The organism is Archangium sp., from assembly GCF_045802675.1.
GTDB lineage: Bacteria > Myxococcota > Myxococcia > Myxococcales > Myxococcaceae > Archangium.
Map to the genome: position 1 here is coordinate 1 of NZ_JBJMQO010000126.1, position 57195 is coordinate 57195.

The 57195-nt window shown below is 69.4% G+C and carries 44 protein-coding genes and 2 pseudogenes (1 of these 46 only partly in view); 22 read left to right on the forward strand and 24 right to left on the reverse strand.

Annotation, left to right across the window (positions count from 1 at the left end; all coding sequences use genetic code 11):
- Positions 1-184 (forward strand): hypothetical protein (locus ACJ8AN_RS34735; RefSeq protein WP_407759860.1); only part of this gene is annotated, 184 nt, incomplete at its 5' end.
- Here the strand turns inward: ACJ8AN_RS34735 and ACJ8AN_RS34740 are convergent.
- From ACJ8AN_RS34740 to ACJ8AN_RS34760, 5 genes are all read right to left on the reverse strand, one after another.
- Positions 181-873 carry a hypothetical protein gene (locus tag ACJ8AN_RS34740; protein ID WP_407759861.1) on the reverse strand — a complete coding sequence of 231 codons (693 nt, stop codon included), beginning with the start codon at positions 871-873 and terminating at the stop codon, positions 181-183. The two genes, ACJ8AN_RS34735 and ACJ8AN_RS34740, sit on opposite strands and share 4 nt — an antisense overlap.
- Before the next feature lie 508 nt (positions 874-1381).
- Positions 1382-3028: a mechanosensitive ion channel family protein gene (locus tag ACJ8AN_RS34745; protein ID WP_407759862.1), complete on the reverse strand. Its 1647-nt coding sequence runs from the start codon at positions 3026-3028 to the stop codon at positions 1382-1384.
- 149 nt (positions 3029-3177) lie between these two features.
- Positions 3178-4584, reverse strand: a complete 1407-nt coding sequence (locus tag ACJ8AN_RS34750; protein WP_407759863.1) for a family 2B encapsulin nanocompartment shell protein — start codon at positions 4582-4584, stop codon at positions 3178-3180.
- A 46-nt stretch (positions 4585-4630) separates the two neighbouring features.
- On the reverse strand, positions 4631-6037 hold the full coding sequence (locus ACJ8AN_RS34755) for a family 2B encapsulin nanocompartment shell protein (RefSeq protein WP_407759864.1): 1407 nt from the start codon (positions 6035-6037) through the stop codon (positions 4631-4633).
- Positions 6038-6040: 3 nt separating this feature from the next.
- Entirely contained in the window at positions 6041-8365 is a 2325-nt protein-coding gene (locus ACJ8AN_RS34760) for a family 2 encapsulin nanocompartment cargo protein terpene cyclase (protein ID WP_407759865.1), read from the reverse strand.
- Between the two features lie 272 nt (positions 8366-8637).
- On the opposite strand from ACJ8AN_RS34760, the pseudogene ACJ8AN_RS34765 reads away from it, so the two are divergent.
- Positions 8638-9009: pseudogene (locus ACJ8AN_RS34765) on the forward strand (DUF6310 domain-containing protein); the annotation flags it as partial.
- Between the two features lie 83 nt (positions 9010-9092).
- Positions 9093-9371 (forward strand): annotated as a pseudogene (locus ACJ8AN_RS34770) (DUF5953 family protein); the annotation flags it as partial.
- Positions 9372-9550: 179 nt separating this feature from the next.
- Here ACJ8AN_RS34770 and ACJ8AN_RS34775 read toward each other — a convergent pair.
- From ACJ8AN_RS34775 to ACJ8AN_RS34785, 3 genes are read right to left on the reverse strand one after another with little or no spacing between them, the layout of a single operon-like run.
- Complete coding sequence (locus ACJ8AN_RS34775) at positions 9551-10024, reverse strand: cyclophilin-like fold protein (RefSeq protein WP_407759866.1); 474 nt, start codon at positions 10022-10024, stop codon at positions 9551-9553.
- Positions 10021-10569, reverse strand: a complete 549-nt coding sequence (locus ACJ8AN_RS34780) for a cupin domain-containing protein (protein WP_407759867.1) — start codon at positions 10567-10569, stop codon at positions 10021-10023. Before ACJ8AN_RS34780 ends, ACJ8AN_RS34775 begins: the two co-directional genes overlap by 4 nt.
- Positions 10566-11813 carry an MFS transporter gene (locus ACJ8AN_RS34785; protein ID WP_407759868.1) on the reverse strand — a complete coding sequence of 416 codons (1248 nt, stop codon included), beginning with the start codon at positions 11811-11813 and terminating at the stop codon, positions 10566-10568. The genes ACJ8AN_RS34780 and ACJ8AN_RS34785 overlap by 4 nt, the downstream gene beginning before the upstream one ends.
- A gap of 189 nt (positions 11814-12002) precedes the next feature.
- On the opposite strand from ACJ8AN_RS34785, the gene ACJ8AN_RS34790 reads away from it, so the two are divergent.
- Positions 12003-12908: a LysR family transcriptional regulator gene (locus tag ACJ8AN_RS34790; RefSeq protein ID WP_407759869.1), complete on the forward strand. Its 906-nt coding sequence runs from the start codon at positions 12003-12005 to the stop codon at positions 12906-12908.
- Between the two features lie 170 nt (positions 12909-13078).
- Positions 13079-14194 (forward strand): alpha/beta hydrolase, encoded by a 1116-nt coding sequence (locus tag ACJ8AN_RS34795; RefSeq protein WP_407759870.1) that lies wholly within the window; start codon positions 13079-13081, stop codon positions 14192-14194.
- Positions 14195-14202: 8 nt separating this feature from the next.
- Here the strand turns inward: ACJ8AN_RS34795 and ACJ8AN_RS34800 are convergent, their stop codons facing one another.
- The 4 genes from ACJ8AN_RS34800 to ACJ8AN_RS34815 all read right to left on the reverse strand — a co-directional run bounded on the left by ACJ8AN_RS34800 (position 14203) and on the right by ACJ8AN_RS34815 (position 17472).
- Entirely contained in the window at positions 14203-14349 is a 147-nt protein-coding gene (locus ACJ8AN_RS34800) for a sensor histidine kinase (protein WP_407759871.1), read from the reverse strand.
- 249 nt (positions 14350-14598) lie between these two features.
- The gene (locus tag ACJ8AN_RS34805; RefSeq protein WP_407759872.1) at positions 14599-15405 is read right to left on the reverse strand and encodes a peptidoglycan-binding protein; all 807 of its coding nucleotides are present in this window, start codon (positions 15403-15405) and stop codon (positions 14599-14601) included.
- Between the two features lie 155 nt (positions 15406-15560).
- On the reverse strand, positions 15561-16133 hold the full coding sequence (locus tag ACJ8AN_RS34810) for a peroxiredoxin family protein (protein ID WP_407759873.1): 573 nt from the start codon (positions 16131-16133) through the stop codon (positions 15561-15563).
- A gap of 58 nt (positions 16134-16191) precedes the next feature.
- Entirely contained in the window at positions 16192-17472 is a 1281-nt protein-coding gene (locus ACJ8AN_RS34815; protein ID WP_407759874.1) for an amidohydrolase family protein, read from the reverse strand.
- A gap of 645 nt (positions 17473-18117) precedes the next feature.
- On the opposite strand from ACJ8AN_RS34815, the gene ACJ8AN_RS34820 reads away from it, so the two are divergent.
- The 3 genes from ACJ8AN_RS34820 to ACJ8AN_RS34830 all read left to right on the forward strand — a co-directional run bounded on the left by ACJ8AN_RS34820 (position 18118) and on the right by ACJ8AN_RS34830 (position 20503).
- Positions 18118-19317, forward strand: coding sequence for an HNH endonuclease (locus ACJ8AN_RS34820; RefSeq protein WP_407759875.1), 1200 nt, complete (start codon positions 18118-18120; stop codon positions 19315-19317).
- Entirely contained in the window at positions 19314-19757 is a 444-nt protein-coding gene (locus tag ACJ8AN_RS34825; RefSeq protein ID WP_407759876.1) for an SMI1/KNR4 family protein, read from the forward strand. The genes ACJ8AN_RS34820 and ACJ8AN_RS34825 overlap by 4 nt, the downstream gene beginning before the upstream one ends.
- Positions 19758-20050: 293 nt before the next feature.
- Complete coding sequence (locus ACJ8AN_RS34830; protein ID WP_407759877.1) at positions 20051-20503, forward strand: SMI1/KNR4 family protein; 453 nt, start codon at positions 20051-20053, stop codon at positions 20501-20503.
- A gap of 13 nt (positions 20504-20516) precedes the next feature.
- Here ACJ8AN_RS34830 and ACJ8AN_RS34835 read toward each other — a convergent pair whose 3' ends face one another.
- Positions 20517-21467, reverse strand: coding sequence for an alpha/beta hydrolase (locus tag ACJ8AN_RS34835; protein WP_407759878.1), 951 nt, complete (start codon positions 21465-21467; stop codon positions 20517-20519).
- Between the two features lie 147 nt (positions 21468-21614).
- On the opposite strand from ACJ8AN_RS34835, the gene ACJ8AN_RS34840 reads away from it, so the two are divergent.
- The 4 genes from ACJ8AN_RS34840 (at position 21615) to ACJ8AN_RS34855 (ending at position 26861) form a co-directional block, all read left to right on the forward strand.
- Positions 21615-23627 (forward strand): protein kinase domain-containing protein, encoded by a 2013-nt coding sequence (locus tag ACJ8AN_RS34840; RefSeq protein WP_407759923.1) that lies wholly within the window; start codon positions 21615-21617, stop codon positions 23625-23627.
- Positions 23628-23640: 13 nt separating this feature from the next.
- Positions 23641-24684, forward strand: a complete 1044-nt coding sequence (locus ACJ8AN_RS34845; RefSeq protein ID WP_407759879.1) for an alpha/beta hydrolase family esterase — start codon at positions 23641-23643, stop codon at positions 24682-24684.
- A 139-nt stretch (positions 24685-24823) separates the two neighbouring features.
- Positions 24824-25990 (forward strand): hypothetical protein, encoded by a 1167-nt coding sequence (locus ACJ8AN_RS34850; RefSeq protein ID WP_407759880.1) that lies wholly within the window; start codon positions 24824-24826, stop codon positions 25988-25990.
- Between the two features lie 124 nt (positions 25991-26114).
- Positions 26115-26861: a carbohydrate deacetylase gene (locus ACJ8AN_RS34855; protein ID WP_407759881.1), complete on the forward strand. Its 747-nt coding sequence runs from the start codon at positions 26115-26117 to the stop codon at positions 26859-26861.
- On the opposite strand, the gene ACJ8AN_RS34860 is transcribed toward ACJ8AN_RS34855, so the two are convergent.
- Both ACJ8AN_RS34860 and ACJ8AN_RS34865 read right to left on the reverse strand, forming a co-directional pair.
- The gene (locus tag ACJ8AN_RS34860; protein ID WP_407759882.1) at positions 26845-30795 is read right to left on the reverse strand and encodes an SNF2-related protein; all 3951 of its coding nucleotides are present in this window, start codon (positions 30793-30795) and stop codon (positions 26845-26847) included. The genes ACJ8AN_RS34855 and ACJ8AN_RS34860 overlap by 17 nt on opposite strands.
- Before the next feature lie 221 nt (positions 30796-31016).
- Positions 31017-31637 carry a glutathione S-transferase family protein gene (locus ACJ8AN_RS34865; RefSeq protein WP_407759883.1) on the reverse strand — a complete coding sequence of 207 codons (621 nt, stop codon included), beginning with the start codon at positions 31635-31637 and terminating at the stop codon, positions 31017-31019.
- Between the two features lie 75 nt (positions 31638-31712).
- Between ACJ8AN_RS34865 and ACJ8AN_RS34870 the strand changes: the two genes are divergently transcribed.
- Genes ACJ8AN_RS34870 through ACJ8AN_RS34880 form a run of 3 tightly spaced genes read left to right on the forward strand, consistent with a single transcriptional unit; the run spans position 31713 to position 34575 of the window.
- A complete protein-coding gene (locus ACJ8AN_RS34870; protein ID WP_407759884.1) occupies positions 31713-33653 on the forward strand; it encodes a carboxypeptidase regulatory-like domain-containing protein in 1941 nt (646 codons plus the stop codon).
- 52 nt (positions 33654-33705) lie between these two features.
- Entirely contained in the window at positions 33706-34188 is a 483-nt protein-coding gene (locus tag ACJ8AN_RS34875) for a hypothetical protein (RefSeq protein ID WP_407759885.1), read from the forward strand.
- A gap of 12 nt (positions 34189-34200) precedes the next feature.
- A complete protein-coding gene (locus ACJ8AN_RS34880; protein WP_407759886.1) occupies positions 34201-34575 on the forward strand; it encodes a hypothetical protein in 375 nt (124 codons plus the stop codon).
- A gap of 37 nt (positions 34576-34612) precedes the next feature.
- On the opposite strand, the gene ACJ8AN_RS34885 is transcribed toward ACJ8AN_RS34880, so the two are convergent.
- From ACJ8AN_RS34885 to ACJ8AN_RS34895, 3 genes are all read right to left on the reverse strand, one after another.
- Positions 34613-36076 carry a glutamate synthase subunit beta gene (locus ACJ8AN_RS34885; protein ID WP_407759887.1) on the reverse strand — a complete coding sequence of 488 codons (1464 nt, stop codon included), beginning with the start codon at positions 36074-36076 and terminating at the stop codon, positions 34613-34615.
- 2 nt (positions 36077-36078) lie between these two features.
- Positions 36079-40635 (reverse strand): glutamate synthase large subunit, encoded by a 4557-nt coding sequence (gene gltB / locus ACJ8AN_RS34890; protein ID WP_407759888.1) that lies wholly within the window; start codon positions 40633-40635, stop codon positions 36079-36081.
- 176 nt (positions 40636-40811) lie between these two features.
- Positions 40812-41426 (reverse strand): glutathione S-transferase family protein, encoded by a 615-nt coding sequence (locus tag ACJ8AN_RS34895; RefSeq protein WP_407759889.1) that lies wholly within the window; start codon positions 41424-41426, stop codon positions 40812-40814.
- 122 nt (positions 41427-41548) lie between these two features.
- Here ACJ8AN_RS34895 and ACJ8AN_RS34900 point away from each other — a divergent pair, with 122 nt between their 5' ends.
- Positions 41549-42427, forward strand: coding sequence for a LysR family transcriptional regulator (locus ACJ8AN_RS34900; RefSeq protein ID WP_407759890.1), 879 nt, complete (start codon positions 41549-41551; stop codon positions 42425-42427).
- 112 nt (positions 42428-42539) lie between these two features.
- Positions 42540-43778: a saccharopine dehydrogenase family protein gene (locus tag ACJ8AN_RS34905; RefSeq protein ID WP_407759891.1), complete on the forward strand. Its 1239-nt coding sequence runs from the start codon at positions 42540-42542 to the stop codon at positions 43776-43778.
- A 188-nt stretch (positions 43779-43966) separates the two neighbouring features.
- Here ACJ8AN_RS34905 and ACJ8AN_RS34910 read toward each other — a convergent pair whose 3' ends face one another.
- Positions 43967-45343, reverse strand: a complete 1377-nt coding sequence (locus ACJ8AN_RS34910) for an alpha/beta fold hydrolase (RefSeq protein ID WP_407759892.1) — start codon at positions 45341-45343, stop codon at positions 43967-43969.
- A gap of 136 nt (positions 45344-45479) precedes the next feature.
- On the opposite strand from ACJ8AN_RS34910, the gene ACJ8AN_RS34915 reads away from it, so the two are divergent.
- Positions 45480-46565 (forward strand): hypothetical protein, encoded by a 1086-nt coding sequence (locus ACJ8AN_RS34915; RefSeq protein ID WP_407759893.1) that lies wholly within the window; start codon positions 45480-45482, stop codon positions 46563-46565.
- A 430-nt stretch (positions 46566-46995) separates the two neighbouring features.
- Here the strand turns inward: ACJ8AN_RS34915 and ACJ8AN_RS34920 are convergent, their stop codons facing one another.
- Positions 46996-47766, reverse strand: a complete 771-nt coding sequence (locus tag ACJ8AN_RS34920) for a VOC family protein (protein ID WP_407759894.1) — start codon at positions 47764-47766, stop codon at positions 46996-46998.
- Positions 47767-48052: 286 nt separating this feature from the next.
- On the opposite strand from ACJ8AN_RS34920, the gene ACJ8AN_RS34925 reads away from it, so the two are divergent.
- Positions 48053-49087 (forward strand): cyclic nucleotide-binding domain-containing protein, encoded by a 1035-nt coding sequence (locus ACJ8AN_RS34925; protein ID WP_407759895.1) that lies wholly within the window; start codon positions 48053-48055, stop codon positions 49085-49087.
- Between the two features lie 8 nt (positions 49088-49095).
- Here the strand turns inward: ACJ8AN_RS34925 and ACJ8AN_RS34930 are convergent, their stop codons facing one another.
- From ACJ8AN_RS34930 to ACJ8AN_RS34940, 3 genes are read right to left on the reverse strand one after another with little or no spacing between them, the layout of a single operon-like run.
- Positions 49096-50196, reverse strand: a complete 1101-nt coding sequence (locus ACJ8AN_RS34930) for a S1 family peptidase (RefSeq protein ID WP_407759896.1) — start codon at positions 50194-50196, stop codon at positions 49096-49098.
- Positions 50197-50242: 46 nt separating this feature from the next.
- Positions 50243-50812: a toxin-antitoxin system YwqK family antitoxin gene (locus ACJ8AN_RS34935; RefSeq protein WP_407759897.1), complete on the reverse strand. Its 570-nt coding sequence runs from the start codon at positions 50810-50812 to the stop codon at positions 50243-50245.
- A 23-nt stretch (positions 50813-50835) separates the two neighbouring features.
- Entirely contained in the window at positions 50836-51576 is a 741-nt protein-coding gene (locus ACJ8AN_RS34940) for a hypothetical protein (RefSeq protein WP_407759898.1), read from the reverse strand.
- 461 nt (positions 51577-52037) lie between these two features.
- Here ACJ8AN_RS34940 and ACJ8AN_RS34945 point away from each other — a divergent pair, with 461 nt between their 5' ends.
- Both ACJ8AN_RS34945 and ACJ8AN_RS34950 read left to right on the forward strand, forming a co-directional pair.
- Positions 52038-52454: a trehalase-like domain-containing protein gene (locus ACJ8AN_RS34945; protein WP_407759899.1), complete on the forward strand. Its 417-nt coding sequence runs from the start codon at positions 52038-52040 to the stop codon at positions 52452-52454.
- An 18-nt stretch (positions 52455-52472) separates the two neighbouring features.
- Positions 52473-53042, forward strand: coding sequence for an N-acetylmuramoyl-L-alanine amidase (locus tag ACJ8AN_RS34950; protein WP_407759900.1), 570 nt, complete (start codon positions 52473-52475; stop codon positions 53040-53042).
- Positions 53043-53057: 15 nt separating this feature from the next.
- On the opposite strand, the gene ACJ8AN_RS34955 is transcribed toward ACJ8AN_RS34950, so the two are convergent.
- Entirely contained in the window at positions 53058-56255 is a 3198-nt protein-coding gene (locus ACJ8AN_RS34955) for a hypothetical protein (RefSeq protein WP_407759901.1), read from the reverse strand.
- A 653-nt stretch (positions 56256-56908) separates the two neighbouring features.
- Between ACJ8AN_RS34955 and ACJ8AN_RS34960 the strand changes: the two genes are divergently transcribed.
- Positions 56909-57195 carry the beginning of an aldo/keto reductase gene (locus ACJ8AN_RS34960; protein WP_407759902.1) on the forward strand. 703 nt of this gene lie beyond the right edge of the window, so the window shows 287 of its 990 coding nt (coding positions 1-287); its start codon is at positions 56909-56911; its stop codon lies off the right edge, out of view.

Below are 57195 nucleotides of genomic sequence, written 5' to 3' on the forward strand. Positions count from 1 at the left end.
CTGGGACACCGTGCGGTACTGGATAAAGAAGGGCATCCTCACGCCCGAGCGTGCTCTACCGAAGAGCAATTTCTGCTTCCAGCTGACCCACGAGGTGGAGCAGCTCATCCAGGCCGCCCTTGCTCGAAAACGGACGTCACGCCGTCCCACGCAGCACCACCATCATCACCTCCATTCCCGCTAACACAGGTGTCCTGATGCAGGTTCCGGTAACAGCCAGAGCGCGAGGTACAGGCCCGCCGCCCATACCAGCGAGGAGAGAACTGCCTTCGGGCTGAGCTCCCGCCCCAGGGCCGCCTGCGTCTCGTCGAGCACCGTGCCGAAGGCCAGGGCCAGGGCCAGGGTGCGCCTGTCGTCCGTGCGCAGGTAGGGCCCATCCGTGAAGAGGCCCAGGCAGTCGCCGCCACCGCGGTGCTCGCACCAACGCAGGTACTTCTCCTTCAGCGCCGCCTCGGCCTCGGGCTGGAGCGGGCCCTTGTCGTTGAGCGGCACCAGGGTGAGCACCCTGTCGCGGTACACCTCGGCGAGCAGCTCCTCCTCGGGCATGGCCTGGAGCAGTACCTGGGCCGTCTCCTGGGCGGTGCCCTTCACCTGGAAGCGCGTGCCAAGCACCTGGACGGCGCGCCGGTACTCGGCCGCCGTGAGGGTCACCACGTGGCTGTTACCGTGCGCTGTAGGGCTGTCCGCGAACACCACCACCACAGGCTCGAGCTTTCGCGGCGCTGAGCGGGCCTCGGGCGGTGTCGTCGGGCGCCACCGCGTCCCCCCGGCGAACTGCCCGCCCATGGGCGCCTGAGTGGCACACGCCGCGAAGAGGAAGAGGACGATGAGCCCGAAGGCCCCTGCAGGTGCCCAGCGTGGCGGGCCCCCCATCTCTCCTCTCCGAGCTCCGAGCTGCGTACCGCCGCCCTCCCCCGCCCCATGACTTCGGTACTCATTCGCCATGACGATGGCCTTTCCCCCAGGAGTAGCAGCCCTAGAGGATAGGATGCGGGAAGCCCAACCATACAGGGAGGGCGGGCCCGCACGGGCCCGGAGTCTCAGCCGGCCCTACTGGCCGCCCCTGGACGCGCTTCCCGCCTTGGTGGCTGTCCCGCCGCCACCTCGATGTTTCGAGAAGGAACACGGCCGAGGACCGGGAGCCGTACCCGGAGATATGGGACTACGATTGGACCTACGGCCACTTCACCGCCCTATTCCAATGCACGCACGCCGACTGCTTGTCGTCCGTCACGGCATGCGGACGGAGGTGGACGTGCGGCCCCCTCCCAAAAAGCAGCCCCGGTGCGCCTTGCTGGAGGGCTTCTCCCTCCTGGCTGCCCCCCTCCGCTCCATCCCCTACCCTCAACAGCGCCCCCATCCCGCCTATACGCCCCCGCGCTCATGCCGCCGCTTTCTCCCCCTGGGACGCGGGCTCCGGCGGAGAGAGCTCGACGGACTTGGGGTACGGAATCTCCAGGTTGTTGGCGTTGAAGCTCTCCACCAGCAACAGGTGCAGCATCCGTTTCACCTCGTAGTGGCACCCGGGCGCCACCTTCGTCTCGATGCGAACCCGGAGGCAGCTGTCGTCAATGGCCTCGATTCCCATGACCTTGGGCGTCTCGATGGCCTTGCCCGGGAGCAGCTCGGGCAGCCGGGAGCTGGCCTCGTTGATGACCCGAAGCGCCTGCCTCAGGTCCGACTCATACGCGACGCTCATCTCCACGACGGCCAGCGTCCACCCCCGGCTGTAGTTGATGACGTTCTTGATCTCCCCATTGCGCATGATGTGCAGCCGCCCGTAGCGATCCCGGATGCGCGTGACCCGAGGCGTGATCTCCTCCACCAACCCCTCGGTCTCACCGATACGGATGTAATCTCCATTCAGGATCTGATCCTCGAACAACAGGAAGATGCCGTTGAGCAGATCCTGCACGATGGCCTGGGAGCCCAGGCCCACCGTGAGGCCCACGATGCCAGCGCCCGCCAGGATGGGCGTGGGATCCACGCCGAGATCGCTGAGAACCATCATGCAGACGCAGAAGTAGATGACGTACTTGATGATGCTCTGCAGCAGGCTGACGAACGTCTGGCGTCGACGCTGCACGTCCTCGGCGGAGGAGGTGAAGGACGCCAGCAGCCGAGCGACCATGACGCGGCTGAGCTCGACCAACACACTGGCGGCGAAGAACATCGAGACGATGCGGATGAGGAGCGGCCCATACGGCGCGAAGGGCTCCAGCGCCTGGAACTCGTGGACGATCAGGGTCGCCACCGAGATATAGGTGATGGCCTCGAGGCTCTTCTGACCCACCGGCAGCAGCCGGCGCAGGGCCACGTAGTACTCCTCGAGACGCGTGCCCCTGCTCTTCTCCTCCCAGGAGGTCACCATCCGCTCGGAGAGGAAGTCGAGCAGGAACACGAGCGCCCGCGCGCCAGTGACGAGCAGCAGGATGTACAAGGTAGTGGAGATCAGCCACTCGAGGGCCTCCGGGAGCTCCATGGCCGAGAGCGCCAGGCGCACCAGGGTGTAGGCCAACGCGAGGTTGACGACCGAGGGCAGGAGCGGCAGGAGCTTCTCCACGTGGACGCGCTGCGCCTCGGGGAGCGGGCGCTCGACCAGTGTTCGCTCGACCCGGGCCACCAGGCGCCGGCCGCTGCGCTGCAGCGCGTAGAAGCCGATGACCATGAGCACGGCCAGACCCACGCCGCGGCCCAGGGCCATGAGGAGAGCGGAGGTGATCTCCAGCAGGGCCCGGTCGAACCAGGGCTGGAGATCGGCTCCACGCCAGACCGCGTAGCCGAGCAGTCCCATGCCGGCGATGACGAGCGGAGCGGAGAGCAGAGCGGCCAGCAACCGTCCCCGCTTGTAGAGGCCCTCGGACATCGAGGCCAGGGTCTGGATACCACTCGCCCGGAGACCCTGGTGGATCAAGAAGCTGGAGGTGACGAGCACGAACCAGATGGCGAGCAGCGACAACAGTACAGCGGAGCCGACGAGCAACGCGTTGTTCAGCTCGGGGGTTTCCGCGAGGCGGGGAATCACCATGTCCTGAGACCTGTCCCGGAGTGGCCTCCGGAGTGGATTGCAACACAGATACTGTCGCCTCTCGCCGCCGCGCACTCACCCGCCGGAGGCGGGCCGCCGAGGCCCCGCGCGCGCTGGAGCCGCACGAGGCCACGGGCAAGGTCGAGACGTCAGCGCCCGAGCTCGATGTTCTCGAGCACTCCGAGCGCGTCGGGGATGAGGACGGCCGCGGAGTAGTAGGTGCTCACGAGGTAGGAGGAGATGGCCTTCTCGTTGATCCCCATGTGCCGGACGGAGAGTCCTGGCTCCACCTCATCCGGGATGCCGGTCTGACGCAGGCCCACGACGCCTTGATCATCCTTCCCGGTCCGCATCACGATGATGGAAGTCGTCTGAGTCTCCGAGATGGGAATCTTGTCGCAGGGCAGTAGGGGGACGCCGCGCCAGCTCATGACCTTCCTGCCCTCCACTTCGACAACGGGCGGGTAGAGCCCACGGCGGGAGCACTCCTGACCGAACGCGGAGATGGTGCGCGGGTGGGCCAGGAAGAACCGTGACTTCCTGCGCCGGCTGAGCAGATCGTCCAGGTCGTCGGGCGTGGGCGGCCCCTTGCGCGCATGGATTCGCTGCTTGAGATCGGCGTTGTACAGGAGCCCGAAGTCGCGGTTGTTGATCATCTCGTACTCCTGCCGCTCGCGCAGGGCCTCGATGGTCAACCGGACCTGTTCCTCGACTTGGTTCATCGGGCCGTTGAACACGTCGGCGACGCGGGTATGCACCTTGAGCAGGGTCTGAGCCAGGCTCAGCTCATACTCGCGGGGCCTGAGGTCGTAGTTGACGAAGGTCCCTGGCAGCACCGGCTCACCCTGGTGGCCAGCGGCGAGCTGGATGGCGGCCTGCCCCTGCTTGTCCTGGGGCTTGCGCAAGCGCTCCTTGAACCGCTCGACGTGCGCGGACAGCGCCGGGGACTGGAGGATCTGATTCTCGAACACCCGCTGCGGCAGCATCATCACCGTACACGGGGTGAGCGCCTTGACCGTGAACTGCCACTGGTCATTCGACTCCACCACCGACTGGTCTCCGAAGTGGTCGCCGTCGGCGAGCACGTCGAGGATGACGTCGTCGCCATACTTGCCCTTGCCCAGCTTGTTGGCCTTGCCATGGGCGAGCAGCACCACGTGCTCGGCGGGCTGACCCGCCTCGACGATCAGCTCGCCGGGCTTGAACTCCCTCTGGACGAACTGGTTCGCCAGCGCGGACAACACGGGAGCGTCGACGAAGCCGCGCAGCAGCGGCAGCTCGACCAGCTCCTGCGGAATGACCTCCACCCGGGCTCCGATGTTGCTGAAACTGAGGCGCCCGTCACCGGGGGTATAGGTCAGGCGACGGTTGACGCGAAACGTGCCACCCGGCACCTCGACCCAGGGCAGCATGCGCAGCAGCCACCGGGGAGTGATTCCCTGCATCTGCGGCCGCGACTTGGTCGTGGTCGCCAACTGACGGGCAGCGAGCGTGCTCAAGCTCAGCTGCTGCTTGTCGTTTTCACCACCGTTGCCCGTCTTCATCGTATTCGTCATGAGGTGTGCCTCCGCTGTGTCCGAACCGGCTCGGAGCGCCGATTTCCTAGGTGCGACCGATCTCGACGCTCTCGAGGATGCCGAGCGCGTCGGGGATCAGGACGGCCGCGGAGAAGTAGGTGCTGACGAGGTAGGAGATGACGGCCTTCTCGTTGATGCCCATGTACCGCACGTTCAGGCTGGGCTCGACCTCGTCGGGGATGCCCGCCTGGTGCAGGCCGATGACGCCCTGGTTCTCCGCGCCCGCGCGCATCAGGAGGATGGAGCTGGTGCGGGTGTCGCTGATAGGAATCTTGTTGCAGGGGAAGATGGGGATGCCGCGCCAGGCGGCGACCTGGTGGCCGTTCACGTCGACGCTGGTCGGGTAGACCCCGCGACGGCTGCACTCCTGACCGAACGCGGCGATGGCGCGCGGGTGGGCCAGGAAGAAGGACGGATCCTTCCACACGGTGGCCAGCAGCTCGTCCATGTCATCGGGGGTCGGAGGCCCGCTCCGGGTGTGGATGCGCTGCTTGAGATCGGCGTTGTGCAGCAGTCCGAACTCGCGGTTGTTGACGATCTCGTGCTCCTTGAGTTCCTTGAGCGCCTCGACGGTCAGCCGGAGCTGCTCCTCGGTCTGATTCATCGGATCGTTGAACAGGTCCGCGACGCGCGTGTGGATCTGGAGCACCGTCTGGGCCACGCTCAGCTCGTACTCGCGGGGCGAGGTCTCGTAGTCGACGAAGGTGCCCGGCAGTACGGGCTCACCCTGGTGGCCCGCGGCCAGCTCGATGTCCGCCTGGCCCGACTTGTCCTGCTTCTTCTTGGCGAGGGACTTGAAATCCGCGAGGTGCTTCTGCAGCGACGGGGACTGCTCGACCACCGTCTCGAAGTCGGACTGCTTGAGGATCAGCACCGTGCACGGAGTGACGGCCTTGACCGTGTACTGCCAGTAGTCCTGCGACTCCAGCAGCGCCTGATAGCTGTAGTGGTCGCCATCGGCGAGCACCTCGAGCACGGTCTCATCACCGTACTTGCCCGCGCCAATCTTGTTCACCTTGCCGTGGGCGATCAGGCAGATGGAGTCGGCCTCCTGGCCAGCCCGGGTGATGACCTCGCCGGGCTTGAACTCCTTCTGCACGAAGCGCTCCGCCACGGCGGACAGCACGGTGACGTCGTCGAAGCCGCGCAGCATCGGCAGCTCGGTCAGCTCCTGCGGAACGACCTGCACCTTCGCGCCGGTGTTGTAGAAGGTGACCCGGCCGTCTCCAATGGCATAGGTCAGGCGCCGGTTGAGGCGGAACACACCGCCGTTGACCTGCACCCACGGCAGCAGCTTGAGCAGCCACCGGGATGAGATTCCCTGCATCTGGGGAGCCGACTTGGTCGTCGTCGCCAGCTGGCGCGCCGCTTCCGTCCCAAGGCTCATCTGCTGCTTGTTGGCATCCGCGACCAGCTTCTCGAAACTCGCCATGACCTACCTCTTTCCTTCCGTCAAAAGAACACGATCCGTTTCACGACCGGCCGGAGCGGACCGGTTGCCCGCGAGGAGAGACGCGAGGCGTGCAGCCGAGGTCCCCCTACCCGTGGGGCCCCGAAGGTGCTGCATGTACCGCCCGGGCGTCCGGCTCTGGCGCAGCTCGGCTTCCTTGTAGCGCTCCACCGTCTGGTGCCAGATGAGCACGCCGGCCATCCACTGCTGGAGCTTCTCCACGTAGCCGTGCAGCTTCTCCCGGGCCTTCGCATCCAGGCCCATGCTGTCGCAGAGGGCCGGCAACTCGTTGGCGACGATGTGCTCGAACTGCTTCATCCGGGCCGTCATCAGGTCGTTGACGACCTCGACGCCCCGCGGCTTGTCGAGCTCGAGGAAGCGCTGGACGACCAGCACCGCGTTGTGGATCTCACCCTCGAACTCGACCTCCTTCTGGTAGGAGAAGATGTCGTTGGTGAAGCAGGCGTAGTCGGCGGCCGAGTTCTCGAGCCCCCGCATCGGCGTGGTGCGGAAGACCTCGGGCGGGAGCCCGTGGCCCTGGGCCAGCCGTGACAGGCTCATGGTGAGGTCCGAGCCAAACGTCTTGCGGCGCATCTCCACGTAGTCGACCGGGTCCGGGACCCGGTTCTGGAGCTGGTTGGCGAGCTCCCACAACCAGCTCTCGGTCATGTCCTGGATGGCCTTGCGGAACTGACTGCGCGCATCGGGCGACATGGGGCCCGCCGTGCGGGCCCACAGGTCAGCCAGGCCGTGCTCCACCGGGTTGGTGGGAACCGTGGTCGGGGTCGCGGGGTCATCCGGCATGAACAACGTCAGCCGGGCATTGAAGACCTTCGCCCCCGCCATGTCGCGGGTGTAGCCGTAGAGCGCCGGGAAGTAGTCGTCGGCGTAGGTGCCCCACACGAGCCAGCAGGCCGTCAGGTCGAGCTCGGCCCCGGTCGCCGCCGGATGGATCAACGCGCCGCACAGGGCCACGTCGGCGACATCGAACGTGTGATCATCCCAGATGTAGATGCCCGGGAGGCCCGGCAGGGAGTCCAACATCCCCATCCGGCGCGCCCAGGCCTTGGAGCTGCGTCGCGCGGCCTCCAGGTGGGAGTTCTGCCGTGTCGAATACGGCATGTAGAACCGTGGCAGCTTGACCGGGCCCACGTGCTGGTAGGGAAGATGGGTGTAGCTCTTGAACCGTCCCAACCCCAAGGCGCCGGGCGACAAGCGGAACCCCGAGGTTCCCAGGCCCGTGGGGCCCAGTGGCAGGCCTCCCAGGACGTTGCCCGAGGTCTCGGCGCCCTTGTTCATGTAGCGGCTCGAGCGCATGTGCCACTCGTGGCCGCCCGACTGCCAGTCCTGAAGTCCTCGGATGTAGGTGAGGACGTTCGCCCGCTCGACCGGATTGAGGCCGTGCTCCTCGAAGAGGGAGGGCAGCTCGGTCAAGGCGGTGTTCTCGAACTGATGCAGCCGGGACGTCAGGATGTCATTGGTGAGGTCGGCGGCGCGCTGCGTCTCGATGTTCAGGAAGCGCTCGAGCACCAGGACGCAGTTGGAGAGCTCACCCTCATCGAGGATCTCCCGCTCGTAGGAGAACAGGTCATTGCGCAGGTGGACGCCATCGGAGAACGTGTCCTTGAGGACCTGCATCGGGCGCGAGTGGGCGATGCGGGCCGGGACCTCGGCGAAGACGGCGTGCTCCACGAGGTCCGCGGACCAGGGAGCCCCACCCACCTTGCGGCGCATCTCGATGTACTCGATGGGATTGGCAACCCGGCGCTCGCTGATATTGACCAGCTCCCACATCGACTCGTCGAGCAGGGCCTTGGTGTTCGCGAAGAAGCGGCGCCGCCAATCCACGGACTTGGAGGGCACCGTGCGCCCCCACAGGTTGGCCAGACCCCGCTCCACGGGATTGGTCGGTGTGGGCGGAGTGGCGGAGAGCTCGACCGGCATGAACGCCGGAAGCCTGTCGAGATACTGCTTCGCGCCCACCAGATCCTTGGAGCGCTTGTAGAGCTCGAGGAAGTGATCGTCGAAGTAGAAGACCCAGACATACCAGTCGGTCACCAGGTCGAGCTCCGGACCGGGAGCCTCGGGATGGGTGTACGCGCAGAGCAGCGCGTAGTCCATGGCATCGAATTTGGCCTCATCCCAGATGTCGGGGGTCTTGTCTTCCTTCGGCGGGTCCAGGATTCCCATCTCCCGCGCCCACGCCTTGGAATGCACCCGGGCCCCTTCGAGGTGGGGATTCAGGCGCGCCGGCCAGGGGACGTAGAAATCTGGCAATTGAAAGGGTTGTTTTCCTTGCACCGCAGCCATTCACACACCTCGTCGGGTTCTCGACACTTGTAGGGGTGATGGGAGGAAGCGACAAGTTTTTACCCTTACCTGGCTCTTGGATTTGATTTCCAATTTTTTGAGAATGGATTGCGTCACGGAAGAGTGCCGAGCCGAAGGTTGAGGCAGAAACCTCGTTGCAATCATTTAGAAGAGCGGAATCAGATGAGCCTGTTCCGAGCGCTCGCGGTTTCTCCTCTCGGGGCGACCAGGAGTTGGCTAGCCTCCGCTGCGATGCCAACCGCTCCGCTCGCCGCTTCGCTCGGTGCGAACCCATCCCGGAACCGCACGCGGGAGAGGATGACGCGCATAACAAGTGCGCCGATCAGTTTCCGCCCAACCGTTATCCCGGAATGGATGTGCTCGTGGGCGGCGTGAGCTTCGATGCGCTGCAAGTCGGCGTGCGTGTGCTGTGGGAAATCAAGACCCATCAATTTGATACGTACCCTGACTTCGTCCGGAGGCGGGAGATTGAGAAGGAGTTGGAGCAGATAGAAAAGGAATAAGACGCAGCGGCGGCATGCGGATATGATTTCGTCGTTGGGGTGAGCACCCAAGCGCACAAAGACGCGCTGCTGCGAGCGGATCGATTCCTCAACGTCGTCGTCACAGGATGCAAACGATGACCACTCAGAAACGCCTCGACCTGACCGTCTACGCGTCAGCGCTCGTGGCCAATGACGGCCGCGCACTCGCTGTCGTCCGTGGTATGGAACGGGCGTTGCCCGGCTTGCGCCTGAAGTGGGAAGTGGGCAAAGGAGGGCGGCCCATCGAGTTACCGCACCGCGACGCCTGGCTCGTTGAGGCGACAACACGCGGAAAGCTCCCGCTCCTGTGCAATGGCGACGAGAGCTATCCCGTGACGGTTTCGGGAAGGGGGCGAGCGGGACGCCTCGGCCCGGGCGGTCAGCCGCTGCTCGACGTCCATGCGGAGTTGCCGCTAGACGCTGCCGTTGTCGCATCAGCGGCGGAGATGCTGGAAGGCGTAGCGGAGGGCGCTTGCACGTTCTGGGGGCATGCGACGCCGGATGAATTCAAGTCAGCCGTCTGGCATGCCGACGGGGTGACGTCCCCATCGCCCAGATGTAGGCCCCATCCATCCCTCACTCGTAGTCGACGACGAACGAGGAGGTGCTTATCGCCCGCGGGGACCCAATCGCGCCGCTCCTATTCGGCACGCTCGAGTCTCACCTGCAGGGGACCGGGCTTCCTCAAGGCCTCGACACCGCCGTCGAGCGTCCCGAGCGTGATGAGCCCGCTCGCAGGGCCGAAGTCCTTGTGGAACAGGGCGAGGTTCCCCCAGGGGGCGTAGTAGGTGATGGCCCCGGCCTTGCCACCGGAGCCCGCGGGCGCGCCCTTCGTGGACAGCTTGCGCGGCAGGTCGCTGATCTTCTCGGTCGCCGCGTAGTCCGTGAGCGTGAGGGTCAGTGGCAGCAGGGCAGCGAAGTCGCGGGCGGTAGCGTTGTCGTGCAGCGTTGCCGTCAGGACCGTTTCACCGAGGGTCAGTCGAAGCTTCATGGGCTTGGCCCTCTCGGGGGTGTTCTGCTGCGCATGGGCGGGGAGCGCCACCAGCGCGAGTGCGAGGAGGAGGGAGGCCCCGCAGTGCGCCCGGGCCTTTGGCGGGGGGGTCGTCTTCATCATGGCGTCGTCCCCTTCCCCGGCCCTGCGCCGTACTGCGCGTCGCTCACCTTCTCCATCCACTGGACGACCTTGCCGTCCTGCGCCTCATGGAGGGCCAGGTGCGTCATGGCGGTGGTGGGCGAGGCGCCGTGCCAGTGCTTCTGGCCGGGTGGAATCTGTACGACGTCGCCTGGGCGAATCTCCTCCACCGCCCCGCCCCACAGCTGCACGCGGCCCACGCCCGCCGTCACCACGAGCGTCTGGCCCAGCGGGTGGGTGTGCCATGCGGTGCGTGCGCCCGGCTCGAAGGTGACGCTGACGCCCGAGGTGCGCGCAGGGGGCGTAGCCGAGAAGAGCGGGTCGACGCGCACCGTGCCGGTGAACCATTCAGCGGGCCCCTTCGTGGAGGCCTGCGTCCCGGCGCGAGTGATGCGCAGCGCGGGGGCGCTGCCGCGCGCGGTGGTGGCAGCCGGGCCAGCGTCGGGCCCCACGGCCTCCGGGCCCGGCTGTGCGAGCGCCACGCCGAGGACCGGGAGCCCGACGAGCGTCAAGATGAGCCCCTTCATGTCCGTCCTCCAGAACCGCGCAAGCCGTCACTGCCGGAAGCCCCGACCGCCCGCGACGCCCTGAACGCCAGCAGCGCCCCTCCCCCGAGCAGCGCGGCGCTCGCCACGAACGTGCTCTGGTAGCCGCCGCGGTCGAACAGCAGTCCTCCGATCGAGGCGCCAGCCGTGATGGCGAGCTGGATCGCCGCGACCATGAGTCCGCCGCCAGCTTCCGCGTCGTGCGGCAGTGTGCGGCTGAGCCATGTCCACCACGCGACCGGCGCCGCCGTGCCGATCAGCCCCCAACCCGCGAGCAGGAGGGCCGTGGCCGGAAGGGACCGGCCGAGGACGACCAGGACGAGCGCGATCACCGCCATCGCGAGTGGCGCGGCGATGAGCACCGCCGTCAGCCGTTTGGCCACGAAGAATCCGATGAGATACGTGCCCAGGAGCCCCGCGACGCCCATTCCCAACAGGAGCAGCGAGAGCGTGGACACCCCGACCCGCGTCACCGTCTCCAGAAAGGGACGCAGGTACGTGAACAGGGCGAACTGGCCCATGAAGAGCAAGGTGACCGCCAGGATGCCCGCCGGAGCCTTGGGACGTCGAAGGACGGCGAACGTGCTCGGGGGCGGAGCGGCTCGCTCCGTGGGCATCCCAGGCAAGGTGAAGAACTGCCACACGAGGGTGAGCGCCGCGAGCGGAACGACCACGAAGAACGCACCACGCCACCCGATGTACTGCCCCAGAAAGCTGCCGAGCGGCGCCGCGACGGTGGTGGCCAGCGCGTTGCCGCCGTTCAGCAAGGCGAGCGCACGCGGCACGTCCTCTTCGGGCACCAGGCGCATGACGGTGGCCGCCGACAACGACCAGAAGCCTCCGATGACGATGCCGAGCAGGGCACGTCCGATCATGAGCACGGTGAAGTTCGGCGCCAGGGCGACGACGAGGCCCGAGGCCAGCATCAAGCCGGTGAGACCCAGGAGCAGCTTCCGGCGGTCGATGGCCTTGGCCGCGGACGCGATGAAGAGGCTCGTCACCACGGCGAACAGTCCGGACACCGCGATCGCCTGACCGGCGCCGCCTTCGCTCAGATGAAGGTCCGACGCGATCGGCGTCAGAAGGCTCACCGGCATGAACTCGGAGGCGATGAGGGTCGAGACACACAGGGTGAGCGCGAACACGGCTCCCCACGACGCGGAGCGCTGGGTCGATGCCCTGGACGCGCCGGCGAGTTGAAGGGTCATGTCGTTTCCCGTTGCCATCGTCTGCTCCAGCTCGAAGTCGTTCTCAGAGGTAACCCCCCGGCTCCACCAGGAACTACGCGCTGAATGCGAACGGGCCGTTCAGCCGTGGTTGACAGTGGGCCCTCGGGGGCGAGCGGGCTGTGGAGGGGTTGCTAGTATGGTGGCTCCACTTCGCGACCGCGTTGGCGCTCCCAAGGAACCACGTCCATGAAGACGGTCCTCTTCCCGCAGCTCCACGTCTTCCTGGTGGTGGCGCGCCTCCAGAGCTTCCGTGGGGCGGCACGCGAGCTCGGCGTCTCCTCGGCCGCGGTGAGCCAGTCGGTGCGCCAGCTCGAGGCACAACTGGGCGTGGTGCTGCTCAACCGCACCACGCGCAGCGTGGCCGTGACGGACGCGGGGCGGCGGCTGGTGGAGGAGGCCGGTCCAGGCCTGGCCCAGGCGTTCGCCGCGCTCCAGGGCGTCTCGGCGCAACCCGGCGAGGTCGTCGGAAGGCTGAGGCTGTCCGTCCCGCGAGCCGCGGTGCCCTTCCTCATCACGCCCGTCGTGCCCGCCTTCCGTGCGCGCCACCCGCGCGTGGAGGTGGAGGTCGTCGTCGAGGAGCGATTCGTCGACATCGTGGCCGAGGGCTACGACGCGGGCGTGCGCCTGAGCGAGTCCATCGAGCGCGACATGGTGCAGGTGCGCCTGACGGACGCCTTCCGCTTCGTCGTCGTGGGGGCGCCGAGCTACCTCGCGCGCCACGGCACCCCCGAGCGGCCCGAGGACCTGCTGCACCACGAGTGCATCACGCTGCGCTCCCAGACGACCGGGACCGCCTACGTCTGGGAACTCGAGCGAGGGCGCAAGAACTGGCGCGTGCCCGTGCGCGGCGGCATCGCCACGAACGACCACATGACCAGCGTGGCGCTCGCAGCCGAAGGGCAGGGCCTGGCGTATGCCCTGGAGCCGGCGGTGCAAGAGGAGCTGCGCAGCGGCCGGCTCGTCCGGGTGCTCGAGGCGTACGCCCCCACCGTGCCGGGCTTCTTCCTGTACTACCCCAGTCGCGCACAGCGCTCGGGGCCGCTGCGCCTCTTCGTGGAGGCCGCCAGGGAACTCTCCACCAAGGCGGTATGACGTGTTCGCGATGGCCACGCGCGCCGCGCGCACTGTCAAGCTGCGCTTAGCAGCCCATTCACCGGCCGACTCCTAGTTCATCGGCATGCCGGAGTGCATGTTCTCTTCGCAGTGGTCAGCAAGAAGCAGCCACGACAGCGGAGATGAAAGTCATGACCAGGAGCCCGACGATGGAAACGAGAGCTGATGCCGCGGAAAAGGCGGTGCCAAGGAAATCCGCGGGCCCGGGTGCAGGCCGACGTCACCTTCTCCTGTTGGCGGGAGTCGTTGCCGCCCTGGGGGCGAGCGCTTGCCAGGCCGCGGAGCATCCCGCGCGAGGCGCTGCGTTCGCGCAGGAGACCGGGGTCTGGGATAAGACCTTCCCGCCAAGCCCTCTGGTGAACCATGAGAAGGTGTCCTTCAACAACCGACTCGGCATCAGGCTGGTCGCTGACTTGTACGTGCCCAAGAACCTGGACCGGAAGAAGCGGGCACCCGCGATCGTCGTTGGTCACCCCTATGGTGGCGTGAAAGAGCAAACCTCCGGCCTGTATGCGCAGACCATGGCCGAACGCGGCTTCATCACCATCGCGTTCGATGCTTCCTACAACGGCGAGAGCGGAGGCCAGCCACACTTCATCGCCTCCCCGGAGGCGTTCGTCGAGGATTTCAGCGCCGCCGTCGACTACCTCGGCACGAATCCGTTGGTCGACCGCAACCGCATCGGCGTCATCGGCGTTTGTGGCAGTGGCGGCTTTGGTCTGGCGGCCGCGGAAATCGACCCTCGTATCAAGGCCATTGCCACGGTCAGCATGTACGACATCGGCCAGGCGAGCCGGCAGGGGCTGGCGGAGAGCCTGGACGAAGCCGGACTCAGGAAGAACCTGGAGAAGATCGCAGCGCAACGCTGGGCGGAAGTGGATGGTGGACAGCGAGCGATGGTGATTGGAACGCCTGAAGTCATCACCGAGCATTCGTCGGCGATTGATAGAGAGTTCTTCGACTATTACCGCACGCCGCGCGGCCACCATCCGCGCTCGACCACGGCGATGTCGCTCACCAGTGGCGCTGCCATGTCGCTCTTCTGGTCCTTCGAGCATCTTGATTGGATTTCCCCGCGCCCGGTGTTGTTCATCACGGGCGACCAGGCGCACTCACGCATCTTCAGCGAGCACGCCTTCAAGAAGGCCTCCGAACCGAAGGAGCTCTACATCGTGCCTAGCGCTGGCCACGTGGACCTCTACGACCGGGTGAAGCTCATCCCATGGGACAAGCTCACGTCGTTCTTCAACAACCACCTTGCCTGAATAGCAGCTCAGGAGGAAGGCGGCTTCTGGGGCAGCCACACCGAGAAGGTGCTGCCCTGCCCCTCCACGCTCCGGACCTCGATGGGGCCCCCGTGCTGCTCCGCGAGCTGCCTTGCTCCGAACAGCCCGAGGCCCATGCCTGGAATGCGACCCACGACGTTCTCTCCCGACCACCGAGCCCAGCATCAACACGGTGACGAGGGAGATGTACTCCACCATGGCCTGGCCGCGACGTGGCGCTCAGCGCCGGGTACGGCACGGCCCCGCGAGCGCCCGGCACGTCCGGGTACGGCCACCCCTGCGCCTCGAAGGAGAAGGACAGGTAGCTCTGGTGCGCGTGCACCGGGAGGATGCTGATGCGGGCTGACTGCTCGCCGGCCCATCAGGCTCGGATGCCCGGACCGTCAGTGCGAGAGGAGCTCCAGCGCGCGCCGGTGGTAGGCCTCGCGCTGGGCCAGCCCGTTGAAGCCACCATTGATGCGGCGAGTCATCTCCCGGAAGTCGCCCACGTCCGCGAGCGGGTTGAGGCCCCGGCTCTTCCAGAACCAGGCCGCCACGCGGAAGCCCACGTCGACGTCCCCGGCCCGCGTGGGGCTGCCCTCCAGGTCGATGCCCAGCGCCATGCCCGCGGCCCGGTAGTTGGCGCGGCCGGTGAGCTGGATGGGGCCTCGGCCCTTGTAGCGGCGGCCATCCCCGGGCTGGGTGTTGCCCAGGTCCTTGCGGCCCTCGTACGCCTCACCGGAGGCGAGCTCCTCGAAGAAGCGCAGCTCCCCGCTCTCGTGCGCGAGCTGCGCGAGAAAGGCCGCCTGACGCTGCGGGGTGGTGATGTCCGCCTCCACCATGGCCACGTCCAGGTAGGGCAGGCACTCGTCGGCCCGCGCCGCCGTCAGCTTGGGCATGATTTCGCGCAGCACCTTCGCGGTGAGCCCCGCGCCGATGGGGATTTCGGGAGGCGTGCCCTCGACATGCACGCCGAGCGCGCTCCACGTCCGCGGCCCGACGACGCCATCCGCGGTGAGGCCCCGGGACTTCTGGAAGGCCTTCACGACGGTTTCCGTCCGCACGCCGAAGACGCCATCGGCCGCGCCGGGGTCGAATCCGGCCACCAGCAGGCGGCGTTGCAGCTCAGCGACCTCCGGGCCGCGAGACTCCAGGCGCAGCTCCCGGGGCTGGGTGGACGATTGCAGCGAGGAGATGTCGAGGGAGGGCATCACTACCTCCGGTCAGGGCCTTCCACACAGGATGGAGGCGCGCCGGAGGATTCGTGAGCTGCCCCCCGGGGTAGGCAACCCGTGTACCCAGGCGGGAGGGCGAGCGCGAGGCAGACCGGAACCCGAAGGCCCCGGTCCGCCCGCCCCGGACGGCGCTACTTCTTGGGCTCCGGGCCCTTGCCAGCTTCCTTGCCCTTACCGGCATCCTTCACCGCCGCGTCCGCGCCCGCGTCCGCCTTGGGCTTGCGGAGGGGACACGACACGATGGCCCCGTTCGGGTCGATGGCGTCCTTGCCGGACTCCACCTTGAGCACCTTGCGGTCCTCGCCAATCACGAACGTGTAGCGGTTGGCCAGCGACATCACCGGCACCTTCACGTCATAGAGCTTCGTCAGCTTCGCGTCCGGATCCGGAATGAACGGGAACTGCGCCTTCAGGGACTCCTTGAACTTCGCCAACGTTTCCTTGTCATCCGTACTGACGGCCAGGACCTGGCCGTGGAGCTTCTCGACATCCGCGTACCGGTCCCGGTACGCCGAGAGCTCGCGCGTTCAACCACCTGTGAATGCCTTGGGGAAGAAGGCCAGGATGACCGGGCCGTCCTTCACCATCTCGGACAGGGTGTACGACTTGCCGGCGGTGTCCTCCACCGTGAAGTCCGGCGCGACTTCCCCCACCTGGGGGGTGGCTCCCGCGAGGAAGCCCGCTACGAGCGTGGGAATGAGCATGGGCCCGAGTTAACGGCTTCGCCGTTTCCGGTGCAACAGGGGCCGCCCCGATTCCCGTCTACTTCTCACCCATGCGCGCCCAGACGGCCGCGGCGGCCTCGCGCGACTGCTCCGCCACCACGGACGGGTTGACGGACAGGGGCCGGCGCGCCCAGACGCGCCACACGCCGTCCACCATCACCGACTCCACGTGGCGCGAGCCCAGGCCGAACACCACGTGCCAGGCGAGGTTCTCCGCCGTGAGCGGGGTGGCCGGCTGGTAGTCCATGAGGAGCAGGTCCGCCAGCGAGCCCTCGCGCATGAGCCCCACCTGCACCCCGAAGGCCTGCGAGGCCAGGCGCTGCCCGTTGGCCAGGTAGCGCAGCACGTCGATGGGCTGTCCCGCGTCGCGCGAGCGCAGCCAGGCCGCCTGGGCCTCGGCGAACATGTCCGCGCTCACGCTGTCGGCGCCGAGCGTGGCCCGGTGGCCGAACTTGAGCGCGGGCGCGTAGCCCACCTCGGCCTCCATGTTGGAGCGCGGCGTGTGCGCCAGCCACGCGCCCGAGGGCAACAGCTGCGCCAGCTCCGGCCACGCCAGGTGTCCCACGTGCGCGAGCAGCGCCTGCGGCGTCAGCAGCCCGCTGTCCACCAGCCGTGTCACCGGCGAGGCGCCAAAGCGCTCCGTGGACAGCTTCTCGTCGAGCGGATCCTCGGCCAGCGACACGTGCAGGCCCGAGTTGGTGCTCTTCACCGCCTCGGCGAGTCCCTCGAGGGCCTCCTTGCCCACGGTGAAGAGCGGCGCCGAGCCCACCAGGCCGCGCAGCCGCCCGCGCGCCTTGCGCAGGAAGGACACCGTCTCCTCCAGGCCCTCCTCGCGGCCAATGGCGCCCTTGCGGTCCGTCACGGCGTAGGAGAGCACCCCGCGCACGCCCACCTCGTGCAGGCCGCGGCCCACGCGCAGCAGCGAGCCCTGAATCGCCTTGGGCGAGGAGTGCAGGTCGAAGAGCGAGGTGGTGCCGCACTGGAGCGCCTCGAGGCCTCCGGCGGTGGCGGCCACCTGCACGGCGTCCAGGTCGAGCGCGTCCTCGTAGCGCCAGCGCACCTTCTCGAGCAGCTCCTGGTAGCCCTCCAGCTTGGGGCGGGGCATGCCACGGCCGAGGCTCGCGTAGAGCCGCTGGTGCGAGCTGACGAGGCCCGGGAAGACGAGCTTGCCCGACAGGGCGATGACCTCGTCGTCGGGAGCCGCCTGGAGATCGGGGCCCCGCGCGACGATGCGCTCGCCCTCGACGCGCAGGTCGACGCGCTCGACACACGCGGGTTCGAGCTCGACGACGATTCCACCTTTCAGGAGCGTGCCCACCCCGTCCCTCCGGTCTGTGTCCGCGACTGCTGCGCCATTGCAACCTCAGCGCTCCCGCCCCCGCTCGCGCCGACGGGGCCGCACGTTAGCACTCCGCCCGGCGCATGGCGCACCCCGGCGGGAAAAGGACGAGGCCCCCCGCCCGGCCCACAACGCGGTGCGCAACAGGAGGGTAACGACGAGCCGCTTCCAGACGCCCGGTGGAAAGCCCGCCCGCCGAGCCCCACCCACGGCACCATGGGATTCACCCCCGGTGGAGGGCTCCTCTGGCTCAGCCGCTACAGCCCGCTGGAACTCGACGGCTACACTGGGGCCCACCTGCTCACTCACCAGACCCACATGATGCGCATGCACGTAGCGATGGTTGGGCTGCTGCTGGCGGCCTGCGCGACGGACGGAGGACGGGTCACCCCAACATCCGCTTCCGAGCCCGAACGCCACAGCCACGTTCAGGTCCAACTGGAAACAGAAGGCGCCTCACGCACCTTCACGCCTCCGCGTCGAATACCCGTGGAGGTCACCCAGGCCCAGTTCGAAGCCACCATGGCGCGGCTGGTGGGTAGGCTGGACCTCCCTTCTCCACCCCGGCACCGACTGGCACTCATCTCCTGGGGTCGAGAGGGACAAGAGGACGAGCGAGCGGCGATGACGCGGGGTTACCACGGCTGGTGCGAGCGCCGAGACTCGCCGGGCGACTGTCTGTCATTGCTGAGCGGGGGCCTCTACCTCGGGCCCGAGGAGAGACGCACGCTGGCACTGTCCATCTCGCTGGGCTCGGTGTGGGAGGGCGCGGTGGGCGTGTGGAAGGGCATGGTGGATCCGGTGGCCCTGCAATCCATGGTGATGTCCGCCATGGCGGGCTACCTGGCGATGCTGGTGCTTCCCAATCCAGTGACCCAGGCGGCGGCCATCTCCTTCACCTGCTTCATGGTGGCGTATCTGGGGGTGGATACGGTGTGGAGCCTGCTGGAGGGCTGGGTACGACTGGAGCGGGAGACGAGCCAGGCACGCACCTTCGCGGAGGTGCGTGAGGCGGGCGAGAGATTCGGCCGCATCATCGGGGCCCAGACAGGACGCCTGCTGGTGATGTTGGCGACGATGGCCCTGGGCTCGACGACGAACCAGATGATGGGTCCCCCAAGCCTGCCGGGCTATACGCAAGCGGCCGTCAACGCCGAGATGCAGATGGGCATGAGACTGGCGGCGGTGGGTCAGGCGCGACAGGTGGCGGTGGGCCCGGCCAGCTTTACCCTGACACTGGCTCCGGGCGCTCTGGCCATGGCCTCCCAGGGCACGAACGGTGGTGGCGAAAGCAAGAGTGCTCCCAGCGCGACGGCCCAGGCCAGCGCTCCGAGCAAGCACCGATTGAGGTTCATCGAATCGTGGCGGAAGCCCAGACTCACCGAGGACGGGAAGATCCTGCCCTACGAGGGCACGAGAAGCCCGCCCAACCCCATCCCCAACCTGGGCCGAAACCGCACTGGACAGACAATCACGAATGGCGAGAACACCATCCGCTTCGACCAGGATGGATTCCCCGAGTTCGACTCGAAGTTCGAGACGATACTAGATGACATCCACATCGGCAGTGGGAATCGCTTCGCGCACTACAGAGCGGCAAACCAGAAACTCTTCCAGGCCATCAAGCAAGATCCCAATCTGGCCAGGGACCTCGGGCTCAATCGCGAAATGATTGAGGAGCTATCCACGTCAATGGTTCCGCCAAGCGGATACTCCTGGCATCACCACCAGGATGTCGGGCGGATGCAACTCGTCGTTCTTGGAGAGCACAAGCTCGCCGCGCCGCACACGGGAGGAATGGCGATCTGGGGTGGAGGCCAATGACACAGGAAATTCGCTGGAAGCCTTATGTCTGGGATACACCTCGCCCTGCAACCCCGTATGAGGCCTCCCTCCTCGAGCAGCAGTGGGGTGTGAAGCTCCCTGAGGAGTATAAGAGGCTCATCTCGACGAACCAAGGGATGACGCCTCATCCTTGCATCTTCGATGCTGGCAAGCTCAAGGACGTCATGAGCGTTCTCTTGACCATCATCACGGATCCGGACAAGAAGGCATACGCCATCCGTGACTCATACAGCATCTTGAAGCCGCACATTCCGTCCGGCATCTATCCATTCGCGATGACTCCAGGTAGCGAACATCTGTGCTTCGACTACAGAGCGTCACCAGAAGAGCCCAAGATCGTCCTGGTGACAGTGGACATGAATGTTCACCCCGTCGCGGATAGCTTCAACGAGTTCATGGCCAGCCTGCATGACGCATAGAGGGTGTTGGCTGCCGGCTGAGTGGGAGCACACTCCACTGGGAGCGAAGTCCACGGCGAGCACCCTCAACTCGATGCGCGAAGGGTCCATGGGCCCGAGAGGTTACCGGTGCCATCCCGGCCCCGCCCGGAAAGCGCGCGGGAAGGGTTCGGGAGGTGCCACCGGGCGCCGCGTCCCGTAGACTGGGAGCATCGTGATTCCCGACAGCAGCAACGCGTCCTGGTTCGGCCGCTACCATTTGAGCTCGCGCATCGCGACCGGTGGCATGGCCATCCTGGGGAGGGGATACTGACATGCCCATTCGATGGGTGAACTACCTCTGGGACGAGCCACACCCGGCCGGCTCGCAGGACTTCGAGCAGCTTGAATCCCGTTGGGGAGTTCGACTCCCCGAGGATTACAAGAGCATCGCAGCAACCTACCAGGGCATGAGCCCGGAGCCGGGCGTGTTCAACGTTGGCAGAGGAACCAGTGTATTCAATGTGCTCCTGACAGTTGTCGAGGATTCGGAGAAGCCTCTCTATTCCGTAATGAGCGCCTACGAAGTAGTGAAGCCTCACGTTCCCGAGGGGATCTACCCGTTCGCCGAAACTCCGGGTGGCGAGTACCTGTGCTTCGATTACAGGGGCTCGCCGGACCAACCCAAGGTCGTCCTCGCCACTGTGGAGATGTTCATCTACCCGGTGGCCAATAGCTTCACAGAGTTCCTGGCCACTCTGCACGACGGCCGAATCCTGCTCGCGTAGAGACGCAGGAAGACTAACGGCTGGGGGTAAGCACGCCATACCGGCGCAGCGTGGTCGGATCCTGCTGGGCCGCCTTCGCCCGGGCTGGCTCAACGAGAGCGCGCAGCCCACGAATCGCCGCATCCTCCCCGGCATTGCCCTCCTCCGCGCGGCGAAGCACCGCTCCGAGCCACGTGAACGCTTCCCGGAGGCGCGGCACCACGCTCGGCCCCACGTGATCCGCGCCGCGCACCAGGTGGTACTCGTGCGAGAGGTCCAGGTCCCACAACACCCGATGGATGAACTCCGCGACGTCGTGCGCGTTGAGCGCGTCCGCGTCTCCCGACTCCAGGTAGATGGCCAGCCCGTGCTCGCGGATGGCCCACGCGTTGTCCCGAGCGCGCACCGCCGGATTGTTCGCCTCGAAGAGCGCTGGATTCCTCTTCGGCCCAATGAGCTCTTCCGGGCCTCCGCCGATGAAGTACAGGTGGTTGCGCTCGCCCGCGTCCGTCGCGCGGAAGCCCGGCTCCGTGATGGGCGAGAGCGCCGCGACCGCACCGAAGCGCTCGGGGTGCTTGAAGGCAATCTTCAGGCTCCCGTACCCGCCCATCGAGATTCCCAGCAGCGCCGTGGACTCCCGGCCGGGCCGGACCTTGTACGTGGCGCGCAGGTGCCTCGGGAAGTCCTCGGCGATGAAGCGCTCCCAGCGATAGCGGCCGTCCGGATGGTCGAGGTAGTAGCTGAGCTCCCCCACCGTCGCGCACGCGAGCACCACCGGAGGCGCACTGCCCGTGTCCCAGCAGTGCTCGAATACCGTCCGGGCCTCGACGAGCGTCTCCCGCGAGCCGCCCCCTCCGTACAGGAAGAGCACCAGCGGATACGGCCCTCCCGAGTCGTAACCGGGCGGCAGCAACACGGAGTACGGCACTCCACTGGGAGCGAAGTCCACGACGAGCTCACCCAACTCGATGCGCGAGGAGTCCATGGCCCGGGGAGGTTACCGCTCCCTTTCCGAGCCCGTCCGGAAAGCGCATGGAACGGTCCGGAAGGTGTCACCGGGCGCCGTGTCCCGTAGACTGGGCGCATCGTGGTTTCCGACAGCAGCAACGCGTCCTGGTTCGGCCGCTACCGTCTGAGTTCGCGCATCGCGACCGGTGGCATGGCAGAGGTGTATCTCGGGCGTCGCATCGAAGAGGACGGTACGCGCGGTCCGGCGGTGGCGGTGAAGCGGCTGCTGCCCCACATGCTCTCGGACCGGCGCATCGTGCAGATGTTCCTCAACGAGGCGCGCATCACCGCCCAGATTCAGCACCCCAACGTCGTCTCCATCCTGGAGCTCGGCGTCGAGGGCTCCGAGCCCTTCATCGTCATGGAGCTGCTCGAGGGCCGCTCCTTCGCCGAGCTGCGCCAGGAGGCCGCCGAGCGCGGCCAGCACGTGCCGCTGGGCATCACCCTGCGCATCCTCGTGGAGGCGTGCCGGGGACTCGACGCCGCCCACCGCGCCGTGGACGCGGAGGGCCGGCCGCTGCGCATCGTCCACCGCGACTTCACCCCGGACAACATCCACGTGGGCGTCAGCGGCACGGTGAAGGTCATCGACTTCGGCATCGCGCGCGCCGAGTCCATCGGCTCCGGCACCGAGCCCGGCACCCTCAAGGGCAAGTTCTTCTACATGTCGCCGGAAATGATTGTCGGCGCCCCGGTCGACCACCGCGCCGACATCTTCGCCGCCGGCGTCATGCTCTACGAGCAGCTCTGTGGCCGCCGGCCCTTCACCGGCCCCACCACCGAGGCCGTGCTCCACCGCATCGCCGAGGGCCAGCTCCGCCCGCCCACCGAGCTCGACCCGTCCGTGCCGCCCGCGTTGGATCGCATCTGCCTCCTGGCGCTCGCCCGAGACCCGAACGCGCGCTTCGAGAGCCTTCACACCTTCACCGAGGCCATCGCGCACGTGGGCGGCGCCGCCGAGCTGGCCTCCCCCGAGCAGGTGGCCGCCTACGTGGAGTCGCTCTTCCCGCTCGATAGCGACCCGAAGCGCCAGGCCCTCCGCCGCGCCCGGCTCGCGGACCCCTCGCAGCCCGCCACCGGCGCGCATCCGGCGGCGCCCGCGAGGCCCTCGGGGCACCTGGCCCCTCCGTCCCCGGCCGCTCCCGCACGGGCCGCGCCGCGAGCAGCGCCCTCCGCCACCGAGGCCCCCCGGACGTCCGCGCCCGCGAAGAAGCGGGGGCTCGTGGTGGCCGCGCTCGGAGGACTGCTCGTGCTGGGTGGTGGAGCCGCCCTGTTCCTGCGCCAGGGCCCGCCGCCCGCCGAGCGCCTCGCCGCCGCCGAGGCCACCACGGACCCCAACGCCCGCCGCTCCGCCCTGAAGGGGCTCGGCGAGGATGAGCGCGCCAACGCGGCCCAGCTCGCCCGGGCCGGTGCGCTGCTGCTCGCCGCGGGCTCGCCCCAGGAGGCGATGGACATGGCCGAGTCCTTCGTCGCGCGCTTCCCCCAGGACCTCGAGGCGCACCTGCTCGCCGCGCGCGCCAGCACCGAGCTGCGCATGGGCCGCCGTGCCGAGCGCGCCATCGAGCAGGCCACCACGCTCTCGCCCGAGGACGTCCGCCCGCCCCTGGCGCTCGCCGAGCTGCGCGAGCGGCAGGGAGACCTGCCCGGTGCCATCACCGCGCTCGCCCAGGCGTACGAGAAGCACCGCCAGGATGCCCAGGTCGCGCCGCGCTACGGCCAGCTGCTGTCCCACAACGGGCAGCTCGAGCAGGCCGCGGAGGTGCTGGGGGCCTGGACGCGCCGCAACGAGGACGCGCGGGCGCTCGCGGAGCTGGGCTTCGTGCGCTACCGCCAGGAGAAGCTGGACGACGCCACCGCGCTGCTGCGCCGGGCGCTGCGCAAGGAGCCACAGCTCGCGCTCGCCCACTACTACCTGGGGGCAGTCCTCTTCCGGCAGGACAACATCTCCGGCGCCGAGCGCGCCTACCGCGAGGCGGACCGGCTCGAGCCCCAGGAGCCGCGGGCCCTCGTCGCGCTCTGTCAGGTGCTCGCCCATGCCGGACGGGTGAACGATGCGGACGCGGTGAAGCGTTCACTGGCGACGCGATTCCCGGAGAAGGCGAAGTCGCTCGCTGCCGAGTGCGCCCCGGCTCACTAGAGCTTCTGGCGCCATGCGCACTCACCCCTTCCCCGTCCTCTGGGCCGCCGCGCTGCTGTTCACCGCCGCGGCCTGCTCCGACAACGACAACGCGCCGGAGACCACGCCGCCGCCCAGTGCTCCGGACTACGGTCCCCCCTCGGGTCCCGCTCCGGCGCCGCTGCCCGAGCGCGCCTCGTGTACCGGGCTCACCGTGGGCCCTGGCACCTATGACTGGACGATTTCCCACCAGGGACGCACCCGGGCCTACCGGATCTTCGTGCCCACGCTCTACGACGCGACGAAGCCCACGCCCGTGGTGCTCTCCTTCCATGGCTACAGCTCCAATGAGCTGGAGCAGGAGGGCCTCAGCCGCATGTCCGAGCAGGCCAACGCCCAGGGCTTCATCGCGGTGTATCCCCGAGGGCTGAACCAGAACGACCTCGCCGGCACCACGGACCCGCGCTACGACGACACGCGCGGCTGGAACGCGGGCGGGTGCTGTGGGCCGTCGCAGATTTCCCGCGTGGACGACGTGGGGTTCGTGGACGCGCTGCTCGCGGAGCTGGACACGCGCGTGTGCCTGGACACCAAGCGCATCTACGCCACCGGCCTGTCCAATGGGGCCTTCTTCTCGTACCGGCTCGCGTGCGAGCGCTCGGGGCAGTTCGCGGCCATCGCGCCCGTGGCGGGCATGGAGTCCTTCGCGCCGTGTGAGCCCGTGCGGCCGGTGTCGGTGATGCACTTCCACGGCACGGGAGACCCGACCATCCGCTACGAGGGCGGCGACAACATCCCCTTCGGCACGCCCTACCCGTCCGCGGCCGATTCAGTGGCGCGCTGGGCGCAGCGAGACGTCTGCACTGGCGGGACGAGCACCACCTATGACCAGGGAGACAGCTCCTGCATCACGTACACCGGGTGCCCGCAGAACGCGGCCGTCACCCTGTGCACCGTGCAGAGTGGCGGCCATACCTGGCCCGGAGGGCTCGTTCCGCCCGACTACGGCTACACCACGCAGGACCTCGACGCGACGGCGGAGATGTGGCGCTTCTTCTCCGACCACCCGCGACCCTGAGACGGCCCCGGGCCCGCACTCCCGGGCTCCGGGCGATGACGCCTGCGGTGGAGGGCATGGCCGCCCGTCTACCCCTTGCCCGTGGAACGGGCGCCCTCCAGCGTTGGGTGTTGGCAACCCCACGCGGGAGGGACGCGTCATGTCCACGAAGGTCGAGCGGCATGGAGGACATCCGGCCTCCTGGCTCCCCACCCTGCTGATGCTCGGGGCCCTGGTACCCGGCTCGGTCCTGGCCGCCGTGGTCCGCACCGGCGACGTGGTGCAGGTGGGCCCCCAGGAGATCATCGACGAGGATCTCTATGCCTTCGGCCGCGTCGTGAACATCCAGGGCACCGTGCGCGGCGACCTCATCACCGCTGGCGAGCAGGTGAGCATCTCCGGCACCGTCGAGGGCGATGTCATGTCCGCCTCCTCGAAGGGCCTGATTTCCAGCCCCGTGCGCGGCAGCCTCCGCGCCGCGGGGAGCGAGCTCATCGTGAGCGCTCCCGTGGGTGGGGATGCGATGCTCGCCGCTGGCAACCTGCGGCTCACCGACAAGGCCCAGGTGAGCAAGGATCTCTACCTCGCCTCCGGGGATGCCACCGTCCAGGCCCCCGTGCAGGGCGAGCTGCGCGCCGCCACGGGCTCCCTCACGCTCTCCTCGCCCGTGGGCCGGGACGCGCACGCCGAGGTGGGCACACTGCGGCTCACCGAGGGCGCGCGCATCAACGGAGACCTGAGCTACCGCAGTGACAAGGACGCACAGCTCGCCTCGGGCGCCGTGGTGACGGGCAATGTGGAGCGGCTCTCGCCCCAGCGCGCTCACGGCCGGGGGGGCGCCCTCGTCGCCTTCTTCTGGGTGCGGTGGCTCGTCGGACTGTTCGCGCTGGGACTGCTGCTCGTGCTCCTCTTCCCCGGCTTCGCGCGCCGTTCGAGCACCCTGCTCCGCCAGCAGCCCCTGCCCAGCCTCGGCTGGGGCGCCGCGCTCTTCGTGGGCATCCCCATCGCCGCCGCCCTCGTCTTCATGGTGGGCCTGCTCGTCGGCGGCTGGTGGATCGGCCTCTTCATCCTCGCCCTCTACGGCCTCGCCGTGGCCCTGAGCTTCCCCGTGGTGGGCATGCTCCTCGGCCAGTGGCTGCTCGAGCGCGTCCACAAGACGGGCCCCCACCTCGTGCTCGCGCTGCTCGTGGGGCTGGTGCTGCTGTCGCTGGTGCGGCTCGTGCCCATTCTGGGCGAGCTCGTCCTGCTGGCTACCGTCCTCTTCGGCCTGGGGGCACTGCTGCTCACCGTGGTGAGGAGCCACCGGCCCACCGGAGCCCCGGTGTGAACCTTCCGGGGCGCGAGTGTCGGGCGCTCGTCGCTCCGGACCCGGGGAACCCACGCGACGCGCTACTCCCACCGGGGGGAATGCGGTACGCAGGGCGTCGCATCCCTGAACAAGGAGCCCCGCCGTGCCCCCGCGCGCCCTCATCATCAACGCCGACGACCTGGGATACGACCCGGCCGTGACTCGCGGCATCCTCCGCTCCATGCAGGAGGGCATCGTCTCCTCGGCCACCTTCATGGTGAACACGCCCTACTCGGAAACAGCCGCCGACGAGGCCCGCGGACTGGCGCTCGGCCTGCACTTCAACCTCGCCCGGGGCCTGCCCATGTGGGCCGCCTTCCCCGACGAGCTCCTCCAGGGCGGGGCCCTCTCCGAGCCGCTCGCCGCGCGCCTCCCGCCGGACGTGGTGGAGGCCGAGGCGCTCGCCCAACTGGAGCGGCTGGACACGCTGCTCGGCCAGCCGGCCACGCACGTGGACGTGCACAAGCATCTGCACCGGCACCCGGGCATCTTCGAGGGCCTGGTACGCGCCGCCCGCACGGCCCGGCTGCCGGTGCGCTCCATCGACGAGGGCATGCGCCGCGCGCTGCGGGCCCAGGGCGTGCCCACCAACGACCACTTCATCGGCGACGCGGGGGCCGAGGCCTACTGGACGGTGGAGCGCCTGGAGCAGCACCTCTCCACGCTGCCCGAGGACGGCGTCATCGAGTTGATGTGCCACCCGGGCTACACGCCCGAGGCCGTGAAGAGCGGCTATTCCCAGCAGCGCGAGGTGGAGCTGGCCACCTTCCTCCACCCGCGGGCCCACATGGCCCTCACGAAGCTGGGACTCGAGCCCACCGACTTCCGCGTCCTCACGCGGGGCGCATAGCCTCCACCGGCGCCCGGGCGGGCAGCGGGGACGCCGCGGGAGCCTCCACCTCGGCCCCATGGCGCAGCAGCGCGAGGAGCTGCTCGGTGGAGAGCGCCGCCGCCCCGTCCGCCTCGGACAGGAGGCTGCTGGCCAGGTCCCGCTTCTCCTCGTGCAGCGCGAGGATGGCCTCCTCGAGGGTGCCCTCGGAGATGAAGCGCATCACCGTGACGGGCTTCGTCTGGCCGATGCGGTGCGCCCGGTCCGTGGCCTGGTCCTCGGCGGCCGGGTTCCACCACGGGTCCAGGTGCAGCACGTGGTCCGCCGCGGTGAGGTTGAGCCCCGTGCCCCCCGCCTTGAGCGAGATGAGGAAGACGTCCCCCTCGCCCCGCTGGAAGGCCGCCACCCGCGTCTCGCGCTCGGCCGCGGGCGTCTGCCCGTCCAGGTACTGCAGCGGCACGTCCCGCGCCTCGAGCGCCTCGCGCGCCAGGGCCAGGTGCTTGACGAACTGGCTGAAGACGAGCGCCCGGCCCCCTCCGGCGCGCACCGCCTCCACCACCTCCAGGAAGCGCTCCAGCTTCGCGGACGGCAGGGGCGAGTCCGCGTCCACCAGCCGCGGGTGGCAGGCCGCGAGCCGCAGCCGGGTGAGCGCCGCCAGCACCGCGAAGCGCTTCTCTGGCCCCTCCGCGTTCTTCAGCCGCACCAGCGCCGCCAGCCGGGTGTCCTCGTACAGCCGGCGCTCGCCCTCGGAGAGGGTGACGGGCACCACCGTCTCCACACGGGGCGGCAGCTCGCGCGCCACCTCCGCCTTGGTGCGCCGCAGCAGGAAGGGCCGCACCACCCGCGCCAGCGCCGCGCGCGCATTCGCGTCCCTCGTGCGCTCGATGGGGGCGGCGAAGCGCTCGCGGAAGGACTCGCGGCTGCCGAGCAACCCGGGGAAGACGAGCCGGTAGAGGCTCCACAGCTCCGACAGGCGGTTCTCCACCGGCGTGCCCGAGAGGGCCACGCGCGCCTCGGCCTTCAGGGCCCGCACCGCCTTGGCCCGGGCGGTGTCCGGATTCTTCACCGCCTGGGCCTCGTCCAGCACCAGCGTGGCGAAGGACACGGCGGCGAAGCGCTCGGCCTCGCGCATGAGCAGCGTGTAGCTCACCACCACCACGTCCCCAGCGCCCAGGCCGGAGAGCAGCGACTCGCGCTCGGCCTCGCGGTAGGCGTGCACCTTCAGCGAGGGAGCGAAGCGCTCCGCCTCGCGCGCCCAGTTGAAGCACACCGAGGTGGGCGCCACCACCAGCGCCGGCCCCGCCTTCGCGCGGTGCAGCAGCAGCGCGAGCGCCTGCAGCGTCTTGCCCAACCCCATGTCGTCCGCGAGGCACCCACCCCCGCCCCAGGCCGCCAGACGCGCCATCCAGACGAAGCCCTCGCGCTGGTAGTCGCGCAGCTCGGCCTTCAGGCTTTTGGGCACGGGCACCTCCATCCGCTGTGCCTCGCGGATGCGCCCGGCCAGCCGGCGCCAGTCCGGGGGCGCGCGCACCTCGGCCCCCGCCTCGGCCAGGGAGTCCAGCACGGGCGCCGCCGCCGCGCTCACCTCCCACCGGCCGCGCGAGGCATGCGCCAGGTCCGCCAGGGGCGAGAGCTGCTCGCGCAGGGCCTCGGTGAGCCGCAGCCAGCGGCCCGGCCCCAGCGGCACGTAGCGCCGCCCGCGCCGCAGCGAGTCCAGCAGCACGGCCAGCTCCACGCGCTCGCCCTCCAGCTCCACGCCGCCCTTCACGCCGAACCAGTCCCGCTCCCGCTCCACCACCACCTTCAGGCCCTGTGCGTCCGGCGAGCGCACCACCCGCCACGGGTGCTCCTCCCACTCCACGCGCAGGGAAGGCCCCGTCAGCGGCTCCAGCCGCTCGAGGAAGCCCAGCGCCTCCTCCGGCCCCTCCAGCTCGAAGCGGGCGTGCTCCTCCAGCGGCACCTCCAGCCGCTCCACCAGCGCGGCCACCTCGGCGCGCTCGGCCTCCAGGTTCCTCCGGACCCGCACGCGCTCGCCACCGCGCAGGCCGCGCACGACGTCGGCGCCTTCTCCCGGCACCAACGGGGGGACCTCGGACAGGGGCCGCACGCGCAACACGCCCTCCAGGCTCTCCGCCCCCGTGGGCCGCAGCCGCAGCAGCAGCCCGGGCACGGCCGGCACCTCGCGCGCCTCCATCGAGGGCGGCAGCACGAGGGGAAAGGCGGACTCCACCCCGCCCAGGTGGCGCAGCAGCTCCCCGCGTGACGCCTCGGGCAGCCGCCCCCCGTGCACCACCACGGACTCCAACACCGCCAGCGCCTCGGGGGTGGCGGACACCAGAGAGAGCCGCGACGCCTCCGGCTCCAGGAGCAACCAGGGCCGGGGCGCATGCCGGGCCACCATGCCCTCCACCGCGCGCGGAGACACGGGCGTGCCCCCGACGGCGGGCCGGACGCGCAGCCCCTCCTCCGCCTCCTCCAGCACGAAGCCGAGCGGCACTTCGCGCACCCGCAGCGGCGCGTCCAGCCGCGACGCGTGCACCAGGCGGGGGCTGTGCGCCAGCAACCGCAGCGCCTGCACGAGGAAGTGGCGCCGCTCCTCCCCCCGGTACAGCGGGACGGCGCGGCACAGCGTGAAGGCCTCCACCTCCTCGGGCGACGAGAGGCTGGCCCGCGCCTCGCTCTCGTCTCGAGGCACCACCGGAGTCCCCTTGGACCAGCCGCCGCGCTTGAGGGACCGGTGGAGGTAGGGCCGCAGGTGGGGCGCTCCCGCCTCCAGGCCCTCCAGCCGGAAGGAGACGGAGAGGGCGGGCGCGGGGGCCTTCTGGCCGATGCGCGCCATCCGCTGCGCCTTCTCCATCGCCTGGAGCAGACGCTGGCCCGGCACCACGAAGAGACGCTCGGCGAGCCGCGCGTTCTCCCGGGCCCGCCCCCGCTCCCCGAGGGCGCCCAGCAGCGCATCCACCGCGGACAGCGCATGCACGCAGCGCGCGAGGCCCGTCCCGCCACAGGCCTGACAGCTCACGGCCTCCTCGCCCTCGAGCAGCCGCGGCAGGTCCATCCGTACGCAGGGGCTCGCATGGGCGTCATGCGTCAACGCACCGGTGGCGCGCGGAAGCTCGTGGGCATGCACCACGAACGGCGTGGCCTCCTCCTGCGGGAAGAGGAGCTGGAGCTCGCTGGGGGAGAACAGCCGGGGCACGGCGTGCTCGCGGATGCGGGCGCGCACCTGCCCCAGCACCTGGACGAGCGGCACGAGCCGGGCGTCCGTGGGCACCGGCGGCCCGGAGTCCTGGCGCTCCCGCTCGAGCCCCCGGCGCACCCGCCGTGCCTCCGCTTCCAACAAGGTCCACGCGGCCTGTTCGAGCGTGGCGCGGGTGCTGGCGGACAAGAAGGGCAGCTCCAGTTGCGCGCTCCCGTCCACCAGCGACACGACGGGAACGGAGTCGAACATGTACATCCGGTGGAGCACGCCGAAGTTGGGCGGGAGGTAGGGCTCCAACGCGGAGACGCGGACGCGGCTCAGGTGGGTGACCTGGTGCGTCTCCAACCACCGCTGCACGTCCTCCGGGGTGCGCGGCCACTCCACCACCGGGGCGGGAGCGGCCGGAGGGGCCTTGTCCTCGGGCGAGAGGACCGCGAGGAGGGCCAGGCCGAGCGCCACCGCGTGCTCGCACGTGCCGCTCTCGAGGAAGTGGGGGCACTGGCAGTCGAGCCCCAGGCCGTCCTCATCGGCGCTCACCCGCACGGCGAGCCGCACACCGCCTCGTCCTCGCACCACCCCCTGGAGGCTCTCCCCCTCCACGGCCCAGCTCAGCACCCGCCCCCGGCTCATGAGCGAGGTCCCTTTGGACAACACCTCGTCTCCGGCCAGCTCGCGCAACTCCTCCCGCGACAGCCAGCGCCCCAGCAGGGGCCCAGGGCGGGGAGGTGACTTCTTCAGTGGTTCTCCCGACATGACCTCCAAGATAACGTCCGGGCACGTGTCTGTCTTCTGTTCCGTGAAGGGACTCACGGATGCCGGGTGCTCGGCCGTGGGAGCATCCGCTCCACGCGGGGCCGCTCGACCCGGGAGGTGGGGAGGGCCTCGCGTGAAGCGTGAGGTAGGAAGGAGTGACGGCACGCCCCGTGCGGGCCGGAGGGAGCGCGAGGTCCTCCGGCCCACGGAGCGCGGGGAGGCTAGCCGTTCACCTTCTTCCACGAGGGACGGGTGCTGATGCGCTGCCACCAGGACTTCACGAAGGGGCGCTCGGTGATGAGGGTGCCCTGGGGGGTGACCGAGAGGTACTGCAGGTAGGGCAGCCAGGAGATGTCCGCGAGCGAGAACGTGTCGCCGGCGAGGTAGGCCTGCGAGCGCAGGGCCCGGTCCACGACGTCGAGCGCCTTGGCGGCCTGGTCCCGGCCCTTGTTCACCTTGTCCATGTCGGGCTTGCCGCCGCCGCGCATCTGCTTCATGAGCATCTCCATGACGATCGCCATGCAGTGCGGCGTGAAATAGGACTGCTCGACGCTGAGCCACTGCTCCATGCGGCCGAGCGAGGGCAGATCGCTCGGGATGAGCTTGTTGCCCGGCAGCTTCGCGTCGAGGTAGCGGATGATGGCGCGCGACTCGTACATGGAGAAGCCGTCATCCTCGAGGTAGGGGACGACGCCGAAGGGGTGCTTCGCCACGTAGTCGGGCGACTTCTGCTGGCCCGTGCCGAGGTCGATGAGGACGAACTGGGCCTCGTGACCCTTCTCGGCGAGCGTGGTGAGGACCTTGCGGGTACAGGTGCTCATCGGATGACCGTAAAGCTTCATGCGTGTTCCTCCAGTGGGGTGGAAGCGGCGCGAAGCTATAAGAGTCCCCCGGGGGTTGCGCTAGCCTTCCGAGCCATGGACCGGAAGCGCACAGTCGGGCTGCTCTTCGTCGTGCTGGTGCTCGTGGGTGGGTTGTTCCTGCTGCTGCGAGGGAGCGGCGGGGAACCGAAGCCCGAGGCCTCCCGGACCGGAGGAGCCACGGCCCCGGCGGCACCCGCGCCCGCGCGCGCCGAGACTCCCCCCGCCCCGGAGCCGGCCCATGCCGCGCCCTCGCGCCTGGTGCCCGCCACGAGCACCGAGGACAAGACCGAGCCTCGGGGCTCCTTCGAGGGACGCGTCATCTCGGCGACGACGGGAGAGGGAGTGGAGGGCGCCGAGCTGACCTTCGCCGGAGAGGGAGGCGCGACGTCGGCGCGCACGGATGCGGAGGGACGGTTCCGGCTCGTGCTGAACACGCCGGGCACGTGGCAGCTCGCGGTGGTGACGGCGCGAGGCTACCTGCCCTTCGGCCCCGAGTGGGGACAGAGCCCCGTCCGCTTCACGGCCGTGCCGGGCCAGCGCATCTCGGACCTGGTGCTCGCGCTGACGCCCGAGGTGGAGCTGCTGGGCCGGGTGGAGGACGCGCAGGGGCAGCCGGTGCAGGGAGCGCAGGTGCGCGTGCTGACGGGGCGGGGCGGCGAGTCGGTGCTCTTCCCGACGCCGGATCTCTACACCTCGGATGCGAAAGGGGAGTTCCGCTTCCACGCCCCCGAGGGAGCCGCCGTGGAGGCCCGCCACCCGGCCCATGCCTCCGCGAGGGCCGAGGTGACGCGCACGGCCATGCTGACGCGCAAGGTGGTGCTGAAGCTGGTCAAGCACGTGGGGCTCGCGGCGGCGGTGCCGGGCAAGCCGCTGGAGGGGCTCGTGGTGGACGAGAGCGGAGCGGCGGTGACGGGAGCGCTGGTGTCGGTGAGCTCGGCCGCGAGCGCCTGGCCGCGCAGGTACGGCGACGAGCTCGGCTACGAGCGGGTGACGGACGCGGAGGGGCGATTCAGCGTCGAGGACCTGGCGCCGGGGAAATACGACGTCACCGCGAGACTCATGGGGCTGGCGCCCGGACAGCTGCGGGATGTGGAGGCGGGCCGGACGGATCTGCTGCTGAGGCTCTCGCAGGGGACGAGGCTGGTGGGCACGGTGCGCGACGGGGCCACGGGCAAGCCAGTGCCCTCGTTCAGCCTGGGCGTGGACACGAGGCGGGGTCCGCTGCAGCGCGAGTCCTTCGTGCAGCTCTCGTTCATCGACGCCCAGGGCCGCTACTCGGTCTCGGGAGTCCCACCCGGAAGCTACCTGGTGCAGGTGGCCGCGCACGGCTACGCGCCCGCGGAGGCCACAGTGGAGGTGCCGGAAGGCTCGGGACCGGTGACGGCGGACTTCTCGCTCGAGCGCGGGGCGAGGATGACGGGGCGCGTGGTGGAAGACGGCACGGAGCTTCCGCTGGAGCGCGCACGCATCACCGTCGAGGGCTTGGGGGCGGAGGGAGCGCTGTCCGTGCGCTACGACGCGCTGACGGATGCCCAGGGCAACTTCACGCTGGACGGGTTGCCCTCGGGCGAGGTGTCGCTATTCGTCTCCGCCGACAAGCATCACAGCCGGATCATCTCGGGCGTCACGGTGCGCGGAGACACCACGCCGCCGAGGACGATCGAGCTGCGGCCGACGGAGGAGGGCGAGGAGCCGCAGGTGGAGCTGGTGGGAATCGGAGCGGTGCTGGCGGCGCGAGAGGACGCGCTGGTACTGGGCCAGGTCTTTCCAGGAGGAGGCGCGGACGAGGCGGGGCTGACCACGGGGGACAGCATCGTGCGCATCAACGGGCGTCCGGTGGTGGAGTTGGGCTTCACGAACGCCGTGCAGAGCATCCGAGGCCCCGAGGGCAGCAAGTTGGTGCTCGGGGTGCGCAGAGCGGGCGCGGTGGGCACGGAAGGGAACCCGGCGCCCGTGGTGGACATCACCGTGACACGTCGACGCCTCCGCCTGTAGGGAGCAGGGCACGAATCAAGGGTGTTGAATGGATGGCCTACCGAGCCCGCATGTGAACGTGTACACGACGAGATTCATTGCTCTGCTGTCCGCCATGGCGATGGCTGGCATCGGGTGCGTCCACTCACGACAGCCTGAAACCCGAGCCCATGTCATCTCCGAGGATGCGCATGGAGTCGGCATCGCACTTGGAACGGGTGGCGCTGGTGATCGTGACTGTCAGGCGGAGCACGAAGAGTGCTTCAGGGAATGCTGGAAGAAAAGCCGCCCGCCGTATCCCCACAAACACGACGAATGGTATTACAAGCGTTGTACCAGCGATTGCAGCAAGGCCTACAACGAGTGCGTCGATGCTCAGGAAGAAGCAGAAGGCGTGAGGAAATTAGAGTTCTCGCGCATCGACCAGGCGATTGAATGGATCAGGAACAACAAGGCCAAAGTCGCACTTGGAACCGTCGTCATTGTCGCTGGTGCCGCCTTTGTCATCACAACAGGCGGCTCCGGTGCGCTGATCCTGGCTCCTCTTGCTTTCTGATCAGGTGCACCCATGAGCTACAACTCGAACTTTGACGTGGACTCGGTCCTGGAACTCCTTGGGACCGTAAACGAGAAGTATCAGGATGGTTCACCCGAAGACGAGGCGCTCCGGATCGCCGCGGTAGCGCTGCTCTACGTCCGCGATATCCAGAAGTTGGATGAGTACCGCGAATATTTTCGCAAGTTCTACACCCCCGCCATCGAGTCGGTCATCGTCTCGCAGACGTTCGCAACGCGAGAAGAGGCGGATGCGTGGCTCGCCAGTGGAAAGGCCAGCGAGGACGAACTCGTCAGAATCGCTGGCCAGGGCTTCCGCGTCATCACCGCGCGGAAGGGGAAGGGGTTGATCTTCCTCCGCACGCCCCTGCCGGAAGAGATGGAGTAACCCCTCACGGACTACTCCATCCTGGCGCGAACCGGGCTCAGCCGAACACGCAATCCTTGCCCTTCGTCGGCAGCGCGGAGGTGTCCCGCGACAGGTACGTGTCGACGGCCTTCGCCGCCTCGCGTCCGTCCGACAGCGCCCAGACGATGAGGCTCGCGCCCCGGCTCGCGTCGCCCGCGCAGAACACGCCGTCCGCCGATGTGGCGAAGCCCGCGTCCACCTGCACGTTGCCTCGCGGCGAGAGCTTCACGCCCAACTCCTCCGCCAGCCGCCCCGTGTCCGGCCCCGTGAAGCCCATGGCCAGCACCAGCAGGTCCACCTCGTAGACCGTCTCCGAGCCGGGCACCTCCACCAGCCGCGGTGCTCCACCCGCGTCGCGCTGCAACTCCACCCGCACCGCGTGCAGCGCCTGGAGCTTCCCGTCCTTGCCCACCAACTGCTTCGTCATCAGCCCGAACTCGCGCGCCCCACCCTCCTCCTGGCTCGACGAGGTCCGGAAGATGAGCGGCCAGCGCGGCCACGGGTTGCCCTCGGCGCGCACCTTCGGCGGCGCGGGCATCAGCTCCACCTGCGTCACGTTCGCCGCGCCCTGCCGCAACGCCGTGCCCAGACAGTCCGAGCCCGTGTCTCCTCCGCCCAGGATGAGCACCCGCCTCCCCGCCGCGTCCAGCCGGGGCTCGCGCGTGGCCCCTCCCGCCACCACCCGGTTCTGGTGCTCCAGGTACTCCATCGCCGGCACCACGCCCGACAGCTCGCGCCCCGGCACCTCGAGCTCCCTCGCGCGCCTCGCACCCATCGCCAGCACCACCGCGTCGTACTGCTCGCGGAGCGCCTGGAAGCCCGGCTCGCGGCCCACGTCCACACCGCAGCGGAACTCCACGCCCTCGGCCTCCATCAGCTTCAGCCGCCGCTCCAGCACTCCCTTGTCCAGCTTGAAGTCGGGAATGCCGTAGCGCAGCAGACCTCCGGCCTTGTCATCCCGCTCGTACACCGTGACGCTGTGCCCCGCCTGGTTGAGCTGTGCCGCCGCCGCCAGCCCCGCCGGCCCCGAGCCCACCACCGCTACGCGCTTGCCCGTGCGGTTCGCCGGAGGCCGCGGCTTCACCCAGCCCTCCGCGAAGGCCCGCTCGATGATCTCCTTCTCCATCTGCTCGATGGCCACGGGGTCCTGATCGATGTTCAGGACGCAGGCGGACTCGCACGGCGCGGGGCACAGCCGGCCGGTGAACTCGTGGAAGTTGTTGGTTCCGCTCAGCGCGAGGAAGGCTTCCTTCCACTTGCCCCGGTACACCGCGTCGTTGAACTCGGGGATGGGATTGCCCAGCGGACAGCCCTGGTGACAGAAGGGCACGCCACAGTCCATGCACCGCCCCGCCTGGCGCTTCGCCTCGTCGGCGGAGAGCGGGAGCACGAACTCGCGCGAGTCCCCTACCCGCTCGGACTTCTCCCGCTTGGGGGCGGGCACGCGCTGCCACTCCATGAAACCCGTCGTCTTGCCCATGACTAGCCCTCCCCTCCCACGACCTGGAGACGCGGAGCCGCGGCCGGAGGCGGCTTGCGGGCCGCCCGGCGAGCCTGGAGCACGCGCTTGTAGTCGGTGGGCATGACCTTCACGAACTGCGGCACCATCAGCTCCCAGTTGTCGAGCACCCGTCTGGCCAGCGTGCTCCCCGTGTGGTGCAGGTGCCGTTCAATCATCCCGTGCACGAGCCAGATTTCCGACTCGTCCACCAGCGACTCCAGTTCCACCATCTCCAGGTTGCAACGCTGGCGGAAGGAGCGCTCGCGGTCGAGCACGAAGGAGAGGCCTCCGCTCATGCCCGCGGCGAAGTTGCGCCCGGTGGGGCCGAGCACCACCACCACGCCACCCGTCATGTACTCGCAGCCGTGGTCACCCACGCCCTCGACGACGGCCTGGGCGCCGCTGTTGCGCACCGCGAAGCGCTCGCCCGCGAGCCCGCGCAGGTACACCTCGCCGGCCGTGGCGCCGTAGAGGACGGTGTTGCCCACCAGCACGTTCTCCTCGGGGACGAAGCGGCTGTCATGCGGTGGGTAGACGATGACGCGTCCACCGGAGAGCCCCTTGCCGAGGTAGTCGTTGGCATCTCCCTCCAGCTCGAGCGTCACGCCGCTGGCGAGGAACGCGCCGAAGCTCTGTCCGGCCGAGCCCTGCAGCCGGATGCGCAGCTGTCCATCCGGCAGGCCCCGGGCCCCATACCGCTTCGCGATCTCACCCGAGAGCATGGCGCCCACGGCGCGGTGCGTATTGGCCACGGGCCGCACCAGGAGCGTGGGCGCTCCGCCCTCCAGCGACACCTTCGCGTGCTGGAGGAGCTCATGGTCCAGGTGGTCCGACACGTCCTTGGCCTGGGCCGAGTCGCAGCGCCGGGGCTCATCGGCATCGGCGGCGGGCCGCACCAGCAGGGCGGACAGGTCCACCCGCTTCGCCTTCCAGTGCTGCGTGGAGTGCCGCTGCCGCAGCAGGTCCACGCGGCCCACCAGCTCGCCGAGCCGGCGCACACCGAGCGCGGCCATCTGCCGCCGCAGGTCCTCGGCGACCATGAGGAAGAAGTTCACCACGTGCTCGGGCTTGCCGTGGAAGCGCTCGCGCAGGCCCGCGTCCTGGGTGGCGATGCCCACCGAGCACGTATTGAGGTGGCACTTGCGCAGCATGATGCACCCGAGCGCGATGAGGCTCGCGGTGGCCATGCCGAACTCCTCGGCGCCGAGCAGCGTGGCGACGAGCACGTCCCGGGCGGTGCGCAGGCCGCCGTCCACCTGCACGCGGATGCGTCCGCGCAGCCCGTTGTGCACCAGCACCTGCTGCGCCTCGGCGAGCCCCAGCTCCCAGGGCAGGCCCGCGTGCTTGATGCTGGAGATGGGCGAGGCGCCCGTGCCGCCCTCGTAGCCGGAGATGACCACGGCCCCGGCGCCGGCCTTGGCCACGCCCGCGGCGATGGTGCCCACGCCCACCTCGCTCACCAGCTTCACGCTCACCCGCGCCGCCGGGTTCACCGACTGCAGGTCATAGATGAGCTGCGCCAGGTCCTCGATGGAGTAGATGTCGTGGTGCGGCGGCGGCGAGATGAGCGTCACGCCCGGCGTGGACCAGCGCACGCGGGCAATCCGCTCGTCCACCTTGTGGCCCGGGAGCTGTCCGCCCTCGCCGGGCTTGGCGCCCTGGGCCATCTTGATTTGCAGCTCCACGGCATTGACGAGGTACTCGGTGGTGACGCCGAAGCGCGCGCTCGCCACCTGCTTGATGGCGCTGCGCCGCAGATCTCCATTCTCGTCCGGCGCGTAGCGGCGCGACTCCTCACCGCCCTCGCCGCTGTTGGAGCGCCCGCCCAGCCGGTTCATCGCGATGGCCAGCGTCTCGTGGGCCTCGGCGCTGATGGAGCCGAAGGACATGGCGCCGGTGACGAAGCGCCGGACGATCTCCAGGGCCGGCTCCACCTCCTCCAGCGGCACGGGGGTGCGGCCCTCCGCCGCCACGTCCAGGAGCCCGCGCAGGTTGCAGTGCTCGCGCGTCTCGTCGTCCGCCAGCTTCGAGTACTCGGCGAAGAGGGCGGTGTCATTCGTGCGCGCCGCCTGCTGCAGCTTCGCGATGGTGGCCGGGTTCCACTTGTGCGTCTCGCCCCGGCGGCGCCACTGGTACAGGCCGCCCACGGGGAGCTGCTCGGAGGCGTGCTCGGCCGCCTCGCCGAAGCCGCGCACGTGCCGCTCGAGCACCTCGCGCCCCAGCTCCGGCAGGCCCACGCCCTCCACCCGCGAGGACGTCCCGGTGAAGTGCTTCTCCACCAACCGCCGCTCCAGGCCCACCACCTCGAAGAGCTGCGAGCCGCGGTAGGACTGCAGCGTGGAGATGCCCATCTTGGACATCACCTTGAGCAGGCCCTCCTCCACCGCGTGGATGAAGTTCTCCTGGGCCTTCTCGTGGTCCACCGGCAGCTCGCCCGCCTCGGCCAGGGCACGCAGCGAGTCCAGCGCCAGGTACGGGTTCACCGCCGAGACGCCGTAGCCGAAGAGACACGCGAAGTGGTGCACCTCGCGCGCCTCGGCCGTCTCCAGCACGAGGCCCGTGTACATGCGGATGCCGTCGCGCACGAGCCGCTGGTGCACCGCCGACACGGCCAGCAGCGCGGGAATGGGCGCATGCGCCGAGTCCACACCGCGGTCACTCAGCACGAGGATGCTCGCGCCCTCGTCCACCGCCTCCACCGCGCGGGTGCACAGCGCCTCGAGCGCCTCCTCCAGCGCGGCCTCGCCGCCCGTCACCGGGTAGAGGAGGCTCAGCTGGTACGTCTCGAAGACGCCCTCGTTGCTGATGGCGGCCAGCTTCGCCAGCTGCCCGTTGGTGAGGATGGGGCCCGGCAGCGACAACCGGTGGCACTGGTCCGGTGTCTCCTCGAAGGTGTTGCCATCCGGCCCCAGCCCCGTGGCGAGCGTCATCACCAGCGACTCGCGGATGGGGTCGATGGGCGGGTTGGTCACCTGCGCGAAGAGCTGGTGGAAGTAGTTGAAGAGCGTGGGGGCCTGATCGCTGAGCACGGCGAGCGGCGTGTCCGTGCCCATGGAGCCCACCGGCTCCTTGCCCGTCTCGGCCATGGGGCGCAGCACCAGCCGCACGTCCTCGTCCGAGTAGCCGAAGGCGCGCTGCAGCCGCCACAGCTCCTCGCCGCCCAGGCGCGTGGGCGCGGGCACCGTGGGCAGGTCGTCGAAGGTGAAGACGTTGCGCTCCAGCCACTTGCGGTACGGCCAGCGCGAGGTGATGTCGCTCTTCACCTCCTCGTCCTCGAGGATGCGGCCCTCCTCGGTGTCCACCAGCAGCATGCGGCCCGGGGTGAGGCGGCCCTTGCGGCGCACCTGGGAAGCGGGCACGTCGATGACGCCCGTCTCCGAGGCGAGGATGATGCGGTCGTCCTCGGTGACGAGGTAGCGCGCGGGGCGCAGGCCGTTGCGGTCCAGCGTGGCGCCGATGAGCTGCCCGTCCGAGAAGGCGATGGCGGCCGGCCCGTCCCACGGCTCCAGCAGCGCGCTGGAGTACTCGTAGAAGGCGCGCCGCTCGTCGCTCATGAGCGTGTGGCCCTCCCACGCCTCGGGGATCATCATCATCATGGCGTGGGGCAGCGGGCGGCCACCGAGGCACAGCAGCTCCACCATGTTGTCGAACTGCGCCGAGTCGCTCTTGCCCGGGACGATGATGGGGAAGAGGGGCTCGAGGCTGCCGCCGAACTTCGCCGACTGGAGCAGGCCGCGCCGGGCGTTCATCCAGTTGCGGTTGCCGCGCAGCGTGTTGATTTCGCCGTTGTGCGCGATGTAGCGGAAGGGCTGGGCGAGCTCCCAGGTGGGGAAGGTGTTGGTGGAGAAGCGCGAGTGCACCAGGCCCAGGGCGCTGACGAACTCGGGGTGCTGCAAGTCCACGTAGAAGCGCGGCAACTGCCGGGGCAGGAGCAGGCCCTTGTAGATGAGCGTCTCGGCCGAGAAGCTGGCCACGTGGAACTGGCCCTCGGGGTCCAGGCCACGGTCGTTGATGCGGCGCTCGGCGAGCTTGCGGATGCGGAACAGCTTGCGCTCGAAGGCGCTGGGCACCACGCGGCGGCGGGCCACGAAGAGCTGGCGGATGACAGGGGCGCTCTCGCGCGCGAGCCGGCCCAGGTACGAGGGCTCCACGGGCACGTCGCGCCAGCCGAGCACGCGCTGGCCCTCGTCGGCGGCCACCTGCTCCAGGGCGGCCTCGCAAGCGATGCGCGACTCCTCGTCCGAGGGCAGGAACACCATGGCCACGCCGTACTGGCGGCGGGGGGGCAGCACGAAGCCCAGGCGCTCGCGCTCGAAGAAGCGGTGGGGGAGCTGCACGAGGATGCCGGCGCCATCCCCCGTCTCGGGGTCCTTGCCCGCCGCGGCCCGGTGGCTCAGCCGGTTGAGCAGCTCCAGCGCGTCCTCGACGATGCCGCGCGATTTCTCGCCGCGAATGTGGGCCACGAAGCCCACGCCACAGGCGTCATGCTCGGTGTCCGGTTCATACAGTCCATAGCGGCCCGGGCCCTGGTGCGGCATCAGCACTCTCCTCGCGGCGGGTAAACCCCGCTGACGCGTGGAGTCTAATGCACCGTGTCAAGGCCGGTAAGCAGACAGTTCGAGCGTGGGTCGATTGCAAGCGCCGAGGGCGGACGGGGAGGCGGGGGCCGGGTTCGGCGGCCGCCATCCCGAGAAGCCGGGACCTCCACCGCGACTCACCACGAGACGGCCTTGCGCACCGCCGGACGTTGAGCGTGGCGATGAGTGTACTCCACCAACTGCGGATGCCCGTCGAGCAGCTTCAGCGTGTAGGCCAGGTGGAGGATGGACGCCGTCACCACATCGGCGGCGGTGAACGCTCCTCCCACGAGGAACTCACGGCCGCCGAGGCCTCCTTGGATGACGTCGAGCACGGCCGTCAGGCGGACCCTGTGCTTCGCGAGCTCTTCCTTCGCGTGCGCACTGGCCTTCTGCTCCTCGGGCAACTGCGCGTGCCAGTAGAACGCCATCACCGCGGAGTCGAGGCGCGTCTCGGCGAAGACCATCCACTGGTAATAAGGGCCGCGCTCCGCGGACCCCACCGGCGGCGCCAGGTGCTTCTCCGGAAACCGGTCGGCCAGATGGAGGCAGATGGCCAGGGTTTCCAGCAGCGTGACGTCCCCATCCACCAGGGCGGGGACTTCGCCCAGCGGATTCACCGCCAGGTACGCGGGGCTGGTGTTCTCCTGTCGAGCGAGGTCGAGCTTGACCAGTTCATAGGGCACTCCGAGCTCCTCCAACATCCATCGGGGACGGACCGCTCGGGTTCGGGGGGCACCGTAAAGCTTCATGTGTGACGCTCCTGAATGTTGCGGAAGGCGGCAACATGCGGCAATCGGGGTGGCCGGACAATCCGGCCCCCAGCGAACTCATTGTCAGGTCAGGCTTGACGGTCATGATCCCCCCCGCAGACATGCTCCTCTTCGCCACGGTCGTTCGAGCGGAGAGCTTCACCCGGGCGGCGCGCCAGCTCGGCATCACCAAGCAGACCATCAGCGAGCGCATCCGCAACCTGGAGGAGCGGCTCGGGGTGCGGCTTCTCGAGCGAACCACGCGGCGCCTGCGGGTCACCCAGGCCGGAGCGACATACTACGAGCGCTGCGCCGCCATCGCCGCGCAGATCGACGAGGCGAACAGTGAGGTGCAACAGCGGCAGGCGGAGCCCACCGGCCTGCTGCGGGTCTCCTCGCCGGTGCTCTACGGCCGGCGATACCTGACGCCCGTGATTTCGAAGTACCTCGACCGCCATCCCCAGGCGCGGGTGGAGTTGGTGCTGGCGGACCGCCGTATCCACCTCATCGAAGAGGGGCTGGATGTCGCAATTCACATCGGTCCGCTCGACGACTCGTCGCTCGTGGCACGCAAGCTCGGCGAGGGTCCGGTCCATTTCGTGGCGAGCCCCCACTTCCTGTCGAAGTACGGCACGCCGGGCGCCAGGGAGCTCCGCGACGCGCGCTGCATTGGCTTCAGTGCGTTCGAGACGTGGGAGGCCGAGGGGGTGAGGTCTCGAATCGATCCGGTCCTGACCGTGAATGATCATGAGCTCGCGTGCGAGGCGGCGATCGCCGGGGTGGGCATTGCGCGCGTCCCGGCCATCCTCTGCCGGGAGGCCGTCCGTGACGGCCGGCTGAAGATCCTCTTCGGCCCCAGGCCCGCGGCGCTGCGGGCCATCCACGTCGTCTACCCGAGCCGGCTGAATCTTCCAGCCAAGGTCCGGCTCTTCGTGGATGCCATGGCAACGCTGGCCGAGCCGATGCCGCCGCCGCACACCGGCCCACGGCGAAAGCGTTGAGCAGTGCCGGGCCGGGTGACGGAGCGAGGGCCTGGCTCGTTTTCGCCATTCCCGCTTCGCCGGCACACGTGTTCCTTCCTCTCGGGCGCTTCCGGTGCTTCCATCCGCGGGCATGACAGAGCGTGAGCAGCGCCGTACCCGTCCCCGGGAGTTCGACCTCGTCCTCTTCGGAGCCACGGGTTTCACCGGTCGCCTCGTCGCCGAGTACCTCGTGAAGAAGCGCCCCGCGCTCCGCTGGGCCCTCGCGGGCCGGAGCCTCGGCAAGCTCGAGCGCGTGCGCGACGAGCTCTCCGCCCTGGAGCCCTCCGCGAAGGCGCTCCCCCTGCTGGCGGGCGACAGCCTGGACACGGCCGCCATGGAGGGGCTCGCGCGGCGCACGCGTGTCGTATGCACCACCGCGGGCCCCTACGCCCTCTATGGGAGCGCGCTGCTCGGCGCGTGCGCGGAGCAGGGCACCGACTACTGCGACCTGACCGGTGAGACGCACTGGGTCCGCGAGATGATCGACGCCCACCATGCCCGCGCGGCCGAGACGGGGGCGCGCATCGTCCCCTCGTGCGGCTTCGACTCCATCCCGTCGGACCTCGGGGTGCTCCTGCTCCACGAGCAGCTCGCCGCGCGGGGCGGGCGGCTGGCCGAGGCCCATTACCGGGTGCTGCGGATGAAGGGCGGCGCGAGCGGTGGAACGATCGCCAGCGGGCTCCTCGCGGCGGAGCGGATGAAGGACCCCGCGGTGCGCCGGGTGCTCGCGAATCCCTACGCTCTCAGCCCGGAGGGTGCGCCCCCCATCCCCGGGCAGGAGGATTGGCTCCGCCCCCGGAGGGCTCCGGAGACGGGGCGGTGGCTGGCTCCGTTCTTCATGGCGGCGGTGAACACGCGCGTGGTGCGGCGGAGCAACGCGCTGCTCGACTACGCCTACGGGCGCGAGTTCCGCTACGACGAGTCGGTGGACATGGGACGGGGCCTGCCGGGACTGGCTCGGGCGGCGGCGACGAGTGCGGGCATGGCCCTGTCCGGAGCCGTGAGGTTCGCGCCCGTGCGGAAGCTGGCCGAGCGCTTCCTGCCAGCACCGGGTGAGGGGCCGAGCCGCGAGGAGCGGGAGAGCGGCTCGTTCGAAATCGAGCTGCTCGGGGTGGGCACGGCCGGGGAGCGGGTGCGCGCGCGTGTGGGGGCGAACCAGGATCCGGGCTACGGCGCGACGTCGTGGATGCTGGGCGAGTCCGCGCTGTGTCTCGCCGAGGACGCGCTGCCGGAGCGCGGAGGGCTGCTCACCCCCGCCTCGTGCATGGGGATGAAGCTCGTCGAGCGGCTGCGCGCGGCGGGCATGACGTTCCAGGCCGAGGCGGGTTGACGGGCTGGCGTCACGCCCGGATATCGCTGGCGTCCGGGCCCAGGCCCGCCGGACGAGCGACGACGTGCCCTCGACGGCACGGAGCACGATGGACGGCGGCTCCTGGCCGGGACTGCCGTAACCGAGCAGCTCTCCATCGATGATCTGCACGTCCGGCGTGATGAGGGGTGGCCGCGGTCAATGCGTCCCTATCGCCCCGCCGACACAAAGGCGTTCCGCTCGGATGCCGTCGGCTCATTGGGCAGCGGACCAGGCTGCTGCGCCACGAAGCGCACGATCGCCTCGCGTGTCAGGCGTTGCCCACGCTCGTTACCCCAGGGGATATGTCCAACACCCGGAACCAGGTGGCTGCGGGCGATCCGGTAGACATCGAAGTACTCCATCGCCCGGCCGCGCGGGATATAGCTGCATTCGCCGAGCAGCAACAACACGGGAGAGGACAACCCCACGAGGTCGGGCGTCGGGCTCCCGCGCGCATCCCGGCTGATGCTGAAATTGGCCAACAGGTTGAATCGCTCCGTCTCGAATGCCTCGAGCAGCCCGGTATCGCCCTTGCAGAACGAGTTGGCTACCAACGCATGTTGCACGTCCGGCGTGTAATGGTTGATGAGCTCTTCCTGCGACACATAGCGCTGATCCGCCGGCAGCAACGAGGCCAGCAACGCGCGCGGCGCCGCGAGCCTGGCCAGCACCGCAGCGCTGGGCGGCTGCGCACCGTCCGGCGCGCGCGTGGTCTTTTCCGCCATCATCGGGCTGAAGGAGAACGTCGCTCCGGGGATCTTGCCGGGCTCAGTCAACACGACGTACTTCACGCGATCGCGCACCTCGGCCTGCATCAGCGCGGAGGTGACCAACGTCGCGCCATACGATTGCCCCACCAGCACCACGGGCTTGTTGACGCGCTCGAGCACCGCCACGAGGTCGTTGACGTTGTTCTGGTGCGTGTAAGCGCGCACATCGCCCAGGGGCGATTGGCCGGCGCCGAATTGGTCGTAGAGCACCACGTCGAAACCGTCGCGGGCGAATTCCGCGAAGAAGCGGCGGTCGAAGTCGCGCACGTAGGCGCCGGGCCCGCCGTGCACGAACACCAGCGCCAGGCCGTTGGCGGAAGCGACATCGGCGGGCGGATACCGATAGACCGCCACCTTGCGATCTGGCCCGGTCGGCCAAAGCTGCGCCGTCGCGTCCGCCGGCAAGGAAGGCAGCACGGACGACGCCAGCGGGATCATCAGGTATCCCAACGGCGCCAGCACCAGCAGCATCACCACGGCGCGCCTGACGCTTGCGCCACGCGACCGCTGCCGCCACCCGCGCCACCACAGCGCACCGGCCAGCACGATCGCGCACCCCAAGGCGACATAACCGCCACCTGCCCCTCGGCTGGCCCACATCGCCACGAAGAATGCGAGCCATACCGCGAGGATCCGCAGCAAGCCACCCAATGCGTGAACAAGCTTTTGAAAGATTTCTTTGATGCCAATGCGCGTGGACATTTCCGACCGAATGTACAGCACTCTGGGCTCGGACAAGTCCAGGTAGCCGTCCACCGTCTCGGCGCCCACCATGGCGAGTGACTCCTCGAGGAGCCGTCCCCCAGCATGAGCACCTCCACCGTCGGGTGCTCCGCCAGGGCCGAGGCCACCGGCACGCTGTGGGCTCACACGTCGCGCGGGCGTGTGATCACGTAAGGTGGCAGGCGCTATGCTCTCCATTCGCTCTACCGCGCTCTCCTGCATCGTCGTGCTCGGCTTCGTCGCTGCTTGCGACGGCGATTCCACCTCCTGCCCCGTCGCCACAGCCGGTGCGTCCGTGCCGGTGATGAGCAACAGCGCCGGCGTCGAGCTGTGCGGCGGCTCCTGCGTGAGCACCGGGAGCGACCCGAAGCACTGCGGTGGTTGCGACAAGGCCTGCGCGACCGGCGAGGCGTGTGAGGGCGCCGTCTGTGTCGCGCTCTGTCAGATCGACGGCAACCATGTCGCCGACGGGGCGGTGAACGCGGCGAATACGTGCGAACAGTGCACGCCGGCGACGTCCGCGACCGCGTGGACGCAACGCGCTGACGGGACGCCGTGCAACCCGGGACAGGTTTGCTCGGCCGGCGTGTGCATCCCGAAGTGCTTCATCGACGGCGTGCTCTACGCCGCGGGTACGCCGAACCCGGCGAACGCCTGCGAGGCGTGCGTGCCGGCGACGTCGACGACGCAGTGGACGGCACGCGCGAGCGTTCCGCTGCTGGTCGGCGGCGACGACATCACGGCGCAAGGCTGGACGACGATCTCTCAGACGCCGAACACGCTCACGTACGGCGCGGACTACGTTCGCCTCGCGACGTCGACGAACGGTGGCGCGAGGACGAGCGGGCAGCTGCTCATCACGCGGGCGAACTCGCTCGACGGAACGAAGCCGTTCAAGCTCCAGGTGACGATGCAGGTCGAGTCGGTGAACACCCACAACGCGCTCGACAGCGGCGCGGCCATCATGGGGAGCTTCACGTCGCCGTTCGGCAACGGCACGGATCGTTCGCAGATGCTCTACCTCGACAGCGCGGCGATCGGCTGGGCGGACGACACGCAGTCCGCGGCGTTCCCGGTGACCGACGGCGCGTATCATGTCTACGAGCTCGCGGTGGACGCAGCGAAGGTGGCGACGGTGAGCATCGACGGCGTCGCGAAGCTCACGCGGAACAACTTCACGACGACCGGCACCATCGCCATCGGCGACCAGACGAACGACGCGAACGTCGACGGAACGGTGCGGATCAAGTCGGTCGAGCGGCTCTGTCCCTAAGCCAGGTGGAGTAGGTCCTGTCAGGGGGAGGCTCCGGGCGCGTTTTCCCGCAACTGGTCCGATGGTCGTACCAGCCGGGACGAAGCGCGACCGGAAGGGGCCTCGTTCTTTGCTGCGAGAGCACCCCTGACAGGACTTTCCCCACCTGGCTTGGTGCTCCGGGCGGACGTGCCGCTCTTGAGCGACGCCGCCTCCCAGCGGCCGGGCTCGAGCACCTACTCGGCCAGCGTTCTTCGCTGCACGAGCTCGGCCTCGGTGGGCGTCTCGAGCGCAACGGAGCCGGTCCGGTGGGATCTTCTTCGGGACCAACCGGCGCCTGCATCACACCGTCGAGGCTGACGAACGTTCCCGCGACTACTTTTCGCATGGACTCTCCTCTGGGTGATGAAGCACTGAAGCGTGGCGCCCGAGGCAGTGGCACAAAGCAACGCTACGCGCGCTTACCCGCCGAATAGATGGCGAACACACCGCCCTGCGGATCCATGCACTGGGCGACGCGGTCTCCGCCGGGGATGTCCATCGGTCCGTTGAGCACCTTTCCGCCCTTTTCCGTGATGCGCCTGGCAGTCTCGTCGGCGTTCTTCACGTTGATGTAGTGCAGCCAGTGAGCGGGGGCCTTCATCATGTTGGCGGCATTCGACATCCCGCCCATCGACTGCTTGGGGTCGGTACCGAACATGAAGTACTCGCCGAGCTCGGGGCCCATGCTCATGGACGAGGTGGCCTTCCAGCCGAAGAGCTCGGAGTAGAACTTCCAGGCGCTCTTCCAATCGGTGGTGTTGAGCTCGGCCCAGCTGAAGTTGCCGAGCATCTCGCGAGGAGCGAGCTGCTCGCCTTCGCGGGGCAGCGGCTTGAAGACGGCGAACACGGCACCCTGCGGATCCGCGAGGACGGCGTAGCGGCCAACGGTGGGGATGTCGGAGGGAGGCGCCATCACCTTGCCGCCCAGCTTCTGCGCCTTCTGAGCGGTGGCATCGACGTCGTCGACGTGGACGTAGCCCATCCAGTGCTGCGGAACGCCAGCGCGCTTCATCTCGTCAGGCAGCGTCATGACGCCCCCAACGCCTTTGTCGCCCGCCTTCAGGAGCTCGTAGTCGCCGCCCGGAAACTTCTCGGTCTTCCAGCCGATGATGTCCGAATAGAAGGCCTTCGCACCGGCAGGGTCGGAGCACATCAGGTCGTACCAGATGAATCGGCTCATCTCGTTCCTCCAAAGGGGTGGAGACGCGTCTCTACTACGCGAGAGGTAGCTGCAAGTGCGGCGAAGGGAGCCGGTAGTTCGCGACAGAACGACCGGACACGTTGGATCCGCTTACGCCAGCTCCCGGCGCCTGCCTCCACACCTCACACAGGCGACCACGTTCCCCCTGTGATGGCATTCACTGGCCGGGGGTTGGCGCCGTCACAGCTCTCCGGCGGCCTCCAGGGCAGAGTGCTTCGTATCAGGGCGCGAACCCCTCACACGACGCCCTGGCATCGAGGCCGCCATGTCCCGCATCCCGAGCACCGAGGTCCTCCTCCCCTCCTCCCTGTCCGCCGAGGCGCGGCACCAGCTCACCGACAGCCTCTACGCCGTCCACGCTCGGCTCTTCGAGTCGGAGGAGGAGCGCCAGGCGTGGGCCCCCCGCGACAGTCCCGAGGCGCTCTACTTCCTCGAGACCGCCACGGACCATGCCGAAGGGCACGGGCTGTTGACGGTGGAGCCCATCACCCTGGAGACCGTGCTGCGCATGGCCCACTCCCTGCTGAAGCGGCGGCTGCGCCAATCCATGGAGAAGCTGGCGGCCCGGGTGCCTGGCACGTGGCTCGGGGCGCGCCTGGGCCGCTCCCGGGTGGTCCACACGTTGCGCCACGTGCCGCTTTTCGCCCAGCTCGACGAGGCCACCCTGCTCGGTCTGGCCGAGCACGCGGAGCTCCTCGTGCTGCCCGCGGGCAGGGAGGTCTTCCAGGCGGGAAGCGCCAGTGACGAGCTGTACCTGCTGGAGACCGGCAGGGTCCAGGTGCTGGCCGAGGGAGGGAAACTCATGGACGAGCTGGGCAGCGGCGCCGTGTTCGGGGAGCTGGCCCTGATCACCCGCGAGCGCCGCTCGGCGACCGTCCGCACGGCGACGGCCTCGACGCTCATCCGCATTCCCCGCACGGCGCTCCTGCCGCTGCTCGAGGGGAATGAGCCCCTGCGCGAGCGGATGTGGAAGACGCTCGCCGAGCGGCGCTTCGATGATGTGGTGCGGGGGCTGGAGGGCTACGGGCACCTGGGGCGCGCGCGCCGGCTCGCCCTGCTGCGCGCCGGAGAGCTCCGCGAGCTGAGGCCACAGGAGTGGCAGAAGCTCGAGCCGGGCACCCACCTGTTCGTGCTGTCGGGCGCGGTGGACTTCGAGCACGCGGGGCTGGTGGTGACCCAGCGGGACTCCACGCTCCTGGAGGTCGGCCAGCCGCTCCGGGTGAGGGCCCGGGAAGCCACGCGGCTCGTGCTCCTGAATCCCCGGGCGGAGGCCGCCTCGTCCCCGCGCCTCGCGGCGTAAACGGCCCCTCAGACCCGCGCGCCAGCCCTCACACCCCGGGCCCGCCGGCAGGCCGCCAGCACGAGCAGCACGGCGGACATCCCCACCGCGCCACCTCCGTCTCCCGAGGCCGAGCAACCACCTCCGCGTGCCTCGGGCTCGGGCTCGTCACAGGGCAGCCAGGCCCGGCACGTCCCGCCTGCCTTCACGCACAGCCGCTCCCCATCGGAGCCGGTGCAGTCCGCGCCGAAACGGCCGGCCTCGAGGCCCGCCACCGCGCAGCGCTTCTCCCCATCGGACCCCGTGACACAGGCCATCCCGAGTGGGCAGTCGCCGTGGCCCTGACACCGCGCCGTGCACGCATCCACCGCTGGCTCGAACGGCGGCCGCGTGGGGGGGGCCCGTGCCACGTCGTCGAGGATCGCCTGGATGAAGGCCGTATGCACGTCGACGCGCATGTTGGTGCCCCTCGTGCAGGTGGTGTCTCCATACGAGGTGACGCCGACGAGGTGCTCGGCCCCCTCGGCCTCCAGGAACAACGGGCCGCCGCTGTCGCCGCCGCACGACATCCCAGGTGAGGCCACGATGGAGAAGGTCCCCGCCTCGACCGCCGTCACCCGGGCCGTGCCGCTGCGCCGCTGGCCCATGCTTCCCTCGTCATCGAGGCCGAAGCCCACCACCCGCACGGTCCGCCCCACCACGTCCGCCGGCAGCGTCCGCCCACTCAGCGGCACCGGCGCGACAGGCGCATCCCCGGCGAGGATCAGCACCCCGATGTCGTTCTCCACGGCGTTGAAGGCGGGGTGCAGCCGGCCCTCGAGGACGCGCACACGCTCGGCGGGGAGCGCCCGCGCCGGCTCGGGCGAGAACACCACCGAGAGCACCTGTGAGACGTCGGGGCTCTCCACGCAATGCGCCGCGGTCAGGACGACCCGAGGTGCCACCAACGTGCCCGTGCACAGGACCGGAGAGGCCTCGTCCGGCTCACCGCAGAGCGGCGACACCGGGACGATCGCCACCACGGCCGGAGAGCCAGGCTCGAGCACTCCCCCGGTGATGGCTTGCCGCTCCACCCTGGGCGAGGGCGTGGGAGGCACGCCGCACGCGCCCGCCATCAGGAGGAGCAACACGGCGGAGGGCCCCAGCGAAAGGGAGGGTCTCCACGCCGTCCGGTGCTCAGTCGCGCGAGAAGTCACCCTGCGCCTCGACCGAGGGCTTGCCGTCGAGGTCCCAGTACTTCCACTCACCGGCCTTCTCGCCATGGGCGTAGTGGCCCTGCGCGGCCAGCACGCCATTCGGGTGCCATTCCGAGTAGGGGCCCTGGGCCAGTTGCGCGAGCAGGGAGCCCTCGGCCCATTTCTTCCCGTCGGAGCGCCACGCGGTCCACTTCACCTCCTGCGAGCCGGCGGAGTGGACCTCCTCGCGGTTCTTCTGTCCCTCTTCGTAGTAGAGGGTCCACACGCCCTGCTTGAGGCCGCCGCGGTACTCGCCCTCGAGCTGCTTCACGCCGGTGTCGAAGTAGCTCACCCAGCGGCCCTCCATCTTGCCGTCGACGTAGGGCCCCTCGGTCTTGAGCTTCCCGTTGGGGTGCCACTCCACCCAGCGGCCGTGCTTCTTGCCATCGGGCGTCGCGCACCACTGCAGGGTGCCGTCCGGTGGCGCGCGGCCATGCAGCCGCGCTCCCTCGGGACAGGGGCTGGACGCTCGAGTGCAGCCGAGCGCCGTGCTCACGACGACGGCCAGCACGACGAAACGCTTGCGCGAGAAGGCTAGTAGCAGGTGCCGACTCCACTGCAGCTGCAGTTGTTGCTCGCGAAGGAGTAGTCGTCGGAGGCGGCCGTGAAGGTGCCGAGGCCGTAGTCGTGCTTGGCGCAGTCCTGGGTGTACGCCGTGGTGCCCACGCACGCGGGGGTGCTGGTGATGCCGCAGCCCTGGCCGCAGCGGCCCTTGCAGCCCTGGCCCGAGCCACCGGTGCAGCCGCAGCCCATGCCGGCCTGACGGGTGTAGCCGCCGATGTTCTGATTGCCGCAGGTGCAGGAGATATGGGTCCAGCCGCGCGCCGAGACGTACTGGTACGGCGAGAGCAGCTCGCCCACGGGGACAATCTGCATGAAGCTCGTCTGGCGCATCGCCGCTTCCTCGGTGCGCGTGCGCTGGCCCTCCACGGGCACGGCATTGGAGATGCCCTCGAGCAGCGGGGTGATCAGCTGGGCCTGCGCCGCGTCGAGCGGGCTGCCCTCCGGCATGAACTTGCCAACGCCCTGGGTGTAGTCGATGTGGAAGCCGATGACCGGATCCCCGAAGTCGTAGGTGACCTCGACGACGTTGGCGGAGGTCTCGACCACCAGCATGCGAACGGACGCGCCACCCGAGCTGTAGGTGGCCTCGAGCGTGGTCGCGTCACGATTGAGCAGCGTGAAGCCTTCCTGCGCTTCGGCCTGTTCCGCGGGCCCGTTCGAACAGCCCATCACCATCACCATCGACATGACAGCCAGGAAGAGCTTCTTCATCTCGGTCTCGATTCCGCGCGTGGGCGTCCAGGGGGCGAACGCGAGGGTAGGGAGGAGACCGCGCGGATGTCCATGAAAATCATGGATTTCTGGCTTCAAGCGTCTGGCTGCGTGTGAAGCCTCTCACGCGCACGCCACCGACTGGCCCTGGTTCGCCTGCCGCACCCTGCTGAAGCCCTGCTCCACCGCGCGGAACACCGCCTGCCGCATGTGCGGCGAGCTGATGCCTCGCCAATCGCTCGCTGGCAGCAGGTGCAGCTCCAGTCCCCGCGACGTGGGGCTGGCGAAATCCGCCGCTCGCGGCTGCCCGGCGCGCGGATGACGAGCCTCGAGTACCTGGGGGACTACACCCCCGAGGCCCTGGTGGACCCTCCTGCGCCGAGGCCGTGCCCGCTCCCTCTGCCTGCGAGAGGGAGGGGTGGCACGCGGAGCGTTCCTAGATTCAGGGGAGGGGACACTCCATGCGCGCGCCGCCCATCTCCGACTACGCCCTGCTGTCCGACTGCCCCTCGGCCCTGCTCGTGAGCCGTCGGGGCTCGGTGGACTGGCTCGGCCTTCCCCGCTTCGACTCGCCCTCCGTGCTCGGCCGGCTGCTGGGCACGGGCGCCGGGCACCGGGTGCTCCGGCAGGTGAAGGGGCGCTCGCACCGGCGCTACCTCGAGCGCACGCTGGTCCTGGAGACGCCATGGCCTGGTGCACCCGCTGCCGCGCGAGGTGGAGGGCGGGGTGCTGGCGCAGGGCGGCGCGGACTCCGAGGAGTTGGAGCCGGGCTGGTGAACGCGGCGTGGGCCATCGCCCAGGCGGAGGAGCGCCAGCGCCCGGCCGCTACCCGGCCTGCCTCCGGATCCGACTCACATTCCCGGCTGGATGCCCTCTAACCGGATGAGGTGGTGCTCATGAGCCAGCCCGACAGGAACTCCCTCTCCATCATCCCCATGGCCTCCCCCAACTTCGACTACCGGAGGCACCGGACGCTCCTGGCCATCGTCCTGCACGGCACTGGCTCGAATGACGGCTTCGAGGTGCTGGCGCGGCTGCGCAACCCGGCCTCCCGGGCGAGCGCGCACTACCTGGTGGACCGGGACGGGCAGATCTACCAACTCGTCGCCGACAAGGACCGCGCCTGGCACGCGGGACCGTGCAGGCTGCACGGGCGGGTGTGCGACCTGGACGAGCACGCCATCGGCATCGGCATGGTGGGGGACGGCCACGAGGACCCGCCCTACACCCCGGCCCAATACGAGCGCCTGAGCGACCTCGTGTCCGTGCTGCTCAAGGAGCACGGCACCATCCCGCCGCACAACGTGGTGTGCCACGAGGACGTGGCCGTGGGCCACGGGAATGGGCCCTTCGGGAAGTTCGACTTCGACTCCGTCATCCAAGGTGTGCGGGAACGGCGGGCCGGGGCCGCGGCGCCGGACGACACGCCGGCCCCGGCACAGGCCCCCCCTTGGCTGGAGCTGTAGCGTCCGCCCGGCGCTTCAGGGGCGCACAGCGCCGGCGTTGCTCGTCTGGCGCAGGGTGACCCACTCCCAGGCCTTGAAGCTGTGCTGCACCTGGAGCGGCTCGAGGTCGGGATAGCCGAGCAGCCACTTCTTGGTGCTGGTGGTGAAGGGCCCATCGGGGTCTCGAATCGAGAGGGAGAGGTGCTCACAGGCCCGCTGGCCGAGGGCCTGGACGGTATGGGCATGCCGGCACAGCGCCTGGAGGTGTGCGACGGCCTGCCGCTGGGCCTCGAGCTTCTGGGTGAGCGTCTTCAGCGCGTGCAGCCTCGCCAGGGGCACCCGCATCAGCGCATCGAGCCGCTCGCGGGTGAGCACGAGCAGCCCGAGCAGCGCGGTCCGGGTCGCCCGGTGCCTCGTGTCGTGGGTGAGCAGGAAGGTGCGCGCCCGGGCCAGCAGCTCGCGCAGGGCCTGGGCGAGCGCGTGCAGCTCCTCGAGCGCCGGGGCGGGCGAGCGCGAGTCCCTCCCGGGATGGATGAGCTGCTCGTAGTGCTGGAGGAGCAGGTCCAGCCCCTGCTCGAGCTGGAGTTGAAGGGCGCGGGCCTGGTCCCCGTCGGGGCTGTCGGGGGTGGGCGGCCAGAAGCGGCTCACGTTTCCCCGCTGCTCCCGGAGCTGGTCGGCCCTCGCGAGGGCGCACAGCCGCGTCCGGTCGTACTGGAGCCCGATGAGGCGGCGCCGCCGGACGAGACGCCGGCGCGCGGACCGGCTCACCTCGGGCATCCGCTTGGCGGATTCGAGGAGCTTCTCCATCAGGGTGTTGGCCGCCTCGAGGTTCGTGACGAGAATCGTCCGGGGGTTGGTCTTCTCCCCGGGATGGAAGGGCGCGGAAGCGGACTTCCTGTACCCCTCGAAGGCCGCCCGGGCGTGCTCCCCCGCGTCCTGGAAGAGCGCGGAGAGCTGCTGGAACGTCCCCAGGGCCTTGCCGAGGGGCTGCTGCTTCTCCAGGCCCTCGTCCAGCTGGGGCGCGTGCCAGACGTGGTTGGCCGGGACCCGCCTCCTGGGAAGCTCCAGGAGCCGGGCGCCCATGCAGACGGAGTAGAAGCAGGCCAGGTGGTAGTTGGCCGTGCCCAGCCAGTTGGGACGGATGCGCACGGCCAGGGTCGCATGGTGGGCCACCCGGCGCATCTGGTACTGGTGCCACGCTTTCTGGAGCCCGAGCGGTGGGTGGGACAGGTTCCAGCGCAGGTAGGTCAGGTACCAGCGCAGGCGGCGGCGGACCGGCTCATGGGCGGGGGGCCTGTCCTGCTGGAGGTACTTGCGGCTCTTGCGGTACAGCTCCTCGAGGTCCTTGAGCTGCTGCCACTCGGCGCAGCCCCGGGCGGCCCGCATGGCGAGGTTGAGGTCGCGCCGCTTCTGGGCGGGGCTGAGCAGGGTCTGACAGAAGAGACGGCGGTCGCTGGTGCTGCGCAGACACCGTCTGAGCACCTCCCATCGTCCGAACAGCACCAGCTGCTTCAGGGCCCGGGCGCCCATGTTGAGCAGGGCCCGCTCCAGCCGCCCGGTATCCCGCTCCCCGAAGATGATGGGTTGTCCGCGCCGGACCCGCAGCGGCCGGCTCCGAGGCACGTCCCGCGACGGCTCCGGCCCACGAGGGGCCCGCGTCGCATGCTGTTGCAGCCGGAGCTGCCGCTCGATGAGCCTGCTCGGCAGGGTCGGCCTGCGCAGCCGCTGGGCCAGCCTGCCCTCGAGCGCGACCAGCAGCCGCTGGCGGGGCGTCATTCCCCCGGGCGCGCGCCCCGTGCCGTCCGGCCCCGTCCCGTCCGCCTCGTCCAGCCGCCGGGCCCAGACCGTGGCCGAGCGGCAGGTGGAGGCCAGGCGCACCTTCGCGACGAGCAGGTGCGGGTAGCGCTCACAGACCTGGAGGTAGATTTCGATGGCGCCCACGTAGTCGCCACAGGCCTCGAGGGCCTCGGCCAGCTGCAGGCGCACCATGGCGCTGCCCAGGCTGTCGCGCGCGGCCTCCTCCAGGAGCGTGCGCGCCCCCTCGGCGGTGCCCAACACGTCCGTGGAGTACGCGTGGAGCTCCTGCACCCCCTGGTGGTACTTCCAGAGCGCGGAGCCATCGCCCTCCTCCCAGTAGTTCCATTCCGGCAGCACCCGGCACTCCTGGATGGCCCGCTCCACGGCACAGTAGGCCGCCTGCTCGACGGCCCGCTCCAGGCTGACGTCGCTGGAGAGGGTGCGCGCCATGAGGGTGCGGCCGGTCCGCAGGTCGACCATGTTGATGCGGATGCCCCAGGGGCCCCGCGTGTGGAGCAGGGTGCCGGTGATCTCCAGTCCCGAGGGGGGAAGCAGCAGGCGCATGACGAAGGCCACGGCCCGGGTGAGCCAATGGTTGTCCTTGACGGACTGCTGCTCCACGAAGTCCTGCCAGTACTCCAGGGCGCCGCCTGGCAGCGGAGAGGGGTTGTGCGGGGTCTGCCGGTGGAGGCACTCCCGCATGAGGTTCTCCAGGTCGGGGCGGGCCGCCGGCTTTCCCTCCGGGTCCCGGTTCTCCTCGATGCGGGCGACGCGGATGGGCTGCAGGGCCCGGCGGAGGTTGATGCGATCCAACCCGCTGAAGCCAATCAGGGCGAGCACCCCGAACACGGCGGCGCTGGGGGCATCCAGCCGGATGTCCCTGCGATGAGTGGCGGGGCCGAGGATCCGGCCGGCCAGGCGCTCGCTCACCACCTCGGGAAGGCTGTGGGGAGGCTCCGCCGGGGAGGCCGCCACCGGGCCGTCGGCAGGGGAGTCATCCCCGTGGAGCGCCACCCCCAGGACCACGGACGCCACGGCCAGCAGCGCGAGGCCATGGAAGAGCCGGCGCGAGAGGGTGACGGCCGCGAGGAGCAGCAGGAGGAAGAGGCCCAGGAGCGTGGGGAACCAGGGCCAGAGCCAGTCGAGCGATTTCAGGGCGGGGCTGACAGGGCCGTTCCCGGTCACCTGATTCCAGATGTGGGCGTAGTCGCTCCAGAGGCGGCTGGTGGCATGGATGAGCCCGACGAAGAGCCCCACGACGAGGAGCAGGAGCAGGCCTCCGAACAGCAGGTGGGGCCAGAGGAGGGCGGTCACGCGTGGAAACCGGCCGGAGAGCCAGGGCCAGGCCCACCACAGCACGGCGAACGTCACGGTGACGCCGGCGGCCAGCCACGGGAGGATGGACAGCACGGGCGCGAGCACGAAAGCAGGCAGCAAGCGGAGATCCTCCATGGAGAGGACCGGACTCCCGGTGCGCACGGGGCGGGACATACCTCCACGAGTTGAGGCTCGGGAGGGTCGCGGGCCATGGCAACCCAGGGGCGGACAGGCCCTCCCATGCCACTTCGCCACGGCTGGGGCCGGAGGGCCGCTCCATGACGCGGCGAGACATCCCTCCGGGAGGTTACTCACGGGAATTCGCCAACGCCAGGCAGGCCCCTTCACCCGCCAAACCGTAGCAAAGCACTCGCTCCGCCATCTCGAGGGCCTCGCCCCACTCCATCGAGGCGATGTTCATCGCCTGGGACTTCTTCGCGCGGAGCCAGGGCTTCGAGCCCCCTGGTCAGGAGGTGCGCAGCCCCGGACCCGGCCCACCGTCTCTCCCGGTTGAGCGGAGACCTCGGTGAGGGCAGCGAGTGCCTGTCCCAACGCCGGGCCCACGGGCTCCCTGAGCCACCTGCCCGCATCCGACAGCGACACGCTCCGCGTCGTGCGGGTGAGCAGCACCACACCGAGGAGCTTCCGCCTCACTGTTAAGCACCGCTTAAGAGCCTATTGGTCCCCCGGGGCGTAGTCATCCGAGGGCATGGGGCGTACTTCTCTTCATGAACGGGGAGAACGGCCCCGAACCCACGGAGAGAGGAAGCACCATGCAAAAGCGTCAATTGGGAAAGAGTGGCCTGGAGGTCTCGGCTCTCGGGTTGGGTGCCATGGGCCTGAGCTATGGTTATGGTCCGGCCACGGACAGGCAGGAAGCGATCAAGCTGCTCCGGTCGGCCGTCGAGCGCGGCGTCACCCTCTTCGACACCGCCGAGGCCTACGGCCCCTACAAGAACGAAGAGCTCGTGGGCGAGGCCCTTGCCCCCTTCCGGGACCAGGTGGTGATCGCCACCAAGTTTGGCTTCGCATTCGATGCCAATGGCGGGCAGAGCGGCAT

What these genes read in the sequence shown, in the direction of transcription:
- ACJ8AN_RS34775 (WP_407759866.1), bottom strand. Translation starts at nt 10,024, where the DNA reads ATGATGAAGACGACCCCCCCGCCAAAGGCCCGGGCGCACTGCGGGGCC.
- ACJ8AN_RS34795 (WP_407759870.1), top strand. Translation starts at nt 13,079, where the DNA reads ATGGAAACGAGAGCTGATGCCGCGGAAAAGGCGGTGCCAAGGAAATCC.
- ACJ8AN_RS34905 (WP_407759891.1), top strand. Translation starts at nt 42,540, where the DNA reads ATGACAGAGCGTGAGCAGCGCCGTACCCGTCCCCGGGAGTTCGACCTC.
- ACJ8AN_RS34845 (WP_407759879.1), top strand. Translation starts at nt 23,641, where the DNA reads ATGCGCACTCACCCCTTCCCCGTCCTCTGGGCCGCCGCGCTGCTGTTC.
- ACJ8AN_RS34950 (WP_407759900.1), top strand. Translation starts at nt 52,473, where the DNA reads ATGAGCCAGCCCGACAGGAACTCCCTCTCCATCATCCCCATGGCCTCC.
- ACJ8AN_RS34920 (WP_407759894.1), bottom strand. Translation starts at nt 47,766, where the DNA reads ATGAGCCGATTCATCTGGTACGACCTGATGTGCTCCGACCCTGCCGGT.
- ACJ8AN_RS34805 (WP_407759872.1), bottom strand. Translation starts at nt 15,405, where the DNA reads ATGCCCTCCCTCGACATCTCCTCGCTGCAATCGTCCACCCAGCCCCGG.
- ACJ8AN_RS34915 (WP_407759893.1), top strand. Translation starts at nt 45,480, where the DNA reads ATGCTCTCCATTCGCTCTACCGCGCTCTCCTGCATCGTCGTGCTCGGC.
- ACJ8AN_RS34740 (WP_407759861.1), bottom strand. Translation starts at nt 873, where the DNA reads ATGGGGGGCCCGCCACGCTGGGCACCTGCAGGGGCCTTCGGGCTCATC.
- ACJ8AN_RS34880 (WP_407759886.1), top strand. Translation starts at nt 34,201, where the DNA reads ATGAGCTACAACTCGAACTTTGACGTGGACTCGGTCCTGGAACTCCTT.
- ACJ8AN_RS34755 (WP_407759864.1), bottom strand. Translation starts at nt 6,037, where the DNA reads ATGGCGAGTTTCGAGAAGCTGGTCGCGGATGCCAACAAGCAGCAGATG.
- ACJ8AN_RS34790 (WP_407759869.1), top strand. Translation starts at nt 12,003, where the DNA reads ATGAAGACGGTCCTCTTCCCGCAGCTCCACGTCTTCCTGGTGGTGGCG.
- ACJ8AN_RS34785 (WP_407759868.1), bottom strand. Translation starts at nt 11,813, where the DNA reads ATGGCAACGGGAAACGACATGACCCTTCAACTCGCCGGCGCGTCCAGG.
- ACJ8AN_RS34780 (WP_407759867.1), bottom strand. Translation starts at nt 10,569, where the DNA reads ATGAAGGGGCTCATCTTGACGCTCGTCGGGCTCCCGGTCCTCGGCGTG.
- ACJ8AN_RS34945 (WP_407759899.1), top strand. Translation starts at nt 52,038, where the DNA reads ATGCGCGCGCCGCCCATCTCCGACTACGCCCTGCTGTCCGACTGCCCC.
- ACJ8AN_RS34860 (WP_407759882.1), bottom strand. Translation starts at nt 30,795, where the DNA reads ATGTCGGGAGAACCACTGAAGAAGTCACCTCCCCGCCCTGGGCCCCTG.
- ACJ8AN_RS34895 (WP_407759889.1), bottom strand. Translation starts at nt 41,426, where the DNA reads ATGAAGCTTTACGGTGCCCCCCGAACCCGAGCGGTCCGTCCCCGATGG.
- ACJ8AN_RS34760 (WP_407759865.1), bottom strand. Translation starts at nt 8,365, where the DNA reads ATGGCTGCGGTGCAAGGAAAACAACCCTTTCAATTGCCAGATTTCTAC.
- ACJ8AN_RS34910 (WP_407759892.1), bottom strand. Translation starts at nt 45,343, where the DNA reads ATGGTGGGCGCCGAGACGGTGGACGGCTACCTGGACTTGTCCGAGCCC.
- ACJ8AN_RS34865 (WP_407759883.1), bottom strand. Translation starts at nt 31,637, where the DNA reads ATGAAGCTTTACGGTCATCCGATGAGCACCTGTACCCGCAAGGTCCTC.
- ACJ8AN_RS34820 (WP_407759875.1), top strand. Translation starts at nt 18,118, where the DNA reads ATGACGCGGGGTTACCACGGCTGGTGCGAGCGCCGAGACTCGCCGGGC.
- ACJ8AN_RS34925 (WP_407759895.1), top strand. Translation starts at nt 48,053, where the DNA reads ATGTCCCGCATCCCGAGCACCGAGGTCCTCCTCCCCTCCTCCCTGTCC.
- ACJ8AN_RS34940 (WP_407759898.1), bottom strand. Translation starts at nt 51,576, where the DNA reads ATGAAGAAGCTCTTCCTGGCTGTCATGTCGATGGTGATGGTGATGGGC.
- ACJ8AN_RS34825 (WP_407759876.1), top strand. Translation starts at nt 19,314, where the DNA reads ATGACACAGGAAATTCGCTGGAAGCCTTATGTCTGGGATACACCTCGC.
- ACJ8AN_RS34750 (WP_407759863.1), bottom strand. Translation starts at nt 4,584, where the DNA reads ATGACGAATACGATGAAGACGGGCAACGGTGGTGAAAACGACAAGCAG.
- ACJ8AN_RS34870 (WP_407759884.1), top strand. Translation starts at nt 31,713, where the DNA reads ATGGACCGGAAGCGCACAGTCGGGCTGCTCTTCGTCGTGCTGGTGCTC.
- ACJ8AN_RS34830 (WP_407759877.1), top strand. Translation starts at nt 20,051, where the DNA reads ATGCCCATTCGATGGGTGAACTACCTCTGGGACGAGCCACACCCGGCC.
- ACJ8AN_RS34835 (WP_407759878.1), bottom strand. Translation starts at nt 21,467, where the DNA reads ATGGACTCCTCGCGCATCGAGTTGGGTGAGCTCGTCGTGGACTTCGCT.
- ACJ8AN_RS34900 (WP_407759890.1), top strand. Translation starts at nt 41,549, where the DNA reads ATGCTCCTCTTCGCCACGGTCGTTCGAGCGGAGAGCTTCACCCGGGCG.
- gltB (WP_407759888.1), bottom strand. Translation starts at nt 40,635, where the DNA reads ATGCCGCACCAGGGCCCGGGCCGCTATGGACTGTATGAACCGGACACC.
- ACJ8AN_RS34745 (WP_407759862.1), bottom strand. Translation starts at nt 3,028, where the DNA reads ATGGTGATTCCCCGCCTCGCGGAAACCCCCGAGCTGAACAACGCGTTG.
- ACJ8AN_RS34885 (WP_407759887.1), bottom strand. Translation starts at nt 36,076, where the DNA reads ATGGGCAAGACGACGGGTTTCATGGAGTGGCAGCGCGTGCCCGCCCCC.
- ACJ8AN_RS34850 (WP_407759880.1), top strand. Translation starts at nt 24,824, where the DNA reads ATGTCCACGAAGGTCGAGCGGCATGGAGGACATCCGGCCTCCTGGCTC.